This is a genomic window from Serratia proteamaculans (genome assembly GCF_008830365.1).
Lineage (GTDB): Bacteria > Pseudomonadota > Gammaproteobacteria > Enterobacterales > Enterobacteriaceae > Serratia > Serratia proteamaculans.
The window spans coordinates 1,437,624-1,493,799 of sequence record NZ_WBKI01000001.1; the positions used below are offsets into that span (position 1 = coordinate 1,437,624).

The window sequence follows — 56,176 nt, forward strand, 5'->3', positions numbered from 1 at the left end:
CGTCACGGATGACGCCACAATAATTTGTGGTAATGTTGTGTCTCATCGTCGGCTAACCCGTGGAAAAATATGGAACATAAACTGGATGAGTTTATCCGCCATGCTATAGACGCGCAGCCGATCAGCGGTACCTCACTGATTATCTCCCTGTACGGCGATGCGCTTAGCCATCGCGGCGGCGAGGTGTGGCTCGGCAGCCTGAGCGCGCTGCTGGAAGCTCTGGGTTTTGGTGACCGCTTTGTGCGCACGTCGGTATTTCGCCTGCAAAAAGAGGGCTGGCTGGCAGTCGAAAAAATCGGCCGCCGCAGCTTCTATCGGGTGACCGATCAGGGCATGCGCCAGTTCCGCCACGCAGAGTCGAAAATCTACCTTAGCGAGCCACCGGCCTGGGACGGTAAATGGGATCTGCTGTTGCTGGAAAGCGCGGAAAAAAGCGAGCGGGCACGGCTGAAAAAAGAGCTGGGCTGGCTGGGCTTCGGCCAGATCGCCAATAACCTGATGGCGGCCCCCACCCATGCACAAACCGACGTCACCGCCCTGCTCGGCGAGCTTAACGCCAGCGAACAGGTGATCTACTTTCGCGCCGACTACCCCTACAACCGTTCCGAGCAAACCCTGCAACAGCTGGTGGCCAACTGCTGGGCTCTGGGTGACGTGGCCGCCGATTATCATGAGTTTATCGTCTCTTTCCGCCCGCTAATGACACTGCTGCGCGAAACCGACGATGCGCTACTGACGCCCCAGCGCTGTTTCCAGATTAAGCTATTATTGATCCACTTCTTCCGCCGCGTGGTGCTGAAAGATCCCCTGCTGCCGGACGCTTTATTGCCCGTCCAGTGGGAGGGGCAGATCGCCCGCAACCTGTGCATCAATATTTATCAGCGGGTGGACCGTGCCGCGACCGAGTATGTCAGCACGCTGGCAGAAACCACTATCGGCGCTCTGCCCGCCCCGGCGGCCGGTTATTACCGGCGCTTTGGCGGCTTGCCGCGCGATCCTTCACTTTAAGGAGCTTTTGCTATGCCCGTGTATCAGATTGACGGCCTGACGCCAGTGGTAGACCCCAGCAGCTATGTGCACCCGACCGCGGTGCTGATTGGTGATGTGATCGTCGGCAAACGTGTCTATATCGGCCCCAATGCCAGCCTGCGCGGCGACTTTGGTCGACTGGTGATCGGCGATGGTGCCAATATTCAGGACAACTGCGTGATGCACGGCTTTCCGCAGCAGGACACCGTGGTGGAACAGGACGGTCATATCGGCCACGGCGCGATCCTGCACGGTTGCCGCATCCGCCGTAATGCCATGGTCGGTATGAACGCGGTGATCATGGACGGTGCGGAGATCGGTGAAAACACCATCGTGGGTGCCATGGCGTTCGTCAAAGCCGCCGCGGTGATTGAAGCCAACAAGCTGGTAATCGGTAGCCCTGCGCGGGTGTTGCGCGACCTGACCGAGCAGGAGCTGGCATGGAAAGTGGCCGGTACGCGTGAATATCATGACCTGGTGCTGCGCTGTCACTCCTCACTGCGGGAAGTGGCTCCACTGACCGAAATCGAACCGGGCCGTCAGCGGTTGAGTTTTGGCGACCACCTGATACCAAAAAGTCAGCTTTAAACCAGATAAAAAGCGCCGTTTCAACCCAAAGTGATTTACAGTGAATGCCCTGTTTAACTTCTTTTATCTGGACCGGAATTCATGCCCAGAACGGCTAAAACGGTGGAAGTCCCCGCTATCGGCGAGCTTGATCGCCAAGCGGGGCAGCTTAGTCTGCAACTTGCCCAGGCACTGCGGGCAGCGATCAATAAAGGTGAACTGAAGCCCGGCGATCCCTTGCCTTCAACCCGCGTGCTGGCGGGCGCATTGCGGCTGGCCAGAGGCACGGTGCTGGCCGCCTTCGAACAACTGACGGCGGAAGGTTTTCTCGAAGCGCAGCCCGGTTCGGGTACCCGTGTAGCCCTGTCACTTCACCGCCAGCCGCCTGTACCGGCCAACATTGCTGATATTTGTGACATCCCCCTTTCCAGTCAGGCGCAGGCATTGGCGCAATTTGCCAGCCAGTTACAGCCACTGCCGCCGGTCCCCTTTACCGTCTCGGTGCCAATCAATGATACCGCGCCCGATGACGTCTGGCGTCGCCTCGGCAACCGTGTCCGCGCGCGCGGGCCAGGTGCCCCCGCCGGTTATGGCGAGCCGCTGGGCGCATTGCCGTTGCGCAAGGCCGTCTGTGAATATGTCCGCAAGTCCCGTTCCGTGCTGTGTATGCCGGAACAGGTGATGATCACTTCCGGCACTCAACAAGGGTTGTATCTGGCCACGCAAATCCTGCTGGATGCCGGTGACACCGCCTGGGTGGAAGATCCGGCCTATCACGGCATCACCGCCATCTTCAATAGCGTATTCCGCGACAGGCTGATAGCCAGAGTCCCGGTCGATGCCGAAGGGATAGACGTGGTGGCAGGCAACAAGATCGCGCCGCAAGCCAAAGCCGTTTTTGTCACCCCTTCTCACCAATACCCGCTGTGCATGCCGATGAGCATGTCGCGCCGGCTCGAACTACTGGCCTGGGCCAAACAACAGCGGGCCTGGATTATCGAAGACGATTACGACAGTGAAATGCGTTACTCCGGCCATCCGTTTCCCTCTTTGCAAGGGCTGGATCCGGCCAGAGTTGTCTATCTGGGTACCTTCAGCAAGATCCTTTTCCCTTCATTGCGCCTGGGTTATGCCATCCTGCCCAAACCCTTGGTGGATGCCTTCTGCGGTGCGCGAGTGCTGATGGATCGCCACCCGCCCAGCGCCGATCAGCACGTACTGGCCAGTTTTATGGCGCAGGGGCACCTGGATCGTCATATCCGCCGCATGCGCAGCGTGTATGCGGAAAAACGGCGGGTATTAACCGAAGCCATCAATGCCCATGTTTCTGCCGAGCTGGCCGCCCTGCACCCCAGCGATCAGGGCATGCATCTGGTGTTGTGGTTGAAGGCGGGGCTGGATGACCAACAGGTCGCTCGCCGCGCCGCCGAAGCCGGGGTGGCGGTTAGCGCATTGTCGCCGATGTATGCCGTCGGCAGCGGGAAAAACGGCTTGATACTCGGATTGGGCGGCTACGATGAGCTGCAGATCCACCGCGCTGCCCAACAACTGAATCAGGTGCTGGTGACGTTGGCCGAGGCCGGGTAAAGCGTCCGACAGTTAATCCCCTCTCCCCCTGGAGAAGAGGCGCTCACTGTAGCAATATCCTAAACCCTTATCTTACCCGGTTTAACGTGAAAAACGCTTCGCGCCGTACACGCAGACCAACACCCCGGCCATGACCGCCAGCATCGAAGGTTGGATGGTTTCATGCAGCACCAGCCCGGCCAGCGCCAGACCAAAAAAGGGCTGCAGCAATTGCAGTTGCCCCACCGCGGCAATGCCACCCAGCGCCAAACCGCGGTACCAGAAGATAAAGCCAATCCACATGCTGAACAACGAAATATAGCCCAGAGAAAGCCAGGCCCCGACGCTGACCTGCGGCCAGTCCGCAGGCGCTGCCCCAATGGCCACCATGGCCGTCAGCGGTAAAGCCACCACCAGCGCCCAGGAGATCACCTGCCAGCCACCGAGTTTACGCGTCAACATTGCGCCTTCCGCGTAGCCCAAACCACAAAGCAGTACCGCAGCCACCATCAGCAGGTCACCGGCCCAAGAAGCGCCCGCCCCCTGACTCAGTGCGAAAGCCCCCACCAGCAGGCTGCCCAACACCGAGAACAACCAGAAAGCCGCTTTAGGCCTTTCTCCCCCACGCAGTACGCCAAAACAGGCGGTCGCCAAGGGTAACAGCCCGATATACACCAGCGCATGCGCCGAAGTGGTGTGCTGCAACGCCAATGCCGTCAGTAAAGGAAAGCCGATCACCACCCCGATAGCGACCAACACCAGGGGCGCGATGTCATGACGCAGTGGCCGGCGTTGACGCATCACCCCCAAGGCACAGAGGGCTAACAAGGCTGCCAGCACCGCCCGCATCGCGGTCAGGAACAGCGGATCAAACTCCTGCACTGCCAGGCGCGTGGCGGGTAAAGAACCGCTAAAAATCAACATGCCCAAAAAGCCGTTGACCCACCCCTGCGCCGAATGACTGGCGCGGCCGATAGCCTGGTTTTTTTCTGTTTCACTGCTCATGGCAACACCACTCTACATCGGAAAAAGATCCTTTATTCTCCGGTTAAAGTGGTTTACTTCCAGTGCCAGATAATCACATTTTCAGAGAGCCACTTTACTCTACCCCCGAAGTTTCCATCCCGGCGGGCACCGGCTGATGGCGGCTATAGAAGAAGTAGATCGCCACCAGCAGCAGGGTAAACGGAATGCCAAACCACAGCGTCATTTTGAAAAACTCGGTGAACGCCGTCGAGATCAACAATGCCGCCATCAAACCGGCACCGGCCAACGTGGTGTACGGGAAACCCCACATGCGGAATTTCAGATGGGTTTGACGGTGCTGACGGCGGAAAAACAGGTGGGTGACAAAAATCATCAGCCAGGTGAAACAGGCGCCGTACACCGAGATCGACATCATCGCGGCAAACGATTTTTCCGGATAAACCAGGCTCAGTATGATCGATACCACAATGCCAATGCACGACATCGCCAGCGCACTCACCGGGATGCCGCGTTTACTGACCCGCCCCAACGCAGCCGGTGCTTGCCCGGCGCGAGACAGCGAGAACATCATGCGGGTGGTAATATACAACTGGCTGTTCATCGCCGACAACGCGGCCACCAGCACGATAAAGTTGAAGATACCGGCGGCGGCGGGCAGGTGGATCACGTTCATCGCCATCAGGAACGGGCTTTCGCCGGTACCGGACTGCCGCCAGGGAACAATCGCCAGCATCAGCGCAATCGACAGCATGTAGAAAATAAACAGCCGTAAAATGGTGCCCTTGAAGGCGGTTTTGACCGCAATCACCGGGTTTTTGGCTTCCCCGGCGGCCACCGCGATCATCTCAATGCTCAGGTAGCTGAAAATCGACACGATCACCGCGAACCACATGCCCTTGACGCCAAACGGGAAGAAGCCACCGTTGGCAGTAAAGTTGTGAATACCGAAGGCCGGGTTAGCGGAAAACAGCAGAATACCGATACCAATGGCGATAAAGGCCGCGATGGCAACCACCTTGATAGTCGACAACGCATACTCCACCTGGCCGAAGGACTTGACGCCAATCACGTTGATGAAAATCACCGCGGCAGAGAACAGCAGCACCCACGGCCAAATCGGCGTGGTCGGGAACCAGAACTGCATATACATACCGATGGCGGTCACCTCGGTGCCCACCGCCAATACTACGCAGGACCAGTAAGAGTAACGCACCAGAAAACCGAACAACGGGCTGATGTAAAACTCGGCATAGTCACCGAAAGAGCCCGGCGTTGGGTGCTCGGAAGTCATCTCCGCCAGGCATCCCATTAGCAACAGCGCCACCACGCCGCCGATAAAATAGCTCAACAGTACGCTGGGGCCGGCCATCTGAATGGCGTAGGCACTGCCGAGAAACAGTCCGGTCCCAATCGCCCCGCCGATTGCCAGCATCGTCATCTGCCCGGCGGTGAGCTGTTTCTTCAACCCGCCCTGTCGCCGCGCTATCTCTTCAAAACCTTTCATCTGTTTCATGGCAGTCCTACCTTATTCACGCAGTACGGGTGACATCCAGAATGGCGGCAGTAACGTAGTCGACATTATTTTGGTTCAGGCCAGGCAGACACATGCGGCCGGGGGCCACCAGATAGATGGCGTAATCTTGCCGCAGCCGCTCGAGCTGTTGCGGGTTCAGTCCGGTGTAACTGAACATGCCTTTCTGGTCGCGAATGCGGCGGTAGTCCAACTGCGAACCGCCCTTTTCCAGCCCGTTAGCCAGGATTTGGCGCATCTGTTTGATGCGTTGACGCATGCCGGCCAGTTCGCTTTCCCACTGCTGCCGCAGGCCAGCGTCTGCCAACAGGGTTTCCACAATCTGGCTGCCGTGGGTCGGTGGGCAGGAGTAGCTGCGGCGGATCAGCGTTTTCAGCGCACCCTTGACGTTTGCCGCACTCTCCGGGGTGGCACCGCGAACCGAAAGCCCGCCCAGTCGCTGGCCATACAGCGCGACATTTTTCGAAAACGAATTGGCGACCAAAAATTCCACATCGGTTTTCAGCGCTTCACGCAGTACGAAACAGTCCTCGTCCAGACCGTCGCCAAAACCCTGATAGGCAATATCGAACAACGGCAGCAGGCGACGACGCTGGACCACCTCAAGGGTGGCACGCCACTGTGCCTGGCTGAGATCGGTACCGGTCGGGTTATGACAGCAAGGGTGCAGCAGCACTACGCTGCCTTCCGGCAGGCTGTCCAGCGTATCCAGCATGGCGTCAAATCGCAGACCGCCGCTGGCCTCATCAAAATACGGATAGGTATGGACGTTCAGCCCGGCGCCTTCAAAGATCGCCCAATGGTTGGCCCAGGTCGGATCAGACACCCAGATGTCGCGACGGGACAGGTAGTGATGGATAAAATCGGCTGCCAGCTTCAGGGCACCGGAACCGCCGACGGTCTGTACCGTGCAAATGGACGGTAACGCCGCCGCGCCGAACAACAAAGTCTGTACCTGTTGAGCGAACGGTGCCGACCCTTCGATCGGCGGATAGCCGTGCGGGCGACGCTGCTCGAGCAACTGCCGCTCGGCCGCCTCAACCGCCTGCATCAGCGGGATCCTGCCCTGCTGATCGTAATAAAGACCAATACCCAGATTCACTTTCTGCGTATTTTCATCCTGTAAATAAGCTTCCATCAACGACATAATAGGATCTGCCGCCGAGCGGCCAATGTAATTAAACATAGCGATTCCTTAATTCATTATTTAATGAATTTGCAGGTGAGTGTTCTGGTTATATAAAGGTTTATGCCGTGGCGCTGACGGTAATTTCTATTTTCATTCCAGGTACCACCAATTTATCAACGATCACCGTTGAACGATTGGGGTAAGGATAATTAAAGTATTTCTTATAAATCTCATCGAGTAATTTAACGTCATTCACATCGGTAAGATAAATAATGACCTGTAAGACATTGTCGCTGTGGCTATTTGCCGCTTTTAACGTCTGGGCCAGATTATCGAAGGTCAGGGTAATCTGCTTTTCCGGCGCGCCGGTTTCAATGCTGCCGTCGGGCCTGACCGGGCCATGGGCGGTGAACAACATACCGCCGCCTTTGGTCGCCCAGGAAAAGGGTTGGCCAATTTCCGGCAGGCCGGTATCGATGATAGTGCGCATGGTTTAATTCCCCGTAGTGGTTAACTGGCGGATCAGCGCCCCGCCTCTGGCGAACAGCGAATCCAGCACGTTGTAATGGTTGGCACCGTCGACCACGACCAGGCTGACGGGCAGGTGTTTGGCTTTAAGCGCGGCATAGTAATGCTGCGACTGACCAATCAGTTCCGGCAGCTCGGCATCACCGTAAAATAGCGTCATCGGTTTGATACGTTCAGGGATATTCCGCGCCGGACTCAATTGGGTTATTTGCCGCGGGGACAACTGTAATTGCCGGTTAACGTAGCTGCTTAACAAGGGCTCCAGTTCGAAAATACCGCTGATCGGTAACACCGCGTCAACCACCGCATGCTGCTGCCAATAACTGGCCAGATGCCCACCGGCAGAATGGCCACACAGGTAAACCGGCGCAGACTTGGTTGACGCAAGCCGTTGTTGAATGGCACTCAGCGCCGCGCCGGTTTGCCGACAAATATCGTCCAGATTGGCCTGAGGGGCCAACGTATATTCCAGCAGCACTACGTCAAAACCCAACGACAATGGCACTTCGGCAATAAAGGCAAAATCGTCCTTGCTGCAAAATTGCCAATACCCACCGTGAATAAATATTAACGTGCCTTTGGGTTGGCCGTCAGAATATAACCAATCAAAAACTTCCCGGGGAGAGTCGCCATAGGGAATATTGCGTTCGCTGCGAACTTGCTGATAAACGGCCAGGCTGCGGGTTTGGAATGAGGTCAGGATCTGATCTTCATTGTCCACCGTCGAACCGTTATCGTAACTCCCCGCCAAAGGTTTCATATATTAAACTTCGTTTATTATTTAAGATATGCGTTAACTATTAGCACCGGGAATAATATTGTCAAGAAGGGAGCGGCAGCAATGCGTGCAGGGTAATATAAATCTTTTCTGCGGCGCAATAAGTTTAACCAGTGAAACTTATTGCGCCTTAATGGCTATTTTATTCCCGGCTGAATTTGCGCTAATTGACTTAATTCTTGCCAGGCATAATCCCAAAAGGTCCTTACCTTTAGCGGCATGCGTTGGATATTCTGCGCCACCAGTTGCACCGGCATTGGCAAAGGTTCAAACGCCGGGAGCAGGCGCACCAGCGTCCCCGCCGCCAAATCCTCTGCCACCTGATATGACAACAGCCGGGCGATGCCCTTACCCGCTCGCGCCGCCAGCAGTTGGGTTTCGACTTCATTAAGCAGCAGGCGCGGTGTCAGCCTTACCCTGTCACCGTTCTCCTGCGGACCAAAACGCCATTCACGCAGCGACGCCCGTTGAGTGCCGACAATGGTGTCATGATCGGCCAGTTGCGCCGGTTGTTTTGGCTCGCCGCGCAGTGCCAGATAGGCCGGGCTGGCGACCGTCACCCGCGAGACCTGCCCCAACCGCCGTGCCACGCGGGAAGAGTCCTGCAAATGACCGATACGCACCGCCACGTCTAGTCCCTCGTCAATCAAATCCAGGTTGCGATCGTTGAGCACCATTTCAATTTGCATCTGCGGATAGAGATCGAGAAACGCCATCACCACCGGTGCCACGTGCTTGCGCCCGAACTGCACCGGCGAGGTGATACGCAGCAGGCCGCTAAGCTGGGTATCCGCCGTGTCCAGCACCGCCGACTGGTATTCATGCAGTAGCAAGTGCGCACGCTCCGCCAGCCGCAGCCCGGCCTCGGTCGGCGCTAACCTCCGGGTGGTGCGTTCAACCAGCCGGGCACCAAAACGCTGCTCCAGCGAGGCGATGGCCCGGGTCACTGCCGGGGCGGAACGCCGCAGTTTACGACCGGCGGCGGCCAGACTGCCGTGCTGGATCACCGTCACAAAAATCTCCAGTTCGTCCAACCGATCCATAGACTGTTCCATAAAGTGAAATTATCAATTTCCAGATTGCCGGATTTCGCCTACTGACCGCAAGAGTATGCTAATGAAAATCTTTCAGGAGTGTGAGCATGCAAAAGCTAAAACTGTACGGTACCCCGCTTTCCGGCCACGTCCACCGCGTGGCGTTGCTGTTGCGGCTGCTCGAGTTGCCGTATGAATTTATCGAAGCGCCTGCCGAGGTGCGCCAAAGCGAAGCCTTTCTGGCGCTGAACCCTTTTGGTCAGATCCCGTTGCTGGTCGATGGCGAGCTGACGCTGGCCGACAGTAACGCCATTTTGGTGTATCTGGTCAAACGCTATGCGCCAGGTAGCCATTGGTTACCCGAAGACCCGGCAGCCGCAGCACAGGTGCAAGCATGGCTGTCCAAAGCGGCGGGAGAAGTCCGCTATGGGCCGGCTTCCGCTCGTTTGATCGCCCAGTTTGGGGTGGCGGAGGATTATCAGGCCGCGCTGGCGATAAGCGCCCGCTTCCTGCCGCAGATGGAGCAACATCTGACCGACCGTTCGTTTTTGGCAACGCAACAGGCCACCATTGGCGATCTGGCCTGCTACAGCTATGTGGCGGTAGCTCCGGAAGGGGGCATTTCACTGGCCCCCTACCCGGCAATCCAACGTTGGGTGGCGCGCATCGCGGCACTGCCTGGCTTCTTTGCCATGCCGTCGCTGCCGTACCCCACCGGGAGGTAAATCCGATGATCCCGCAGATGTTCCACCCCGATGAACTACGTGCCCAGACCCTGGCCGGATTTGACCAGGTGGGCGGCGGCATTTTCCCCAACATGCCCGACCAGCACCGCAAGTTTTTCGAGGCACTGCCTTACCTGTTTGTCGCCACGCTGGACGAGCAGGGTTGGCCGGTGGCGACTCTGTTCAGCGGCCCGCCCGGATTTTTGCGCACGCCGGACAGCACACACCTGCGTATCAGTGCGCCCCGCCGTAGCGATGATCCGGCACAGGCGACATTGCAATCCGGCAAGCCGGTGGGAGCATTGGGGCTGGACTTCAGCAATCGGCGGCGTAACCGTGCCAACGGTGTGATCGGGCGTACCGACAAAAACCGCATTGAGATCGACGTCAGACAAAGCTTTGGCAACTGTCCGCAGTATATTCAGCGGCGCGAGCTGTATCCGGCCCCCGCCAACCCCGCACCGATTGAGCATCTCACTACGCTGGATGCGGCGGCGCAGGTATTGATCCGTCAGGCGGATACCTGTTTCGTGGCCAGTGCTGCCCATACCCAGCTGGCGCAAGGCGGCGTGGATATTTCGCACCGGGGCGGAAAACCGGGGTTTATCCATCTGGAGGGAAACAGCCTGTGGATGCCGGATTTCCGCGGTAACCGTTATATGAATACCCTGGGTAACTTGCTGGCGGAGCCGCGTGCGGCGTTGCTGTTTATTGATTTTGAAAACGGGAATATTGTGCACCTGCAGGGGGAAACGCAGATCCTCTGGCAAACGGGGATAGGTCAAGGGGTGGCGGGAGCAGAACGTTACTGGCGCTTCGATATACACAGCGCATGGCGCTTTTCACAGGCCCTGCCGTGGCGCGGCCGCAATCTTGAGTTCTCCCCGGCAACGCTCACTACCGGGGTGTGGTCGGAATAAATCTGCACAGATATGCGGATGAACTTCCCTCTCTCCCAGGGGAGAGAGGGAATGATTGGGTTTTATACGCTGTGTTCCACCGTGGTGGCCGCCTGATAAAGTTGGCGGAAATAGCTCAGGCGTTCAAAGAACAAGCGGCTTTGCGGCTCTGACATATTGCCGGCCACTTTGCCGGCATCAACCTCCCTTCCCTGCCATTCCATCAGCGCAATGCTCGACGCCAGAAAATCCATTTCACCACCGCCATAGAGATGTCTGTCCACTGATTTCATCATTTGCACACTCCTTTTAATCGCATCGAAAAGGGTCATATGCCTGCTGACTTCAGTATCGTCCCGACTGCGGGTGTTTTTTGTACAGAAGGTGCGCATCCCAGCAAATTGATTTGTTGCCACGGATCGGGCAAATGAAGGCGGAAAAGTTTGCTAGGGTAAAGGGGTGCCGTTTGGGATAGGTCACCCTGTGTTGAATTCTGAAAAAGGAAGATAACCAATGAGTAATCACTTCTCTGCCACCCTCAAAGATCCTGCTTTGTTCCGCGAGGCCAACTATATCGATGGGCAATGGCTGCCGATCAAAGGCGACCAGTGCATCAAAGTCCACAATCCCGCCACCGGCGAACTGGTCGGCCAGGTACCGGCCTTGGGTACCAAAGAAACCGCCCAGGCGATTGCCGCCGCCAAGAAGGCCCAGCCGGCCTGGCGTGCACTGACCGCCAAAGAACGCGCCGGCAAACTGCGCCGCCTGTTCGAGTTGATGATGGAAAACCAGGACGATCTGGCGCTGATCATGACCGCAGAACAGGGCAAACCACTGGCTGAAAGCCGGGGTGAAATTGCCTACGCGGCGTCCTTTATCGAGTGGTTTGCCGAAGAAGGCAAACGTGTCTACGGCGATACCATTCCGCAGCCCCAGGCTGGTCGGCGCATTATCGTGCAGAAAGAACCGATTGGGGTTTTCGCCGCCATTACGCCGTGGAACTTCCCGGCAGCAATGATCACCCGCAAAGCCGGCCCCGGCTGGGCGGCGGGCTGCACCGGGGTGATCCGCCCCGCCAGCCAGACGCCGTTCTCAGCATTGGCGCTCGCCGTGCTGGCCGAGCGAGCGGGCTTACCGGCCGGTGTTTGCAATGTGATTACCGGCCCGAGCCAGGCCATCGGCGCAGAACTGACCGCCAACCCGGACGTACGTAAGCTGTCGTTTACCGGCAGCACCGAGGTGGGTGCGCAACTGCTGGCGCAGTGTGCCCCGACCATCAAAAAGACCAGTATGGAACTGGGCGGCAACGCGCCGTTTATTGTGTTTGATGATGCAGATCTGGACGCCGCGGTGATCGGTGCAGTGGCCTCCAAATACCGCAACGCGGGCCAGACCTGCGTGTGCACCAACCGTTTTCTGGTGCAGAACGGCATCTACGACGCCTTTGCCGAAAAGCTAAAAGCGGCGGTGGAGAAATTGAAAGTGGGCAACGGCCTGGACGACGGCGTGACTATCGGCCCGTTGATTAACCCGGCCGCGGTGGAAAAAGTCAGCGAGCATATCGCCGACGCGGTGCAACGCGGCGCATCAATTCTGCTGGGAGGTAAACCTCATGCATTGGGCAATAACTTCTTCACGCCGACCATTCTGACCGACGTACCACGGCAGGCCAAAATCTTCCATGAGGAAACCTTTGGTCCGGTAGCACCGCTGATCCGTTTCAACAGCGAAGCCGAAGCCATTGAGCTGGCCAATGATACGCCGTTTGGCCTGGCCTCGTACTTCTACAGCCGGGATATTGGCCGAGTGATGCGCGTCGCCGAAGCGCTGGAATATGGCATCGTCGGCATAAATGAAGGGTTGATCTCCACCGAGGTTGCCCCGTTCGGCGGGGTTAAAAACTCCGGGTTGGGCCGTGAGGGATCGAAGTACGGTATCGAAGATTATCTTGAGATTAAGTACCTGTGCCTCGGTGGCCTCGGGAGCTAACCGCCCGGCCCCAGAAGACGGCCCGCACTGCGCGGGCCGGTAAAGAGTTATTGGAATTCAGGATCGGGTTTGCCGGTGATGCGGTTGCGGATATCGCGGCGGAAGATTTCAATGGTCCACATCCACAGGATATGGCCCAAAGTCTCGGAAAAAATCTCATCCGCCGGCAGATGCCAGGCCGGAGGCGCCCACCCGCCCAACGGCAGCACCACACCATGGAACATCAGCGTAATCAACAGGCCGAACGCCACGCCTTGCCACAGTTTAATTTTGGGAAAAATCTCCGCCAGGAAACAATACGCCATGGCGAAAAAGATAGAAAACAGGTGATGAACCCCGGCCACGCCCCAATTAACCATATGTCCGGAATACTGATAGACCAGATCGCCGGTTTTAATGCCGAGATCATTCAGCATCTCCATGGGGGGAATGGCTCTGTCCGCCGTACGCGGCGGCAATGGGTTTTCGGTGCCCCACTTCACAAAACTGGCGACATTACCGCCGACAAAACCGGCGAACAACGCCGCCCGATAGTTACGAACATTTTTCCTTGTCACTGCCAGCCAATCAGCCATGTCGTCCCCTTCCCTGTTATCAATAATGTAGTTGAATGATAAACCGCGACGCGCTGAACCGTCGGTAGCCGAAATACGATTATCTATCGCGATATCTCTGACATTATAGTGGCTCTTCCGACAGTCGCTTAAATGAGGTCACAATGGAATTCTCCGCCGCTATCCCCATTCTTCGCATCTTCTCAGTTGAAAAGGCCAAGGAGTTTTATCTGGATTTTCTCGGTTTCACGCTGGATTGGGAGCACCGCTTCAGCGAGGATTTGCCGCTGTACGCGCAGGTCACTCGCTCAGGCCTGACCTTGCACCTCAGCGAGCACCACGGCGACAGCACGCCGGGCTCTACGGTATTCATTCCCACGCTGGATATCGACGCACTGCACACCGAGCTATCGGCCAAGCAGTATCGCTACGCCAGGCCGGGGGTTGAAACTGTCGACTGGGGAAAAGAGCTGATCATTGCCGATCCCTTCGGTAATCGGCTGCGTTTTTGCCAGCAAATTGACCACGCCTGACGCTCTAAGGCGTTAACCACGCAGGCACTACTTTTGGTACTGCGCGTCGCTGACCTGCTCCATCCAGTCCACCGGGCTACCGTTCAGTGACTCGGCGATAGCGATGTGAGTCATGGCGGTGTCCGGCGTCGCACCGTGCCAGTGTTTGACATCTTCCGGGATCCAGACAATATCGCCCTGGTTCATTTCCTGGATCTCATCGCCCCACACCTGGATCCAACCGCGTCCCTGGGTGACGATCAACGTCTGGCCAAGCGGATGGGTATGCCAGGCAGTACGAGCACCGGGCTCAAAGGTCACGGTAGCACCGCCCACGCGCGCCGGTTCACTGCCGGCAAAAGGCGCATCAATTCGCACCTTACCGGTAAAATAGTCTTCTGGGCCCGGACGGGAAGGCTGGGAACCGCTGCGTTGAATTTTCACTTGTTTCTCCGTTTCGGCCAAAGCGGCCGGGGCTAACATGGACAGAATAATTGTAGAGGCTGCGAGTAATTTCACCGGATAACTCCTAACGGGTGACTGAGGAGACAGAGGAACGCTTGGCAAACACCTCTTTGGCGACCGGAACGGCGGACATGGCGTTGGGCCAACCGACATAGAACGCCAAATGAGCCATCACCTCGCCCGCCTGTTGCTGGGTCAGGCCGTTGTCCATCGCCTTGTTGAGATGGAAGGTGATTTGCGCCACCTGCCCGTTAGCCACCAGCGCACTCACCGTGACCAAACTGCGATCGCGGGGTACCAGTGCCGGCCGTAGCCAAAGGTCGTGAAACAGCACGTCGGTGGTATAGGCCACCAGCCCGGGGAATTGCTCACTGCCGACCACATTTTCCACTGCACTGACCCGTAACCCTTCCGCCACCGCGTCCAGCGGCAACCGTTGAGGGTCCGCCACAGGCAATTCGGCAGCGCTGATGCCACGCTGTTGATAGACCTCTCGCGCTGCCGCCACCGCCGCCATGGCGTTGCCCCAACCGGTATAGAAAGCCAGATGAGTGATGATCTCCGACAGCTCGGCGGCGGTTACGCCGTTGTCCAATGCCAGGTTAAATTGCTTAGTCATCAGCGCAGTTTGGTTGCGGGCGATGACTGCGGCGACGGTGATCACGCTACGATCGCGCGGCGAAAGCGCCGGACGCTGCCAAAGATCGCCCTGTAAGGTGTCGCGTTGAAATTTCGCCAATGCCGGTGAGACGCTTTTAACCCGCTCTTCCGAGTCTGGGGTTTCTGCCCCGGCGCTGCCAGATATCGCCATCGACAAAGAAAGGGCCGTTGCTGCGCAGTATTTCATTCATCTATTTCCCGATAAAAATGACACGTTAGACAAAAGATAGCGTCACGCCCGCATCACGACTAGATAGCAAAATGCGCAAGGAGCTATGAGCTGAATTCATTAATTGTCTATGGCCGCGGCAAGCGACTAGAATATCGCCATTAATTCAGCCCACACGGCGAGGCCGGGATGTTAAAAGAAAACTTTAATGATTTAATTTCGTTTCTGATGGTAGCCCGCGAACGCAGCTTCACCAGGGCGGCGGCAAAACTTGGCGTTTCCCAATCGGCCCTGAGCCATGCCATCAGAGGGCTGGAAGAGCGGCTGGAACTGCGTTTATTAACCCGCACCACCCGCAGCGTGGCGCCTACCGAGGCCGGTGAAAGACTGTTGAACAGCATCGGTCCGCGCTTTGCGGAAATTGAAAATGAGCTGGATGCCTTAAGTGAAATGCGAGAGCGACCGGCGGGTAATATCCGCATCACCGCCGGCGAACATGCCGTCGATTCGGTGCTGTGGCCGGTGTTGAAGTCATTTCTGGCGGACTACCCGGATATCAATGTCGAAATCACGGTGGATAATACCCTGACCGACATTGTCGCAGGCCGTTTTGATGCCGGAATTCGCCTGGGTGAGCAGGTTGCCAAGGACATGATTGCGGTACGCATCGCACCGGACATGCGCATAGTGCCCGTCGCCTCCCCCGCTTATTTTGAGCAAAACGACACGCCGGACACCCCGCAGGAATTGCAAAACCATCGCTGCATCAATATGCGCTTACCCACCATGGGGGGACTCTACGCCTGGGAGTTTGAAAAAGACGGTCGCGAGATCAAGGTGCGTGTCGAGGGGCAGCTAACCTTTAACAGTCTGCGCCAACGCATTGACGCGGCGCTGCTGGGCTTTGGCATCGCCTTTGTCCCGGAAGATGCCGTCACCCTGGAGTTGACCGACGGCCGTTTAGTGCAGGTGCTCGACGAATGGTGCCCGCACTTCCCCGGCTATTACCTCTATTATCCCAACCGCAGGCAGCACACCACCGCCTTTGCGCTGTTTATTGAGGCACTGCGTTACCCGCGGCCCACCTGAACGATTAGGTTATATTCATAAAACCAACAAATAATCGAAAAAACAGCACAAGCTACGTAATAAAATAATAACAATTAGAGTAACCTGCCCGCGCTTCAGCCGGAGCTGTCTCGCCCGTTGGCGATCATGTCAACGACGGCGCAGAAAGCCAGGCCTGACTCAGTCCTTTTTTGCTTTCCCCCCAATGACAGAGATTATTCAATAGCCCAAAACCAACCTCGCCACTTTTAGCAGCCACGGCCTTTTAACCCTGGCGATGGAGAGGATTTGCCGAACACACGGGATGGATTTTTAGGGAGAAACCGCGTGTTTTTTTGGATATGGCTTAATCTCTAAATCGGGGACTTTTCATTTTGGTAAGGATAATACTATGCAAAATAAAGCATCATTGTCGCCGCTCATCATCATCACGGCGCTGTTTGCCGCGTTGAGCGGACTCTATCTGCTGGGAGGCGGCATCTGGCTGGCCAAGCTCGGCGGTTCACTGTATTACATCATTGCCGGCCTGGTGCTGTTAGTGACGGCCTGGCTGCTGGTTCGCCGCCGTGCGACCGCGCTGCTGCTGTACGCGGTGTTTTTACTCGGTACCACGGTGTGGGCGCTGTGGGAAGTCGGTCCGGACTTCTGGGCGCTGACGCCGCGACTGGATGTCACCTTCTTCTTCGGCCTGTGGCTGGTGTTGCCCTTTATCTATCGCAAGCTTAACGCCCATGGCAAGTTGGCCTACAGCGCACTGAGCCTGGCACTGGTGGTCACCGTGGTGGCACTGGCCTATGCGGTGTTTAACGATCCACAAGAGATCAACGGTACCCTTGAACCGGCACAGGCGAAGGTTACCCCTCAGGCGTCGGACGCTGACTGGCCGGCCTATGGCCGTACGCAGGAAGGCACGCGCTATTCCCCCCTGAGCCAGATCAATGACAAAAACGTCGGCCAGCTCAAAGAAGCCTGGACCTTCCAGACCGGAGATCTGAAAACCGCCAACGATCCGGGGGAAATCACCAACGAAGTGACCCCGATTAAAATCCGCGACACGCTCTATCTGTGCACCCCACACCAGAAGCTGTTCGCGCTGGATGCGGCCACCGGTAAACAGAAGTGGACGTTTGATCCTCAGTTGAAGTTCAACCCGACCTTCCAGCACATCACCTGCCGTGGCGTCTCTTATCATGAGACTCCTGCCGCCACGGGTACCGCCACCGACACCTCTCCGGCACAGTGCGCACGCCGTATTATTCTGCCGGTGAATGACGGCCGCCTGTTTGCGCTGGATGCAGAGACCGGCAAGCCTTGCGCCGACTTCGCCAATAACGGTGAGCTCAACCTGCAAAGCAATATGCCGTATGCCACCCCGGGCCATTATGAGCCGACCTCACCGCCAGTGATCACCGACAAGGTGATTGTCATTGCCGGTGCGGTGACCGACAACTACTCCAATCGCGAACCTTCGGGCGTGATCCGCGGTTTTGACGTTAACAGTGGCAAACTGCTGTGGGCGTTTGATCCGGGTGCAGATGAACCCAACGCCATCCCGGCGGATGAGCATCACTTCACGCCGAACTCGCCAAACTCCTGGGCGCCTTCCGCCTACGATGCCAAGCTGGATATCGTTTACCTGCCAATGGGCGTCACCACGCCGGATATCTGGGGTGGCGATCGCACGCCGAACATGGAGCGCTACGCCAGCGGCCTGCTGGCGCTGAACGCGTCTACCGGTAAGCTGGTGTGGTTCTATCAAACGGTGCACCATGATCTGTGGGATATGGACGTACCGGCCCAGCCAACGCTGGCGGACATTACCGACAAGAGCGGCAACAAGGTGCCGGTGATTTATGTGCCGACCAAGACCGGTAACATCTTCGTACTGAACCGCACCAACGGCGAACTGGTGGTACCTGCGCCTGAAAAACCGGTTCCGCAGGGCCCGGCCAAGGGCGACCGCCTGTCACCGACTCAGCCTTTCTCTGAGCTGACTTTCCGCCCGGAGAAAAAACTGACCGGCGCGGATATGTGGGGTGCCACCATTTATGACCAACTGGTTTGCCGGGTGATGTTCCACAGCCTGCGTTATGAAGGCACCTTCACCCCGCCTTCCGAACAAGGTACGTTGGTATTCCCAGGTAACCTCGGTATGTTCGAATGGGGCGGCCTGTCTGTCGATACTGACCGTCAGGTGGCCATCGCCAACCCTATCGCGCTGCCGTTTGTGTCAAAACTGATCCCACGCGGTCCGGGCAACCCTATCGAACCTCCGGTCGGCGATAAAGGCGGCAGCGGTACCGAAGCCGGTGTGCAACCACAGTACGGTGTGCCATTCGGCGTGACCCTGAACCCGTTCCTGTCACCGCTTGGCCTGCCGTGTAAGCAGCCGGCTTGGGGTTATATTTCCGCGGTGGATCTGAAAACCAACGACATCGTGTGGAAAAAACGCATCGGTACCGTTCGCGACAGCTCTCCGCTGCCATTACCGTTCAAAATGGGTATGCCGATGTTGGGCGGACCGGTCTCTACCGCCGGGAATGTGTTCTTCATTGGCGCAACGGCGGACAACTATCTGCGTGCCTTCAGCGTGACCAACGGTGAAAAACTGTGGGAAGCGCGGTTGCCGGCCGGTGGCCAGGCGACACCAATGACCTATGAGGTCAACGGCAAGCAGTACGTGGTAATTTCCGCTGGCGGTCATGGCTCATTCGGCACCAAGCTGGGCGACTATATTGTCGCTTACGCCTTGCCAGATGAGAAATAATCGTCGAGGATAGTCCTATCACAGAGCACGCCACCCGGCGTGCTCTGTCACCACAAAATACCCGCCAGACCCTTTCCTGTCAGATCTCACCACCCGCATAATAAATTTCACCCTACATATTGATAATGATTATCATTCGCAATATTATACCTGCGTAGGCCCCGGCAGTGGCCGACAATCATCTCTATATCACAGGCAGTAAACTGGTGGCCGCCTTCGGGCGGCCCTATTCGGAGGCACATGACCAAACAGCGCAGCAGGCAAACAACCCCAACCACCCCAGCTATCCACACCGGCGCGGAGGATCTCATATGAGCCAACAACCCCTGACCGCCATGTTGATGCTGATTTATCTGCTGCTGATGGTACCGGCGCTGTTCGCTATCGATAACCGCCTGAGCACTACCCGCTGGGGCCAGAGCCGCCTGGTCCGCAAAACGCTGCAAACCGGGTTTATCATTGCCCTGACCCTGCTGTTCTTCGGCCTCATGACGTTATTGTATTGATTAATTCGCCGCCACCGGCAGCACGGCTTCCTGTTTTACCACCGCAACCTTGCCGCTCAGCGCGAAGGCCGAGATCAGGGTAAACAGCAAGGCAATGCAGCCGAGGATCAGATACGAGGTTTTGAAGCCGTAGTTGACGTACATCAGGCCCGCTGCATAGGACATGCCGATGGCCGATAGCTGCTTGAAGAAGCAGAAGCCCCACAGGTAGATTGATGCCGAGAGGTTAACGTTAAACTGGGTGGTAATGTATTTGAAAATGCCCACCAGCAGGAACGGCACTTCAAACATATGCAGGGTCTTGAGGAAAATTACCGCGGTCACCGAATCTGCCTGCGAAGAACCGATAATCCGCACCGACATAATCACCCCGGCAATCAGCAGCGCGTTCTTGCCGCCAATACGGTTGATGATCAACGGCGCAAAGAACATGATAAAAGCGTTAAGAAACTCACCCAGCGTGGTCACATAGCCAAACGCCTGAGTCCCCGCATGTCGGTCGCTGAAAAACGAAGTGAAGAAGTTGGCAAACTGCTGATCGAACACGTCGTACACGCAGGCTACCCCAACGATATACATCACCAGGCACCAAAATTTGCGCATTTTCAGCAGGCTCAGCGCCGCTTTCAACTTGACGGGTTTATGGTTCAGCGCTAATCCGTCCGCCACCGCCAGCGTGTTATTTTGCTCCGGTTTAAACATATACAGCAGACCGGCCAGCACTAGCGCAAAGCTCGACGCCAGCCAAAAAGCGAACTGGTTGTTAATCGTAAACATATAACCGACGATCGAGGCGCAAATCGCCCAGCCAATACAGCCAAACAGGCGGGCCCGGCCATACTCAAATTGGCTGCGGCGGCTCACCTTCTCGATATAAGCTTCAATGGCCGGCGAACCCCCGCTGCACACCAGTCCCAGATAAATGCCGCACAGCAACGCCCCGAGCACAAAGTTGGTTTTCAGCAGCGGCGAGAACACATAAATAAACAGCGGCGCCAGAAACAGCAGCAGGAAAATGATCATCCACAGCAGGTGTTTCTTCAGGCCAAACTTATCGGTGACAAAACCAAAAATCGGCTGGAACACCAGGGCAAACAGCGCCATGCTGGCGAATACCAGGCCGGTTTGCTGCTGATCGAGCTGATTGACGTCATGCAACCAAATCGGAAAGAACGGCAGCACCGCGCCCATGATAAAGAAATAGAAAAAACAGAAGGCACCGAAGATCCAAAAGTTCTTGTTTCTTAAATAAAACATGGCTCACCATCCCATTTATGACGGCGCAGGAAGCCCCGCGCCTTGTGCGTTTTGAGGAGGTAATACAGTCAGTTCAGCGATCAACGGTAGGCGGGAAGCCAGTTACCGTGAGCCTCAATCAGTTCATCGCAAAGCTTGCGAATATCATCAATCGAAAGCTCGGCAGACGTATGCGGATCCAACAGCGCCGCGTGGTATATGGCCTCACGTTTATGGGTTACCGCTGCTTCGATCGTCAGCAGTTGGGTATTGATATTGGTGCGGTTGAGCGCCGCCAGTTGCTCCGGTAAATGCCCGACATAGCATGGCGAGATCCCCTGTCCATCCACCAGGCAAGGCACTTCAACACAGGCCTCGGCAGGGAGGTTGGTAATTAAACCGGTGTTGAGCACATTGCCGCCAATCTTGTACGGGCGATCGGTTTCCATCGCCTCGATAATATAGGACGCATACTCATGCGTGCGGGTATGCGTCAGATTGGCGTCATTCGTCAGCGCCAGCTTGCGCTGTTGCCATTGGTCGATCTGTTCAATGCAGCGGCGCGGATACTCATCCAGTGGAATATTGAAGCGCTCAATCAATTCCGGATAATTACGCTTAATCCAGTAAGGCATGTACTCAGCATTATGCTCGGAAGACTCAGTGACGTAATAGCCAAAGGTTTTCATGATTTCATGGCGCACCATATCATCATGCTTGCCCTGCAGCGCGTTGGCGCGGCGCTTGATTTCCGGGTACAGATCCTCGCCATGACGGCGAACATCCAGCAGCCAGGCCATATGGTTGATGCCCGCGATATGGAACTGCACGTCATCTGTGGGCATATCCACGCTTTTCAGCAGCGTCTCTGCGCAGACCTGAACGCTGTGACACAGCCCCACGGTTTTCACGCCGGTATGACGCAGCATACCGCCGGTTAAGGCGGCCATCGGGTTGGTGTAGTTCAGCAACCAGGCATCCGGGCATACCGCTTCAATATCCCGGGCGAAATCAAACATCACCGGCAGGGTGCGCAGTGCGCGGAAGATCCCGCCTATCCCCAGGGTATCGGCAATGGTCTGCTGCAGGCCGTACTTTTTGGCAATGGTGAAATCGGTGATGGTGCAAGGATCGTAACCGCCGACCTGGATGGCATTCACCACATAATTGGCATTTTTCAATGCCGTGCGGCGATTTTCCACCCCGAGATAAGGGGTGATTTTCGCCCTGCCGGCGTTAATATTGCGGTTGATATTGCTCAGCATGGCGAAAGATTCGTTGAGACGGGCGCTGTCTATGTCGTACAGCGCGATATCCACTTCTTTCAATGCCGGGGTCGCCATGATATCACCGAGGACGTTCTTGGCGAAGATGGTGCTGCCCGCGCCCATAAAAGTTACTTTAATCATCGTATTTCTCCGCTGCACTGGTTTTCGATAGGCTGAAATTACCCTGCAATGCCGAAGCGAGATATGGATGAATGTGACCTCATTATGGCGAAAAATGACGCAGCGCAAAAACTGTGAGCCAGGTCTGGATTTGGTGGCAGCCCAATCCTTATACGGCAGCTACACTGCTACAGTGGGTAATAAAACCAGGACAATAACTGATGCACAAGAGTTTTACCCTAAGTCGCACCGACAATATTGAACTGAACCTGTACCAATATGGTGAGGAGAACTGTGACAAAGGGCATAGCTTTGGCCCCGCCGTACGCCAGCACTATTTATTTCATTATGTGATAAGCGGTACCGGAGTGCTGCACAGCGAATACGGTGCATTTCCGGTGGTGGCCGGAGAAGGCTTTTTGATCCACCCACACGACGTGACTACCTATTGCGCCGATAAAAAAGATCCCTGGCATTACATGTGGCTGGAAGTCGACGGGCTGATGGCCGGCAAGCTTTTCGAAGAGTGCCACCTGAGTCGCCAGTTCCCGATTTATCGCGCCCGCACCTCGGATGAGACTCCCCAGGCCCTGCGCTACCTGCGGCGACTGGTCACTCATGACGATGAACACCGCCTGAAAACGCTCGGCCTGAGCTACCTGTTTTTTTCGGCGCTGATCGACCATAGATTACAGGGCAGCGACGAACACTCCAGTGACAAGGCGCAGCATCTGCACAAAGCGGTCAAACTGATTGAAAACCGCTACCACGAACAGCTGACCATTGAGCGTCTGGCCGCCTACTGCAATATCAACCGCAGTTATCTGTGCCGCTTGTTCAAAGGAGCATACGGTATTGGGCCAAAGGAATATTTGCTAAACTTCCGCATGACGCTCGCCACCAGTCTGTTACGCAACAGCCAGACGGCGATCAAAGTGGTAGGAATTTCGGTCGGTTATGAAAACCAGCTGCACTTTTCCAAAGCCTTCAAGCAGGTCCACGGTGTATCACCGGCCAAATGGCGGCAGGAGAACTGCCCGCTAACGCCGGTGGACGCGGAATGATCACTTCATCAGGTCCTTTTCCTCAGCGACTTTCGATTTTATCCGCGGGTACTTCCACAGCCAGCGCCCGCTGACCATTCGCCAGTAGAACAACGCACCGCGTACTGCCCAATCCATAAACATACCCAGCCAGACGCCGACCACGCCCATGCCCAACAGGATACCCAGCGTATAGCCGGCCACCACGCGGCAGCCCCACATACCCAGCATCGACACCCACATGGCGAATCGGGCGTCACGCGCCCCTTTCAAACCGGCGGGCAGCACCCATGAGGCAGCCCAAATGGGCATAAAGGCGGCGTTGAGCCAGACCAGCACCTTTACCACTTCCTTCACGTCATCTTGCTGGCTATAAAATGAGGCGAACACCCCAGCCAGCGGTGCGGTACCCCAGGCGATCGCCGTCAGGCCAATGGTCGCCAGCCAGAAGATATGGCGCAACTGCCTTTCCGCCTGGGCTATTTGCCCTTTCCCCAGACGTTTGCCGACAATAATGGTCGACGCCGATCCCAAGGCGTTGCCCGGCAGGTTAATCAAAGAGGCAATAGAGAAAGCGATAAAATTGCCGGCGATAACGTTGGTGCCCATTCCGGCGACAAACATTTGCGTCAACAACTTACCGCCGTTGAACAACACCGACTCGATGCTGGCAGGGATACCGATCCCCAGCACTTCCCACAGGATCGTCAGTTTTAACGGGCTAAAGTAACTTTTCAGCGTGATGTGCAACGCCGGGTTAAAGCCGATCATCAGCACATAAATAATCGCTATCGCACCGATATAGCGGGAAATGGTCAGCCCCAGTCCAGCCCCGACAAAGCCCAGCCCATGCCAGCCCAACATGCCGTAAATCAGGATGCTGCTGATGATGATATTCAGGATATTCATGCCGCCGTTGATCAACAGCGGGATTTTGGTATTCCCGGCACCACGCAGCGCCCCACTGCCAATCAGTGCAATAGCTGCCGCCGGGTAGCTCCAGACAGTGGTTTGCAGGTAAGAAAGCGCCAGCGCCTTCACCTCCGGCGTGGCGGCACCGGCAATCACATTAATGATCTGCTCGCCCGCCAAATGGATGCCCACTGCCAGCACCAGAGCCACCAGCGTCATCAACACCAGCGACTGACGGGCGGCCGAACGGGCTCTTTTGCGATCCCGCTTGCCGAGGCTGAACGCCACCACCACCGTGGTGCCCAGATCCACCGCCGCAAAGAAAGAGATAATCACCATGTTGAAGCTGTCTGCCAGCCCCACTCCGGCCATCGCCTCCTTGCCAATCCAGCTCACCAGAAAAGTACTCAGCACCCCCATCAGCAGGACGCAGGCGTTCTCCATAAAGATCGGCACCGCCAGCGGTGTGATCTCACGCCAAAACAGGACGCGGTAGCTTTTGCGTTTGGGGTACCATGGCGTGTTTTCCACACGCTGACGCAGGGCAGCATATAAGTTCAAGATCGGCTCATGGGATAAAAGTGAAACAACATTTCAAATAATGAGTGACAGATGCTTATCCTGCAAAGAATTTTTTGCCAATGCGCTGTGGATTAGGAAAATGGCTGGGGCGGCGCCGTATGCCGCGCCCACCTCAGCCTGGCATAAACTACTCCATGTAGTCTTCCTGATCGGACTTCGCTGCGACAATAAAGTTTGCGGTGCGATTGTTCATCACGGCACATTTGTCCGTCAGCAACTGACGATCCTCCAACACGGCCAGGTAACGAGCCTGAGCCAGTGCCGGCAACTGCTGATAGCCCGCCGCCTGAGTATCCCAGCCGCGATGCTCCGCCACGCGCATCGCGGTGCGCTGCAGTTTGACATCATCTGGAATATCCGCACGGCCACAGTTTTGCCGCAGGAAATGGCTGCCCGCCAACATGGTAGAAAGCTGATCCAGCTGCGCTTGCAGTGCCGGCGGTGGCTTATGCGCCGTTTGCTGGCAACCCACGAGAAAGACCAAAGCCGCAGCGCCCAAAACTGAAGTACGTAACACCCTAAGCATAGCGATTACCCTTAAATAAAAGATGGTTAACATCAGCTTAGGCGAGCGATGAAATACTGCAAGCCAACGGATAACGGGCATCTTGGATAGCAATTCAAATCAACGGCAAAGAACACTTTTCGTTGTTGGTACGGTCTTTCAAATTCTTGCATGTTGCGCAGGGAATATCAGCGTACGGCGCGATTGGTTATCAAAATAACACGACCAGCCAAAGGGCTATTGCCATAATAACCGTGACCAACTGTGCCGCACCGCCTAAATCCTTGGCTCGCTTCGATAAGGGATGTATATCCAGAGAAATGCGATCGACGACGCTCTCAATCGCAGTGTTAAGCAACTCAACAACCAGTAAAAGGAAGCAACTTGAAATCAATAACAGCCTTTCCATTTTTGTAATATCTATAAGAAATGTAACTATCAGTAAAATTAAGTTAATAATGAGTAACTGACGAAAAGCATCCTCTGTGATAACGGCATCAACAAAGCCGTCCAATGAGTTTTTTATGCTACTGGTTAAGCGTCTTATTCCTTTTTTCTTTTCAAATGACATGCATTTACTCTTATAAAAGTCAGGGTGATTTATAAAACAAATAAATAACGCACCGGTAGTTATTGTTGGAATGATTAATAAAATAAAACAATCACCCTGGTAACAGGATTAATCCGGCAACGTTGAAACACAAACGACAAAAAAAGAATTTCGGCCATGGGTGTCCTCTGACCACAGCACGTATTGCATCATCTAGAGGGCTCCTTAAGGTGCCCTCTAACAGACAAGTTAGAGTTGTTTTTCGTATAAACGATAACGCTTGTATGGAACTGCCCCAATTCGCTCCAGGATCGTACGCATACCGCTATTAGACTCCAGGATCCATGACATCTCTAATGCATCGATATTGCGCTTCGCAAAAGGGTCACGTAACGCCTCAATAAGTAACAACGCGATAATTGGCCCTATCCGGCTAAATTGATACTCTTGGCGAACCCCCATCAGAGGGACTCTGGCAGTACGTACGCCACTCACTTTCAGACGCCATAACAGCTTCGCCCAGCCAAAGGGCAATAAACGCCCGTTCAGATCGGCTATAGCCTCATTGATATTGGGCAACCCCACAATGAAGGCACAAGGGACTGAATCTACTTCAGCAATATAAATCATGTCGTCAGGGACCAGAAACTTCAACTGGTCCCCCATGGTGGCGAACTCATGCTCGGTAAAGGGGACAAAGCCCCAGTTATCTTGCCAACCCGAGTTAAAAATTTCGCGAAGTACCTGCATTTCCTCGTTAAATCGTTTGCGATTGAGGCGGCGAAGGGTCACCTTTTTACCTACCTGCGCCATCATTTTGGTTAATGAAGGCGAGAAATTCAGGTCAGTTCGTTTCATCCAATAAGCCAACAAATCAATGCCTTGCGTATATCCCTGGCGCTCTAAATTGGTGGCATAGTAAGGTTTGGCGTGTGTCATCAGGGCTGACGGCGGAGTATCAAAACCTTCAATCAATAAGCCGCTTTCCTGATTGATATTAAGGCTGAATGGCCCGGTGATTTTTAATGCACCTTTTGACTTCAACCAATCTTCCGCTGCGGTAAATAACGCTCTAAAAACCTCCGGATCATCGATAGCATCGATCATGCCAAAATGGCCGGTATCTTCGCCATAGCGTTCGCGGTGTAAGGAATCAATTTGAGCGGTTATTCGCCCGACGACCTTCCCCTCTTTTTTGGCTACCCATGCCTGCCATTCTATATGTTCAGTGCCAGGGTTCTTCTTGGAAAGGTGCTCTTCACGCTCTACATACAAGGGAGTAATCCAGCTAGGATCGTTGCGATAGAGTGAGGAGGGAAAAGCGATAAATGCCTTAAGATCACGCTTATCCAGGACAGGCTCAATGCGAATCATAAATAACCTTAAAATTTAATAACATAATCAAATTAAATCACTATTATGCCAGTGATATTTTCTGACCGGGGATCCATTATTGACGATATCTTATTCCTATAAGAGATAAGAAAATTTAATTAATTTCTAAAGTCAAAAAAGATGTTACCCGGTCAGAGTTTACCCTGGCTGTTGCTGTTCTTTATCCAAAGAGCTACCTGACAGAGACGTGAAATCGCTAAGGAAACCACTCCTTTTATTATTTAGTGCTATTTCTGACGAGAAAAAACTTACCGTTTTTAGTTTACTAATTCTAGTCTGGGGAAGCATTGTCATATTTTACCATTAAATGCTCTTTCTATCCTTCCGACTAAATGAAGCTTTCACTTTTTGACGTCTTCCGGATACTGTTTAGACTATGTTTAAGTACGGAGATAACCATGCGCAAGGTCAAATCATATAAATCGACGATTATTTCCTTCCGAACATGTGTCAACGACAGGCATTTGGTGATAGACACAAACCAAAGGGCCGAGATATCCAGAACCAATAATAACAGCCCGTACATCCACAGTTCGCTGGGCATGATCCTCACGTGAAATAGACATGAAAATATCGACAACCAATCTCTCACCTTTAGTTCAGAGTAGACATAGTGGTTATTAACCATCGCATGCACTATTTGTAGAATGAAAGAAAATGATTGAATAACAGATATATTCAAAGCATTTTCATTGTAAAACGCTAACTCTCACGCCAATAGTCTTTTGTCTTTTTGGTGATTTTAATCTATGGCTAATTTGTATATGTCTGAAACAAGCTCAACTCATTCTCTTCCCATGCGTTATGCAGATTTCCCCACGTTGGTGGAGGCTTTAGATTATGCAGCGCAGGGCAGTACAGGAATGAATTTTTACGATCGTCGTAATCAGCTCGTGGCCGTACTGGGATATCGTACGCTGAAACAGCGAGCGGCAGCCGGTGCGCGACGTCTGTTATCACTGAATCTCAACAAAGGCGATCGCGTTGCGCTTATCGCGGAAACCAGCACGGGTTTCGTCGAGGCGTTCTTTGCCTGCCAATATGCCGGCCTGGTTGCCGTGCCCCTGGCCATTCCTATGGGGGTCGGGCAGCGTGAGTCCTATACCATCAAGCTTCAGGGTCTGATCAATAGCTGTAAACCTGCAGCCATTATCAGCGGTGAAGAATGGGTGCCGTTGATTAGCTCGGCGGCTCTGGATACACCACCGGCACATATTCTTAGCAACGCAGATTTTAACGCATTGCCTGAGCGGGATATTGAACTGCAAGCGCCGTTATCCGACGACATTGCCTATCTCCAATATACATCGGGTAGCACTCGCTTTCCGCGCGGAGTCATAATTACCCAACGTGCCGTTATGGCTAACCTGCGTGCTATCAGTCATGACGGCATCAAATTACGTGCAGGCGATCGCTGCGTCTCCTGGTTGCCCTTCTATCACGATATGGGGTTAGTCGGTTTCCTGCTCACCCCTGTGGCAACCCAGTTGTCGGTTGACTATCTGCGCACGCAAGATTTTGCAATGCGCCCAATGCAATGGTTAAAACTGATTGCCAAAAATCGCGGTACGGTGTCCGTCGCTCCTCCGTTTGGTTACGATTTGTGCTTACGTTACAGCCACAACAAAGAGCTGGCCGGGTTGGATCTTTCCAGTTGGCGGGTTGCTGGCGTGGGGGCGGAGCCTATTCCGGCAGAGTTACTCAATCAGTTTGGTGAGCACTTCAGCCACCTCAACTTTGACAGCAAGGCACTCATGCCCTGCTATGGTTTGGCCGAGAATACCCTTGCGGTAAGTTTTTATGACGAAGCCTCTGGCGCACCAATCAACGCAGTCGACCGCGATATTTTGGAATACGAGGGTAAAGCGGTAGCACCTGGCAAAAAAACGCGTGCCACATCAACGTTTGTCAATTGCGGCAAGGCGCTTCCTGCCCATCATATCGAAATTAGAAGTGAAACCGGGCTCCCCCAGCCAGAGCGGCAGGTCGGCCGTATTTTTATCTCCGGCCCCAGCCTGATGAATGGATATTTTCGTGATGATGCATCGCAGCAAAAAATTCAGGCGACGGGTTGGATGGATACCGGTGACCTGGGGTATTTGCTGGATGGGTATCTTTACGTCACCGGCCGCAAGAAGGATCTGATCATTATTCGGGGCCGGAATATTTGGCCTCAAGATATTGAATATGTCGCGGAATCCGAGCCTGAAATCCGCTCAGGTGATGCCATTGCCTTCGTCACGGAAGAGCACGCTGACGGCGCCAGAATTATTCTGCAAATCCAGTGCCGGGTCAGTGCTGAAGAGCGGCGGGAGCAAATCGTCCATACGCTGAGCGCACGCATACAAAGCGAATTCGGCATTGCGGTGGATATTGAACTGCTGCCACCCCATAGCATTCCTCGTACATCTTCGGGGAAACCGGCCCGCGCCGAAGCCAAGAAGCGTTGGCTAAGCGCATCAATCTGTCCGCCGATGCATCAGTTGGCAGGTTTTGCGCAATGATCGGCACCGTTGCCATCACTGGCGCCACGGGTTTTATTGGCCAACACGTCGTGCAGAACCTGCTTTCGCAGGGTTTTACCGTGAGGGCCCTAACCCGGCGTACCGGTAAAACTTCAACCGATAACCTGACCTGGATCCAGGGGGCACTGGAAGATCGGGACTCTCTCAGCGAGTTGGTTCGTGACGCGGAATTCGTGGTTCACTGTGCGGGACAGGTCCGCGGGCAGACCGAAGAAACCTTTACCCATTGCAACGTTAGCGGCAGCCTGCACCTGATGCAGGCGGCGAGACAAAGTGGCAGTTGTAAGCGTTTTTTGTTTATCTCTTCCCTTGCTGCCCGCCATCCTGAGCTGTCTTGGTACGCGAATTCAAAACATATTGCCGAACAACGGTTAATGACCATGGCCACGGGCATTTCACTGGGCATTTTTCGTCCGACCGCAGTTTACGGGCCCGGTGATAAAGAGCTTAAACCGATATTTAGCTGGCTGCTGCGCGGCGTACTCCCCCGGCTGGGTTCGCCGGAAGCCAAGCTGACTTTCCTGCATGTAAGCGATTTAGCTGAAGCAGTGAGTCAATGGTTATTAGCCGAACGTCCTCAGGCGCAGACTTATGAATTATGCGATGGGATAGCCGGTGGTTATAGCTGGCGGCGCTTACGGGAAATAGGTGCCGCGGTGCGCAATGGCCCCGTGCGGCTACTGGGGATCCCGCTGCCTCTGCTGAATATCATGGCAGACATCAGCATTTTGTTGAGCCGTTTGGCAAAGAAAGAACCCATGCTGACGCACAACAAAATACGTGAATTAACCTATCCGGACTGGTCTGCGAGCAATCATCGCTTATCCGAAAGTATTAATTGGTTTCCCAAGGTCAGTTTGGAGCGCGCGCTGCGTGAAGGTCTATTTTAATTATCTTAATTAGAGGTTTGCCAAAGTTCTTATGCTAAATCGCGACGCTGTAATGGATTATATTCTTACTTGTTTACAAGGTCTCGTCGAAGGCGGATTAGAAATCAAACCTGATAGTGATCTCGTCAATGATCTTGGCCTGGAGTCCATCAGGGTCTTGGATCTGCTGATGATGTTAGAAGATGAATTGGATATTTCTATTCCTATCAATATATTACTTGATGTCAGAACGCCAGAGCAGTTGCTGAACGCACTACTCCCTCGCCTGGAGGCAACGAATGGGCCTGTATGATAAATTTTCACGGCTTGCCAACGATCGTGGGCAATTCCAGTCTTCTGGTCTAAATCCATTTGGCACCTGCATTGATGAGATTTACTCCGCGACCGAAGGACGGATTGGTAACCAGAAAATTGTCCTGGCAGGGACAAATAACTACCTTGGCCTGACTTTCGATGCGCAAGCGATTGCCGATGGGCAGGCTGCATTAGCCGCCCAGGGCACTGGTACAACGGGTTCGCGCATGGCTAATGGCAGCTACAGTGCTCACTTAATGTTAGAGCAAGAACTGACTGCTTTCTTTGACCGCCCTACCGCCATTGTATTTCCCACGGGGTATACCGCAAACCTCGGGGTAATCAGCACGCTAGCGGGCCCCGGCTCAGTGGTGCTGATAGACGCAGACAGCCACGCGAGTATTTATGATGCCTGTGCCTTGGGCGGCGCTGAAATCATTCGTTTCCGCCACAATGATGCGAAAGATCTGGAGCGCCGTATGGTACGCCTCGGCGAGCGTGCTCGAGAGGCAATCATAATCGTTGAAGGCATTTACAGCATGCTGGGTGACGTTGCTCCGCTCGTCGACATCGTCGACATCAAACGGCGTCTTGGTGGTTATCTGTTGGTAGACGAAGCTCACTCATTTGGCGTGATGGGGGCTAACGGACGCGGTCTTGCGGAAGCGCTGGGTGTTGAGCAAGATGTTGATATTGTTCTGGGCACATTCAGTAAAAGCCTGGCCTCTATCGGTGGCTTTGCCGTCGGCAGCAAGGCAATGGAGGTGCTGCGCTACAGCAGTCGTCCCTATATTTTTACCGCCTCACCTTCACCATCAAGTATCGCTTCGGTGCGCTCATCGTTGAAAATGATCGCACAGCATCCTGAACTGCGGGAAAAACTCTGGAGCAACGCGCATCGGCTTTATCAGGGTCTTGCCAAGCTGGGCTACGAGCTGGGCCCGCGCATCAGCCCGGTCGTTCCGGTCATGATTGGTTCGAAAGAAGATGGCCTGCGTTTCTGGCGCGACCTGATCGCAAAGGGTGTTTATGTCAATCTGGTATTACCACCGGCAGCGCCGGCAGGAATGACGCTTCTGCGTTGCAGCGTTAATGCTGCACACAGTGAAGAACAGATTGATACGATCATTCAGGCTTTTGCAGCACTGAAAAAGTAATTGCCTTTATATTGACCATGATAGAGTCATGGTTAATATTCAAAGAGGCGATGCCCTTCTCTTGGTATTACAGATTATACCGGCCTTTCTTAATTGTCTGGCAGAAAGGCCGGTGATAGTTAGTAGGTTACGACTGAATCATTTTCGACAGCATAGCGATATCCATGCGCTTCCATAAATTCATCAATGGCTTTTTCAGCGTCAGATAGCACTTCATCAAGCGACTTATTAGCGTCAATATTTGCAATTTCCGCGCCTTCAAAAGTGAGTAGCGGTGTCAAGGCAACCTTTTTTTCCAATGATTCTTTCTGATGATCAGGCTTACGCGCACAAGCGACATCAATATCAACATTTAACTTTATGACCAAGTCCGGTTTATGATCGGCCATCCATTGGAAAGCTGCGCGTTCACGTCCCGCCAACCATTTGACAAAGCGGCTGCCTTTTGCATTTACGGGAAATACGGTGCCATCATAACCGCCAGGGATTTGCACCTGTGGGAAACGGTCGGCTAATACGATGAGCCCTTGCCGACGAAAAGCCAACATTCGACGAAAACGTATCAGTCGACGTAAAACGAAAGTGATGATGACCAGTGCCGGCAATAAATCAAGCCTGGCCTTGGTGGATTTGACTTTTTTTGTATTACGTTCAATGGCCTTGCCAAAAAAATTCCCCATTAGTGGGAATTGTGAAACAGCACGTCCGACATTTCCTGCCTGCTTGCCCAGATGAACCCTTACTGCCGGACCGTATTTTTTTACATGAACAATAAGAGATTCACAGACAGTAGACTTACCAGAGCCATCACTGCCAATAACCGCAATCAGCGGCGGTAATTTTGAATTCATAATAAGACTCGCTTTTAAGACACCTGATAAAATGTACCATTTCGCAAGGAAAAAGTCGCTTAAAGCCGTGAACAACCAGGCAACAAATAAGCATCCTTAATCCAATGAGATTGCACACAAAATATTAAGAAAATAATGAAACACTCGTTCCTGACCCCGTCACTTTGATATCTCATTAGCAATAAGAGCCATAGGGTAAATCTCGGTAACAATTAGCACAAAAAAACAAGACCGCCATGGTGAAATGTAATTACTGGCAAAAATAAATTTGATAATTATCGAGATAGAGCACAATAAATACCTTGAACCCAAGACTGATTACAATACAATGGTTTCTTTGTATTGGACCCATTACTGTGAGTCAACAGACAATATCCATTGCTAATCATCCCCCTGTGCGCGTAATAGCAATAACGGGTTGTGATGGTTCAGGAAAATCGACTTTGGCTGCCAGTTTGGTCAATCATCTATCAGCGCAAGAGCCGACGGAATTACTTTATCTCGGCCAGTCTTCGGGACGTATAGGGGAATGGATCAGCGGTTTGCCCATTATTGGTGTACCCTTTGGTCGTTATTTACTGGCAAAGTCTGAGCGTGTTCATGAGCACCCTTCAACTCCTCCTGGTAATGTAACGGCGCTGGTGATCTTTTTATTGTCATATTGGCGAGTTTATAAGTTTCGCAGAATGTTGGCGAAAAGTCGCAAGGGGCAATTGCTGGTGACGGATCGTTACCCACAAGCGGAAGTGGCCGGTTTTCGTTTCGATGGTCCGCAACTTGCAAAAACGGTTGGCGGTAATCGTTGGGTACAAAGGTTGAGAAAACATGAGCAAAAGCTGTATCAGTGGATGGCGTCTTATCCACCTTTTTTATTGATTCGTCTCGATATTGATGAAAAAACCGCGTACTCACGTAAACCCGATCATAAGCTTTCGGCTCTGCGTGAAAAGATTGCCGTCATCCCTCACCTTACGTTTAATGGCGCAAAGATACTGGATTTAGATGGGCGCGAGCCGGCGAGTAAAATTCTCGATGAGTCATTGCGTGCAATTCGAACCTCACTGACGACGTCAGAGGTTTAGTCTTTTGATGACCTTTTCATGCTGAAAAAAATGCAAAAAAATAAATCAAATACACAAAACGATCCCTCATCTGCATGCATTACCGGCCTTATTGCGGTGGTAGGCAGTGACGGCACTGGAAAGTCCACGCTTACCGCCGATTTGGTCAAAAATCTGCAAAAATACCGGACAACCCAGCGTCGTTATTTAGGGCTTATCTCCGGGGAGGACGGCGATAAAATTAAGCGCCTGCCTTTCATTGGCGTATGGCTTGAACGACGCCTGGCCGCCAAATCTGACAAGACTCAGCGCATGAGCAATAAACCACCGGCACTCTGGGCGGCATTGATTATGTACGGTTTTTCATTGTGGCGCGCGGCCAATTTACGCAAAGTACAGCGTCTGGCACAGAGTGGTGTATTGGTGATCAGCGATCGTTTTCCACAGGCAGAAATTTCCGGTTTTTACTATGACGGACCAGGCATTGGTGTGGAACGCGCAAAGGGTTGGCTAATGACTCGTTTAGCGGCTCGTGAACGACGACTGTATCAGCGGATGGCTTTATGCCGCCCCGAACTTATCATTCGTCTTGATATTGATGTCGATACCGCCTTTTCACGTAAGCCCGACCACAGTTATGAAGAACTGAAGGACAAAATTTCAGCCATGGTTCGGCTACAGTATAATGGCTCCAGAATTATCGAGTTGGATGCCAAAGCCCCCTACGATGAAGTACTGGAAAAAGCACTGAATGCGATAACTTCAGTTTCAATGCTTCCATCGCGTACCCATTCCACTCTCGGCTAGCGAAATCACTCTTATATGCCGGGATCCCAACAATATTACTCATTCCCAAGTCAGTGTGGGTACATGTGGTTAGTATGGCTGGTTTTACTATGAAGCATTGGTTTTCCGATGGTGCTTTTCGCTCCATCTTACGTAACGCCGCCTATTTAGGCTCCGGCAGTGTGGCTAGTGCATTGCTTGGGTTACTTGCGCTTTCTTGTGCCGGTAAAGGCATGTCGCCCGAAATGTTTGGTGTACTTGTAATCATTCAGGCTTATACAAAAGCGATCAGTGATTTTATCAAGTTTCAGACATGGCAATTCGTTGTTCAATTTGGCACTCCTGCATTAGAACGCCAAAACATTCAACGCTTTCGTGACGTCATTTCATTTTCATTCGGTCTGGATATCGCGAGCGGAACGATTGCCGTGCTTGGCGGTATGTTATTACTCCCCTTCCTCTCTCACGCCTTAGGCTTGGATGAGGAAAGTTTTTGGCTCGCCATTCTTTACTGCACATTAATCCCGTCCATGACGTCGTCAACCCCTACGGGGATCTTACGGGCGTTTGACCGCTTCGATTTGATTGCAGTTCAGCAGGCTATAAAACCCTTTTTGCAGGCGATCGGAAGTGTCCTGTCTTATTATTTTGACTTGGGATTCCCGGGTTTTATCATCACATGGTATGCCTCCAACTTAATCGGAGGAACCCTGTTTTGGTGGTTTGCCGCGCGTGAATTACGCCGCAGGAATATTCATAACGCGCTGAAACCACGGCTATTTAAGACCGCACGCCGCATAGAGGGCGCCTGGAATTTCGTATGGACAACCAATTTTGCACATACGATTTGGGCTACGCGTAACTCGTGCAGTACCGTTTTAGTTGGCGTCGTTTTGGGTCCGGCGGCGGCTGGGTTGTTCAAAATTGCGATGACCTTCTTTGATGCCACAGGTACCCCGGCCAAGTTGCTGGAAAAGAGCTTCTATCCTGAGATCATGCGCCTGGATCCTCGCACGACAAAACCCTGGCTACTGGGCCTCCGATCGGCATTGTTAGCCGGGGGGATTGGCCTCGCCGTGGCACTTCTGGTGATCGTCGTTGGTAAGCCATTAATTTCAGTTGTTTTCGGTTACCAGTACTTGCAAGCCTATGATTTAATACAAATCATGCTGGGTGCCATTATTGTGTCCATGCTGGGCTTTCCTCAGGAGTCCCTATTGTTTATGGCAGGCAAACAACGGGCTTTCTTGATAGTGCAAACCATCGCCGCAGTCTCATACATTGGGCTCTTAATCGTCATGTCTCATGTCTTTGGTGTGCAAGGCGCGGCATTCGCTTATTTGGCAGGCCAATGTCTAGACGTTTTGTTGACGCTAATTCCGACTATAAGTGCTTACCGTAATCGCTATTTACTGGGATTCAATGTATCCAGAGAGAGTAATCAATGACTAATAGCAGCAACAGGAAAAAATTCTCAACAGAAACGATCCAATTACTATTTACTGCGGTAGAGACAGATGACATCGTTGAGGCAGATATCCATTTACCTCAACATATTGACTTGCAATGTTCCTATGAGAGCATTCAGGATAATTATGCCTTGTGTCTGCAGTTTTGGCAGGACGGTTTCACCCGACAGGAGCTATCACGCTTAGTTAATGATTTTATTGAAGATGTAGAATTATCTGCGGCAACGCGTATGCGCTATAAGTATATTCGTGCGCGTTATAAGCATTTACGCTTTGCTCAGCGCCTTTACAGCAAAAAGCATAATTCCAATCACCTTTTTCACTTAACAACCGTAGTTCTTGGGCATTTTCAGGATGCTTTTCGCAACGGCAATAAAGAAAACCTTAAACTCTACGGTAATATTCTCCGAATCCTCCTCAGCAAGCCGATTTGGTCGCTGGTGAATTACGCTTTGCGTCATATTCACTTAGAAACCGAGAGCAATTTTATTGCATATCGCCAGGAGCAAATGCGCGAACTTCAGAGGCTAATTGCTGATCCACAGCTCACTGGAAAGCAGTTCCACGATGTGCGGAAAATTATTAGCCAACAAGTCTCATTTTACGACACGCTGAGATCTATAGATCCCAGCAACCGGGAAGCCCGTCAGATTTCCAGATTTTTGGCCGCTATTAATGGGTTAATGGGAGATCGGCATGATGTGATGGTGGCGGATAAGCTGGCCGGGGGGAAATCCTATGATGAGCCAACGATGCTGGATGTCGATATTCGCCAACGTCTGGAGTTACTTCTCGAGCGATATCCTATGCAACTTTAGCCGCAAGGGGAGATTACCGCTCTCCTCCGTAGCCACGATTTTTATACATTATGGTTATTTTCATGACGTTACGTAGATTACTGACAATTTCGCTGCTGCTGTTCCCATTGGTAACATCAGCGCATAATTTTGTTCAGGGTGAACCTGTCGCACCGGTAGTCATAGCCGATCGTGGAGAGTTACTGCTTGAAAATGACAATTTTCGCTATAAGAAATGGGGTAGTTCAGAACTGACAGGAAAAGTTCGCGTCATTCAGTGCATCGCTGGCCGCACCTCTGCCAAGAAGAAAAACTCGATGCTGATTACCGCCGTCAAGGAAGCGAATTTTCCGAACGACCGTTTTCAGCCTACCACTATCGTCAATACTGACGATGCGATTCCGGGCTCGGGCTTCTTCGTGCGCAGTAAAATTGAGAAAAACAAAAGGCATTATCCCTGGGCACAATTCATTGTCGATAGTAATGGGCTGGTCCATAACGCCTGGAAGCTGCCAGAAGAAAGTTCAACAATTGTGGTACTGGATAAAGCAGGACGCGTCCAATGGGCAAAAGATGGAGCTCTGACCCCGGATGAGGTTAATCAGGTGATCGCCCTGCTGCGAAAGCTGATTGCCAATGATAAATCATGAAGAAAAACGTGCTGGAAGAGGGCCTTTTCTCAGCAAACATGCGTTTGATATTAAGGGATATAACTAGCTTATGGCTTTGATTGAGCGCTATATCATGGTTGAAATCCGCCGATTAGTGATGATCATTGTGGGTTTTCTCATCTTTATGTTTGCCAGCTATTCAGCCCAACGGTATCTCACAGAAGCGGCCAATGGGACATTGGCTCTGCAAATCGTATTTGATGTTGTCTGTTATAAGATATTGATTGCATTGGAGATGCTTCTACCAGTAGGCCTTTATGTTGCCGTCGCGGTTGCGCTGGGCCAGCTCTACAGCGATTCTGAAATAACCGCAATTCACGCCTCTGGCGCCAGCCCGTGGCGGCTATACAAAGCGGTGTTGGTACTTGCCATTCCTCTGGCCCTGTTAGTAACATTTCTTTCTCTGTACGGCAGACCCTGGGCTTACGCCAATATTTATCAGTTGGAACAACAGTCACAATCCGTGCTGGACGTGAGTCATCTGCAGGCGAATAAGTTTAACGTTAATGGCAGCGGCAGAATGATCCTCGCCTCTCGTATTGACCCAACGTCAAATCATCTTACAGACGCATTGATTTATTCACGCTCGACCAACAATACCAGTTTATATCGGGCTCATTCGGTTGAAGTTATAGATCCCTCGCCTTCAAGCCCCTCCGTGATGCTAAAATCCGGAACCGCCTATGTGTTAGATCGCAAAGGCACAGATGATAACATGCAGAATTATAAAAATTTAAAAATATCGCTTAAACCTTTTATTGAAAGCATAGACGTCAAGCGGAAATCAGCATCATTGGCAGCGTTATCTCGCTCCACTGACCCTGCAGACAGGGCGGAATTACAATGGCGGGAAAGTCGTGGTATCAGCACCCTGCTGATGGTGTTATTGGCGATTCCTTTAAGCCGCATAAAACCTCGCCAGGGTCGCTATACAACACTGCTCCCCCTTACGCTCTTATTTACCACTATTTTTTATGGTGGGAATATCTGCCGCACGTTGGTGGCTAACGGTACTCTTCCCATTACTCCAGGTGTCTGGTTAGTCCCGATATTAATGTCCATCGGCCTGTTAATTCTAATTGTGCGCGATTTCTCACTGCTACGGAAACCATTTCGATGAACATCTTCAGTCGTTATTTGATCCGTAATCTCTTTATCGGATTTGCAGCCGCTGCCGGATTGTTAATTCCATTATTTACCACCTTTAATCTGATCAACGAGCTAGAGGACGTCACTCCCAATGGATACCACTGGACTCAGGCGCTGTTAGTTGTGTTAATGACATTACCCAGAAGCCTCGTTGATCTCGGCCCGTTTATCGCCTTGCTGGGTGGCATCGTCGGACTTGGACAACTGTCAAAAACGCTTGAATTGACGGCGATGCGTACCGCTGGCTTTTCAATATTCAGAATTGCTCTGGTGACTCTTTATACCGGCCTTTTTATCAATCTGTCATTAGGTGCTCTCGATGAGTGGGTAGCCTCACCGATGCAGCAACAAGCCCAGGAGCTTAAAGAAACTGCCCTGGCTAAAACCAATAAAGGCGCTGACTCCGGCAATGCCTTGTGGGCCAGAAGTGGCAATGAATTTGTTACCGTAAAATCCCTGGATAAGCAAAACCAACCCGTCGGGATCGAGATATTTCGCTACAAATCCGACCTCGCCCTTGAATCCTACGTTTACGCTGAAAAGGCTACCACCGCCAATAACGGACTGTGGACCTTGCATCAAGTCATGCAGAAACAATGGAAAAACAAAAAAGAAGTCGTACAAACCTATGATAATTTACCCTGGCAATCTCTATTTTCCGGAATGAACCTGAAAAGCCTGACCTTGCCTGCTGATAACTTCTCTATCAAACAACTGAAGCAATACATTCATTATCTGCAAAGTTCAGAACAACCCAGTAATGAATATCAAATCGCTTTATGGCAAAAACTGGGTCGCCCAATTTTAGTCTTGGCCATGATTTTATTAGCCATCCCATTCACCTTCAGTATTCCCCGTGCGCCAGGGATGGGTAGCCGTTTAGCCATTGGTGTCATTGTTGGGCTGCTTACGTATATTATATACCAGATAATGCTTAACCTTGGATTGCTGTTTTCTTTCAACGTTCAATTAACGACCCTTGCCCCTCCTATTTTATTATTGATGCTATCTTTAGCGCTCGTTCATCGATTTAATAAGCAACATTAAAATATATCCCAATTGCGGATTGTTATTAAACAACCCATAGGTAATATCCCAAGGTGTGAATAGATAAAAGTGTTAATCCAGAGTCTGGTCTGGATGAAAATGCTATGTGTGACGGGGATCGTTGAAAGAATTTTAGCTAAGTGCTTGAATAATGGCGGAGAGAGGGGGATTTGAACCCCCGGTAGAGTTGCCCCTACTCCAGTTTTCGAGACTGGTCCGTTCAGCCGCTCCGGCATCTCTCCTTCAAGTGCTTGCTATCATGCCCCTTTTTGCGGCATTTTTACAGGGTTAGCCTCCTGCCGAATGTTCAAGTGACGACTTAACGAGCAATACGATGATTAAATGGCCGTGGAAAACGCATCAACCGCAAGCGGAAACGCTTGCCCAGTGGCAAGACGCGCTGGCTATTCCCCTGCTCTCTCCACTGGATAAGCAGGAACAACAGCGGCTGATTGCCGTTGCCGGGCAAATTTTACAACTAAAACGCATTGTCCCCTTGCAGGGGCTGGTGCTGACCTCACAAATGCAGGCACGTATTGCCCTGCTGTTCGCTTTGCCGGTGCTGGAACTGGGGGCCGAGTGCCTCGACGGCTTCAATGAGATCCTGCTTTACCCTACACCGTTCGTGGTGGAAGACGAATGGCAGGACGACTTCGGCCTGGTTCACTCCGGGCCGGTGGTGCAGTCCGGTCAGAGCTGGGAACAGGGGCCGATCGTGCTTAACTGGCAGGATGTGCAGGACTCTTTTGATCTCTCCGGCTTTAACCTGGTGATCCACGAAGCGGTACACAAGCTGGATATGCGCAACGGTGGCAGCGCCACCGGCATCCCACCGATTCCGCTGCGCGATATCGCTGCCTGGGAACATGACCTGCATGCCGCGATGGAAAACCTGCAGGATGAGATCGACATGGTCGGCGAAGAAGCCGCCAGCATGGACGCCTACGCCGCCACCGATCCGGCCGAGTGCTTTGCGGTACTGTCGGAGTATTTTTTCAGTGCGCCCGAGCTGCTGGCCAACCGTTTCCCACTGCTGTACCAGCATTTCTGCCGCTTCTATAAACAGGATCCGCTGGCACGCTTGCAGCGGTTGCAGGCCGAAGATGACGCAGAACAGCCATAAGTCGGCTCGCATTGCTCAGATGCTGAGCAGTCGCACCGAATCGGCGATTTTAGCGTTGACACATTCTGGGTGGCTGGATATGATGCGCCCCGTTCAGACAATTCCTCTGTAGTTCAGTCGGTAGAACGGCGGACTGTTAATCCGTATGTCACTGGTTCGAGTCCAGTCAGAGGAGCCAAATTCGAAAGACCCGCTTAAGGAAACTTAGGCGGGTCTTTTGCCATCCAAGCGTTTAACGCCTGCCATTTTTGTCTTCTCTCATCCTGTTGATCTTCTGTTTTTCCTCACATATAGTTAGGCACCATACTACATATGGACCCAATCGTGAAACTCGAAAAAAAATACCTGTCTCTGCTCCAGGAAGCTCAGCGGCGTCAGCTTCCTGACCAGGACAATATCCGGCTGTGTTTTCAGACACTTTCACTAGCCTCCGCCATCGATCGTGACTGCGCCTCACTACTGGCACCTCATGCCTTGTCTGAAGGCCGCTTCGTCATGCTGTTCTTGCTTGATGCAGCCTCAGAAGGGTTGGCCCCCAATGAGCTGGCCGAAAAAGCAGGAGTCACCCGTGCTACGGTCACGGGTCTGCTAAACGGCCTGGAACGTGAGTGCCTGATTGAGCGCCAGACCGATGCCAGTGACGGTCGTGCATTACGAATCCAATTGACGCCTCATGGACAACAGGTTGCCAGAATGGTTTTCGAACAACATAGCCACTGGATCGCTGGCCTGTTCGGAAACCTCTCCACTGCAGAGCGAACTCAGTTGGCTCTGTTACTCGATAAAGTCGCCGCCAATGTAACGTCTGCCCAAAAGGAATAATCGATATGTGCCATTCTGTCACTCGTAAAGGAGCAAGCCGAGCTGCAGACATTACCCCCGATATTTTGGATGCGCTATCCCGTGGTGAGCTGCAGAGCGCCACCCTGGTTGAAGTATTGGCGCTTGACCAAAGGTTATTGCTAGGTACCGTTTTCCCAGCCCTGTCACCACAAGCACGGCTTGCCGCCGAAGAGGCTTGTCAGTTGGGTATCGTCAAGCGAATGGAGGGGATTGCCCGCGTTTTGTTGAGCGATCTCGGTGCCACTGGCATCAACCCTTGCCTGTCGCACAGCTCAGACACTGTGCGCGGCTGGGCCTGTTTCATGATCGGGGCACAGTCTGGAACATCCTTAACCGAGAGGTTGGATGCCATCCGCCCGCTGGCTGACGACGCCCATTTCGGTGTCCGTGAATGGGCTTGGCTGGCAGTTCGTCCGCATTTGGTGAAAGCGTTAGATGAGGCTATCGAACACTTGGCGACGTGGGCACGCTCCCCCTCTGAGTATCTTCGCCGCTTCTCCAGCGAAGCATTACGGCCCCGCGGCGTCTGGTGTGCCCACATTGCCATACTTAAACAACAGCCTGAACGGGTATTGCCAATACTCTCCCTCTTAAGGGCTGATCCATCCACTTACGTTCAGGATTCAGTGGCTAACTGGCTTAACGATGCTGCCAAGGACAGGCCCGAATGGGTCGCAGATTTGTGTCAGCAATGGCTGCAAGACTCTCCGCCCACCGCGACACGGCGTATCTGCCAACGTGCCATGCGCAATCTGAAATGAAGGCAATTCAGGCCCCTCGGATGGTTTCGCGCCAGACAAAATCGGCATGGTACAGTCGGGTTTCACCCGGCATCTCGTGGCCCAGCGCCGGCATCATACTCTCCTCTTTCTTCTCTTCCGCCATCAGCCAGGCAACCGAATCCTGAGCAAATAACGCCACCGGCTGGGTAAAGGTGGTGAGGTTGTAAGAGGACCAGGCCGCCTGGGGAATATCGTCGTAGCCCGCCACGCAAAGATCTTCTGGAATACGCAGTCCAAAGCGATGGCGCGCCTCATCCATAAAGCCGCAGGCCAATAAATCCGTGACGCAGAACACCGCATCGGGGCGCTCGCGACGGGTCAACAGCCGGTGCGCCAGGATCTGACCACTCTCATACGACGTCGTGCCAAAGCGCTCGACGCTTACCTGTAGCCCCGCCGCTTCCGCCGCCTGCAGAAAACCGCGTTCACGCGCCATCAGGCTGGGTGTCCCGGCCAATGAGTTGGCAAAAGCGATGCGTTGGCAGCCCGCTCGGGCAAATGCCATCACCACCCGGCCGGCCGCCTCTTCGTTATCCAGCCGGATACTGAGTGAGCCAGGCAAGGTGTCATTACGGTTGATCAGCACCAGCCGCTGGCCGTGTTTATGGCACAGGCGGGCAATAGCGCTGTCCGGCATACCGGAAAGCACAAAAGAAGCATCGGCACGGAAGTTGATCGCCTGCTGCAACGCCTGGGAGACGCTGTCATCGGAGCGATCGGTGTTAATCAACATGGCGATCTTGCCCGCATCCTGCAAATGCTGGGTCAGCAAGCGGACCAGGCTGGCCCGATAGGGGGTCGCCAGCTCCGAAACGATCAGGCAGACGATGCCGCTGCGGTTACGCACCAATCCCCGCGCCAAATGGTTAACGTGATATCCCAGCTCTTCAGCCGCCCGCATCACCCTTTCGCGGGTGGCCGCCGATACGCTGGCACCGGGCGTATAAGTCCGCGAAACCGCCGAGCGGGAAACTCCGGCCAACTCCGCCACATCTTTCGCACTGATCATCGCCTTGTCCATCGCCATCTTCACATCCCTTCGTTTCGCATTCTGAGAAAAGTTTGCCGCATTTTGCAAAGCTGTGCAAATTTATATCGGTCAAAATGTTTCATTTTTGTGACGAGTAGGTTGAATTGTTTCACTGCGCGATTGACAGCGCAATTTATATCCTCTAGTTATTTGCACACACGTGCAAAAAGAATGGGCGACAACGTATCGCCCCCCTACACAACCAAGGAGAACACCATGCATCGCGTTACTCTGATGGCGGTCCTCGCCGCCGGCTCTGCACTCTCTGCCCTGCCTGCTCACGCAGCCGGGAAACTGAATATGATCTGTTCCGCCGACGTCGTGGTCTGCGAGCAAATGACCAATCTGTTTGAGAAACAACACCCGGATATCAAAGTCAGTATGGTGCGCCTCTCCGCCGGGGAAGCCTATGCACGTATTCGTACCGAAGCCCGTAACCCACGCACCGATATTTGGTGGGCCGGCACTGGCGACCCACATATGCAGGCCGCCGACGAAGGGTTAACCCAGCCCTATAAATCCCCGTTGCTTGATCAACAGCACGACTGGGCACGTAAACAGGCAGAAAGCGCCGGCTACCGCACCGTCGGTGTCTACGCTGGGGCGCTGGGTTGGGGGTACAACACCAAGTTGCTGGCAGAGAAAAAACTCAAGGTTCCGGCCTGCTGGAGTGACCTGCTGGATCCGGCCTACAAAGGCGAGATCCAGATGGCCAACCCGAACTCGTCCGGCACTGCTTACAACACCCTCGCCACACTGGTGCAAATCATGGGGGAAGAGCCAGCCTTCGACTACCTGAAAAAGCTCAACGCCAATATTTCACAGTACACAAAATCCGGCTCAGCACCGGTGAAAGCGGCTGCGCGGGGTGAAACCACCGTCGGTATCGTGTTTATGCATGATGCCGTCGCGATGCAGGTCGATGGCTTCCCGATCAAAGCGGTCGCCCCTTGCGAAGGCACCGGCTTTGAAATTGGCTCGATGTCGATCGTTAAAGGCGCACGCAACCTCAGCCAGGCCAAGGTGTGGTATGACTGGGCGCTCAGTGCCGATGCCCAGTCACACATGAAAGACGCCAAATCCTTCCAGTTGCCGTCCAATCGCAACGCGGCGATTTCCGAATATGCACCACGCTTCGAGAACATCAAACTGATCGATTACGACTTTAAAACCTACGGCGCGACAGAAAAACGCAAGGCACTGCTCAGCCGCTGGGATAAAGAGATCGGCGCCAGCGCCCAATAATTCACGTCCTTTTCCTCCCGTATGTGGCGCGCTCTGCGATAAACCAGGCGAGGCAACCCTCGCCTGTGCAAAGCGCGGTAACGGAAATATGAACTCTCGAGGTTACGATGAATGCTCAAAACCGCCGCCTTGACGGGGCCCTCGTGCTGGGCGCACTGGCCGTGTTATTGCTGCCCTGGTACAGCCAGGAAGCCGGGTTCTTCGACTTTGGCTGGCTTGGTACGCTGTGGCAGGATCAGGCAAGCGCGCCTGCGCTGTGGCAAATAATCACCTTTCAACGGCCCTGGCTGCTGATTGCTCTGCTGATGCTACTGGTTTGCGCACCGGCTCGTCTGTTGCCGGTAAGTCGCCTGCGTTCGCAATTGCTGATGGGGGCCAGCGTCATCGGCATCCTGTTTTTGCTGTTTGAAGGCCATGCCATTGGCTACAGCGGCTGGAACTGGCAGTGGAGCGAACAGCTGTTTGGCGCGCTCAGCGACGGCCAACCCGCCTTTGGCGCCGGTGCCATTTTGCTGATCACCACCTTTTTGCTGCTGTTCTCTTTTGCACTGGCCGAACGCGGCGTGCTAAAGGGGGATGCCTTTGTAGTGGCCGCCATTGTGCTGCTGGTCGCGCTGGTGACCACCTTCGTGCTTTATCCGGTGCTGAGCATGTTTGTCTCATCGGTACAGGACGTGGATGGGTCGTTTAAGCCCGACGGGCTGATCGCCAATATGCAGGATCCGGCCATCTGGAGCCTCGGCTGCCTGAAGGGTGCCAGTTGCGGTACCGCCTGGCGCACCCTGACCCTGGCACTGATGACCGCCAGCGGCTCTACGCTGCTCGGTCTGGCTTTTGCACTGGCCGCCACCCGCACGCCGCTGCCGTTCAAAAAAGGGCTGCGCCTGCTGACCATACTGCCGATCATCACGCCGCCGTTTGTGATTGGCCTGGCGCTGATGCTGCTATTTGGCCGCGCCGGGGTGGTCACCGAACTGCTCGCCAGCCTGTTTGGCATCGAGCCCGGCCGTTGGTTATACGGCCTGACCGGCATCTGGATTGCTCAGGTGCTCTCCTTCACCCCGATTGCCTTCCTGGTGCTGATTGGCGTGGTAGAAGGGGTGAGTCCTTCGCTCGAAGAAGCCTCACAGACACTGCGCGCTAACCGCTGGCGCACCTTCCGCTATGTTTCACTGCCGCTGATGGCGCCCGGCCTGGCCAACGCCTTCCTGATCAGCTTTATCGAAAGCATGGCGGACTTCGGTAATCCGATGGTGCTGGGGGGCAGCCACGGCGTGCTGTCGACCGAGATTTTCTTCTCGGTGGTCGGGGCGCAGAACGATCCAAGCCGCGCTGCCGTGCTGGCCATCATCCTGCTGTGCTTTACCCTCAGCGCTTTTATTTTGCAGCGCCTGTGGTTGGCGGGGAAAAACTTCGCCACCGTCACCGGTAAAGGGGACTCCGGCACGCACTGCGGGCTGCCACGCGGCTTGCGCTATGGCGTGTACGCGTTGGTGATCCCCTGGGGTCTGTTCACGCTGGTGGTCTACGGCATGATCCTGATCGGCGGCTTTGTCCAGTCGTGGGGGTTGGATAACAGCCTGACGCTGGGACATTACGCCCGCGCCTTCGGTTTCCAGTGGAACAACGGCCAGATAGCCTGGACCGGCGTCGCCTGGAACTCGTTCTGGACCACCCTGGAGATCGCGCTGATCGCCGCGCCGCTTACCGCCATCGTTGGCCTGCTCACCGCCTGGCTGATCGTGCGGCAGAAGTTTGCCGGTCGTCAGACCTTTGAGTTTATGCTGATGCTCAGCTTTGCCATCCCCGGCACGGTGATCGGCGTCAGCTACATCATGGCTTATAACCTGCCGCCACTGGAAATCACCGGTACTGCGCTGATCCTGGTTGCCTGCTTTGTGTTCCGTAATATGCCGGTCGGCGTACGCGGCGGGATCGCCGCCATGAGCCAACTGGATCGCAGCCTGGATGAAGCCTCGCTGACGCTGCGCGCCAGCAGTTTCCGCACCCTGCGCAAAGTGATCCTGCCGCTGCTGAAACCCGCCATCAGCGCAGCACTGGTATATGCCTTCGTGCGGGCCATTACCTCGATCAGTGCGGTGATCTTCCTGGTCAGCGCTCAGTACAACATGGCGACTTCCTACATCGTCGGGCTGGTCGAAAACGGGGAATACGGCGTGGCTATCGCCTACTCCTCGGTGCTTATCGTGGTGATGCTGGCGGTGATCCTCACCTTCCAGCTGCTGGTTGGCGAACGTCGCCTGCGCCGCGCCATCACTGCCACTCCGCCGGTGACGCCACCCGCGGCCTTACATCAGGAGAATGCCCTATGACTGCCATTCGTTCCGGCTCGGTGGTGTTTGAAAACGTCACCAAACAGTTTGCCGACTTCACTGCCCTACCCGGCCTTTCGCTCACCGTCGAACCCGGTACGCTGGTGACGCTGCTCGGCCCTTCGGGCTGTGGCAAAACCACCACCCTGCGCCTGCTGGCCGGTCTGGAGCACCCGACCTCGGGGCGCATTCTGATTGGTGGCAAAGACGTCACCCATCTGCCGGCCAATGAGCGCGACGTCGCCATGGTGTTCCAGTCCTACGCGCTGTTCCCGCATATGAACGCGCTGGACAACGTCATGTACGGCCTGCTGGCCAGCGGGCTGCCACGCAAAGAGGCGCAGGATCGGGCGCGCGAGGGGTTAAAACTGGTTGGGCTGGAAAATATGGGCCAACGCCTGCCCGCCGAACTGTCAGGCGGCCAACAGCAGCGCATCGCCGTGTCGCGCGCACTGGTCCTGGAACCCCAGGTGCTGCTGCTCGATGAGCCCTTATCCAACCTTGACGAACGGCTGCGTCGCCGCGTGCGCACCGAGATCCGCGATTTGCAACAGCGTCTCGGTTTCACCGCGGTGTATGTCACCCACGATCAGGAAGAGGCGCTGGCGGTCTCCGATAAGATTATCGTCATGAAAGAAGGGCATATTGCTCAACAGGGTGCGCCTCAGGAGCTGTATCACTCGCCGGCTTCAGTGTTTATTGCCGACTTTATGGGTGAGGCTAACATCCTGCCCTGCGACATTGAGCGGGTAGACAACGGCGAAGCACTAATCACCCTCGGCAGCCGTCAGTATCGGGTACCGGGTGCCAAAGCACGCCCCGGCGCTGCGCAGCTTTCGGTGCGGCCACAGTTTATTACCCTGCAGCCAGAGCAGAGCGGCGCATTAAACGGGGAAGTGACCCACAGCGCCTGGTTGGGGGACCATATCGAATATGAAGTGAAAACCGATCTCGGCGCGCTGTTTATTGTCGATGTGCAGATGGAACGCCAGCTGACGCCGACTACCCGCGTGGCCATTGATTTCAAATCTCAGGGACTGGCGCTGATTGCCCAGTGAACCTCAATACCTTAAGGAGCGAAGATGAGTGAGTCCATTTCCCAGCGTTTGACGCTGGCCGAACAGGCGGCACGTGCAGCAGGCGACAAAGCGCTGGACTATTTCAACCGCCGCGAAAGCCTGGTGATTGAAACCAAACGCGATGCGCAGGATGTGGTATCAATCGCCGACCGCGAAGTTGAACTGCTGATCCGCGAGCAGATAGCCCGCCAGTTCCCGGATGACGGTTTTCTGGGAGAAGAATTTGGTCTGCAACCGGGCCACTCTGGCTACACCTGGGTAGTAGATCCGATCGACGGCACCAGCCCCTTTGTTAACGGCATGCCGAACTGGTGTGTGTCGATTGCGGTGATCCATCAGGGTGAGCCTGTGATCGGAGTGATCGTCGCTCCCTGCCAGCAGGAGTGTTTTGTCGCGGCGCGCGGCGCGGGTGCCACCCTCAACGGTAAAACGCTGCAGGTGGATCCACAGCGCACCATGCAAAACCACGTCACCGGCTTTGGTGCCAACAGTTATGTGACACCGGAACGCGTTGGCGAGATCGCCGCCCAGATCACCGCGGTCGGTGGCAATTTTTTCCGTAACGGCTCCGGCGCCATGATGTTGGCCTGGGTGGCCGCAGGACGATTGGTGGGCTATTACGAACCTTATATGCATGCCTGGGATTGTCTGGCGGGTTACTGCCTGGTCAACGAAGCCGGTGGCTGGACCCATGCATTTAACACCGAAGGGGAACATTTGCTGCACGGTGGGCCGGTGCTGGCGGTCGCGCCAGGGGCCAAACAAGATTTAATGCGCATCGCGCAGCTGTAAATTGGTTGGGTTTCAACATCGGGGCGCAGCCTGCAGCGCCCCTGCTATTTATCGTTTACAACCCGCGTTTATCCATCAGTACCGCCAGATCCACCAGCCGGTTAGAGAAGCCCCACTCGTTGTCATACCAGGCCAGGATCTTGACCAGCTTGCCGCCAATAACCAGCGTGGAAAGCCCATCAATCACGGAAGAGCGTGGATCGCCTCTGTAGTCGCTCGACACCAACGGCTCATCGCTGTAGCCAAGAATATCCTTGAGAGGGCCGGATTCGGCCGCCTGGCGGAAAGCGGCGTTGATCTCTTCCACCGTCACCTCACGTTTCAGCGTGACCGTCAGGTCAACGATAGACACCACCGGTACCGGCACCCGCAGCGAGTAACCGGTCAGACGCCCCTCCAGCTCCGGGATCACCTTGCCGAGCGCTTTGGCCGCGCCGCTGGAGTAAGGCACAATCGACTCTGCTGCGGCGCGGGCACCGCGTAAGTCTTTTTCCGGTTGGTCATGCAATGCCTGACTGTTGGTGTAAGCATGGGTGGTATTCATCAGGCCGTATTCAATGCCGAAAGCTTGGTGCAATACCTGAGCGGCGGGTGCCAGACCGTTAGTGGTGCAGCTGCCGTTGCTGACGACAAAATGTTTGGCCGGATCGTATTGCTGATGGTTAACGCCCAGCACCAGGGTAATGTCGTCGCCCTTGGCCGGTGCCGAGATAATGACTCGCTTGGCTCCGCCTTTAGTGATGTGCACTTCAGCCTTGGCTTTGTCGGTAAAGAAACCCGTCGCCTCAATCACCACGTCGACACCCACGCTGCTCCATGGGATGGCGGCCGGATCTCTTTCGGAGAATACATGAATCGGACGACCATCGAGCAACAACTGGTTTTCACCGGCTTCAACCTGGGCGGCCAGAGTGCCCGAAAGCGAATCGTATTTGAGCAGGTGCGCCAGGGTTTTGCTGTCGGTCAAATCGTTAATCGCCACGACTTCAAAGTCATCGCGACCTAGCGCCGCACGCAAAACATTCCTGCCGATCCTGCCGAATCCATTAATGCCTACTTTGACCATGATCTACTCCTTCGTTATTGGCTCTGCTGCCAATTTAAGCCTGAGGGATGCGCGTCGTAAATGACGTTTACAGATCAATTTAGGCCAAAGTACGTGCGTGAAAACGTTCGCGGTACTCGGTCGGGGTCAGCTGCAAATGCCGTTCGAAGACACGCCGCAGATTGAGGCTATTGCCGAAACCGCTGGTGAGGGCAATTTGCTCAATGCCTGCCGAGCTCTGTTCCAGACGCTGTCGGGCGCTGTGCAAACGCCCTTCTTCGACAAATTTGGCCGGAGGAATACCGGCCTCACGCGTGAACACGCGGGTAAAGTTTCGTGGACTCATGGCAACCCGTTCGGCCAGTTTCTCAACGGAAAGATCTTCCGCCAGATTTTCCAGGATCCAGCACTGGAGATCGCGGATTGGGCCGGGGGTTTTAGCCTGATTTAACGGGTAACGGCTGAACTGCGCCTGCCCGCCGGGCCGACGCAAAAACATCACCAGGTCCTGCGCCACTTCGCGGGCCTGAGTAAAACCGTAATCGTCTTCCACCAGCGCCAGCGTCAGATCGAACCCGGAGCTGACGCCGCCGGAGGTCCAGACACTGCCGTCCTGCACATAGATCGGCCCATTTTCGACCAGCACTTTGGGGAATCGAGATTGCAAGGTGTCCAGCAACCGCCAGTGCGTGGTGGCACGACGGCCATCCAGCAACCCGGCTTCAGCAAGCAACAAGGCCCCGCCACAAACGGAGGCAATTCGGCGCGCTTTGGGTGCGGCACGACGTAGCCAATCCACCACAAAAGCACTTTCTTCCTCGGTCGCCCCTTTGCCGGTGACGATAATGGTGTCACGCGCTTGTTCTGGATCCAGATCGCAAAGACGATGGTCAGCCAACAGGTTCAAACCTGAGGACCCATGCACCACCCGATGAGACTGGGTAGTGACTATCGCTATCTGGTAGAGCGGCGCGTCATCGGGCCTCAAGCGGTTGGCTTGCATCAGGATGTCGGCGATCCCCGCCGACTCAAACAACATGCCCCCTTCAGGGACGATAATCAGAAATGTATGCATGTCGTTAAAATACAAATTGAGCAAAATAAGTCAAGCCCGCCGCAGAAACCTCAGGCGGGTTTTTGACTATGACCTAATTAGCGCCAATCCAGCGCAGGGGCGATATGAGTCAGGATCGACTCAATCACATGGGCGTTATACTCAACACCCAGCTGGTTTGGCACGGTCAGCAGCAAGGTGTCCGCCTCGGCAATTGCTTCGTCCTGCGCCAGTTGTTTGATCAACAGCTCCGGCTCGGCGGCATAGCTGCGGCCGAATATCGCCCGGGTCTGATCGCCGATATACCCCACCTGATCGCCGTCCTGCCCGCTATTGCCAAAATAGTTGCGATCCCGCTGGTCCATCAACGCAAAGATGCTGCGGCTGACCGACACGCGGGGTTCCCGTTTATGCCCGGCGACCTTCCAGGCTTCGCGATACGCGCGGATCTGCTTCGCTTGCTGCACGTGGAACGGCTCGCCGGTTTCGTCGTTTTTCAGCGTTGAGCTTTGCAGGTTCATCCCCAACTTCGCCGCCCAAATGGCCGTAGCATCCGAGCTGGCCCCCCACCAGATGCGATCCCTCAGCCCGGCGGAGAAAGGCTCCACCCGCAGCAAGCCCGGCGGATTCGGGAACATCGGCTGCGGGCTAGGTTCGGCGAATCCTTCGCCACGCAACGCATCAAGCAGCACTTCGGTGTGGCGGCGAGCCATATCGGCTTCGGTCTCGCCTTCGGCCGGGGTATAGCCAAAGTAACGCCAACCATCAATCACCTGCTCGGGAGAGCCGCGACTGATGCCAAGCTGCAAGCGCCCGCCTGAAATCAGGTCGGCGGCGCCGGCGTCTTCCACCATATACAGCGGGTTTTCATAACGCATGTCGATCACGCCGGTACCGATTTCAATGCGCTGGGTTTTGGCACCGATGGCGGCCAACAGCGGAAATGGCGAGCCAAGTTGGCGCGCGAAGTGGTGTACGCGGAAATAGGCCCCGTCCGCCCCCAGCTCTTCTGCCGCGACGGCAAGATCGATGGATTGCAACAGTGCATCGCCAGCCGAGCGGGTGCCCGACTGCGACGAAGGCGTCCAGTGACCAAAAGAGAGAAATCCAATTTTCTTCATGGGTAGTGTCCTTAGAGTGAATTATGACCGGAATACAGTGACAAACATGCCCCCCTGCAAGCCAGAAAAATTGTATTGGACCGCACTAAACGAACCGTTTTCGGCTAGGAAAAACCTTAATGCCGGGTGCCCTTATCCACCGTCCGGGCATTGTAATCAAAAAGTAAATATCGTATAACAGGCTCCTCCGAGGGGTGTCCTGTAAAGGGCTGAGATGGCGTAAGCCGAACCCTTTGAACCTGATCTGGGTCATGCCAGCGAAGGGACGGGTCGGCAATAACACCATCAGTTATTGCCCGTTCTTACCTCAGCACGCCCGGATCTCCACTTAATTTTTGGAGGTCCCATGTTTACCCCCCAATTCGACGACGGTCTTTACGGACGGTTGCGCCAACAGGCCGGTAGCCACTGGCAGGACTATGTCGCTCATCCCTTTATTCAGCAACTGGCCGTCGGTACCTTGCCGGAACCCGCTTTCCGTCGCTATCTGACCCAGGATTATCTGTTTCTGATCCACTTTGCCCGCGCCTACGCGCTGCTGGTCAGCAAGCTGCGCACCCTGCCGGAGATGCGCGCAGCCACCGCCTCGCTCAATGCGATTGTCGCCGAACTGCCTTTGCATCTGGCCTATTGCGCCGACTGGGGGCTGAGCGAGCCGCAGATTGCCGCCGAACCCGAGGCAGCGGAGACCCTCAACTACACCCGCTATGTGCTCGATATCGGTCACGCCGGTGATGCCCTGGATCTGCTGGCAGCCCTGCTGCCCTGCGTCGCCGGCTATGCCGAGATTGGCCTACGCCTGCTCAACGATCCCGCCACGGTGATGGAAGCTAATCCTTATGCCTCGTGGATCCGCAACTATGGCGATCCGGCCTATCTGGCCGGGGTGCAGGCCGCGCTCGACCTGCTGGAAAACGTTGGCCGCCAGCGTGGGGCTGAGAGCCGCCTGGCCGAGCTGTCGGTGATTTTCACCACCGCCACCCGGCTGGAATCCGCCTTCTGGCAAATGGGGCTGAATGCCCAATGAGTATAGGCAATGCGCAGCACGATGGCGTCCGGCCGGGTATTCAGGTGCGGGATTTAACCCTGCGCTTTGGTCAGCAGGTGATTTTCGACCGGCTTAGTTTTGATATCGCAGGCGGCAGCTTTGTCACCCTGCTCGGTGCCAGCGGTGCGGGGAAAACCAGCCTGCTAAAGATTATTGCCGGGCTGGCGAAACCCACCGCAGGTACGGTCATCGGCAGCGATGGCCAGCCGATTGCCGGGCGCATCGCCTATATGGGGCAAAAAGATTTGCTCTATCCGTGGCTGACCATTGACCAGAACATTAGCCTCGGTGCGCGGCTACGCGGCGAAAAGGTCGATCGCCCCTGGGCGGAGCACCTGCTGGAACGCGTGGGGCTGAACGGTTATGGCAACGCTCTGCCTGCTGCGCTATCCGGTGGCATGCGCCAGCGCGCCGCCATCGCCCGTACCCTGTATGAACGCCAGCCGATTGTGCTGATGGATGAACCCTTTTCGGCGCTGGACACCATAACCCGCGCCATGATCCAGACGCTGGCCGCCGACCTGCTGGCGCAGCATACCGTGTTGCTGATTACTCATGACCCGATGGAGGCCTGCCGCCTTAGTCATCGCCTGCTGGTGCTGTCCCGTTACCCCGCAGGTATCGACGATAGCCATATTATCGAAGGCCTGCCGCCGCGTGCGCCGGACGATCCTCAACTGCTGAAAAGCCAGAGCGAGTTACTGCTGCAACTGGTGAGGGCTGCCGGATGACGCCGCAGGTAGAAAGCCGCCTGTCACGGATGCGCCGCAGCCTGACGGTGTTTGCCGGCCTGTTACTGCTGTGGGGGTTGGTCACTTTGGGCGATATTCCCGCCTTTTTGCTGCCGTCCCCCTCTGCGGTAGCGCAGGCGCTGTGGAATGACCGGGCCTACCTCGCTTATCACACGCTGATCACCGCCGCCGAGATCGCCTGCGGCCTGCTGGCCGGGGTGTTGCTCGGTGCCGTGCTGGCGCTGTGCATGATTTATTCCCCACGGCTGCAACGCTGGCTGATGCCCCTGGTGCTGACCAGCCAGGCGATACCGGTGTTTGCGCTGGCCCCTCTGCTGGTGCTGTGGTTTGGCTTTGGCATGAGCGCCAAAGTAGTGATGGCGGTGCTGGTGATCTTCTTCCCGGTCACCTCGGCCTTCTTCGACGGGCTGCGCCGGGTCAATAACGATTATCTCGATCTGGCCCGCACCCTGCGCGCCTCCCCCTGGGCCCAACTGCGGCACGTGCGGCTGATGGCGGCGCTGCCGGCCTTTGGTTCCGGGCTGCGGATGGCCGCTGCCGTCGCCCCGATTGGCGCGATTATCGGTGAATGGGTGGGCTCGGCGGAGGGGCTGGGTTATGTGATGCTTAACGCCAACGCGCGCATGCAGACCGACATCTGTTTCGCCGCGTTGTTTATTCTGGTGCTGATGACCGTCTTGCTTTGGGTGACGGTGGACGCGCTGCTGCTGCGCCTGATCAACTGGGCGCCGGAACATGACTGAAAATAAGGGATCCACAATGATTAAAAATACCCTGTGCGGCCTGATATTTAGCGCCACGCTGGCCGGACAAGCCACCGCCGCTGAAAAACTGACGCTGGTGCTCGACTGGTATATCAACCCTGACCACGCGCCGATTATGGTGGCCGAGCAGATCGGTGCCTTCAAGGCCGAAGGGCTGGACGTCAAGATCGTGCCACCTTCCGATCCGGCGCTGCCACCGCGGCTGGTGGCGGCAAAACAGGCCGATCTGGCGATCACCTATCAGCCACAGCTGCATTTCTTCGCCGATCAGGGCCTGCCGCTAGTGCGCGTAGGCACCCTGATTAATTCACCGCTGAATACCGTGATTACGCTGGATAAAAGTATCACCACCCCGGCGGGTCTTAAGGGCAAAAAAATTGGCTATTCGGTCAGCGGTATCGAGCAGGCCACGCTGGCAACCATGTTCAAACATGAACACCTCAACCCTGACGACGGCAAGTTGATCAACGTTAATTTCCAACTGACCAGCGCCCTGATGGCGGGCCAGGTTGATGCGGTGATTGGCGGTTATCGCAATATTGAAGCGCTGGAACTCAAACTGCAGGGCAAGGATCCGGTGGTGTTTAACGTGGAAGACTACGGGGTTCCGACTTACGACGAACTGATCATCGTCGCCAATCGCGACGCGGTGACCGAGCCGAAAATCAAAAAATTCCTCGTGGCACTGAAAAAAGGCAACGACTACCTGCAGGCCCACCCGCAGGAAAGCTGGCTAGCGTTCGCCAAGGCCCATCCGGAACTGAATACCGAGCTGAACAAACAGGCCTGGCAGGCCAGCCTGCCATTGTTCGCCCGCGATCCGGCCAGGCTGGATAAAGCCCGCTATCAGGCCTACGAACAATTCCTGTTCGACAATAAGCTGATCAAGAAAATCACCCCGGTAGAGCAATATGCGGTGGAGCTGTACTAAGGGCTCGCATTGCCTGTTGCCCTCACCCTAACCCTCTCCCCTGGGAGAGGGTATATTTTGCGCTATCAGGCAGAAGGGGCCAGGGTCACATCCCCCTGGCCGCTGCGCTGCAGGGCCTGCAGCACCAGCCCGTTTGCCTTGCACCGCTCCACAAATTCGCGCACATAGGCCGCCCCGGCTGTTTTTTCTCGCGGCACCGCCATCGCCTGGTGGATCGCGGTGAAATGCCCGGCCAGCACCCGGTAAGCCGGATTTGCCGCTGCGGCGGCCAGCAAAGGTTGACGCACGCCTGCTGCGGCATCCAGGCCCTGCTCCAGGAACAGGGTTATCGCCTCGGCGGAGGTCTCTGCTCGCACCAACTGCGCATGCTTTAAGGTACGTGACAAATACAGGTCATAGGCCGCGCCCTTGCCCACCGCGATGCGCACCTCAGGCCGATCCAACTCGGCCACCTGCTGCCAGG

At 54.6% G+C, this 56,176-nt stretch carries 55 protein-coding genes, 2 tRNA genes and 1 riboswitch (1 of these 58 running past the window's edge); of the genes, 34 read left to right on the forward strand and 23 right to left on the reverse strand.

The annotated features are described in order from the left end of the window. Positions 1 to 69: 69 nt before the first annotated feature. From paaX to pdxR, 3 genes are all read left to right on the forward strand, one after another. Positions 70 to 1,008 (forward strand): phenylacetic acid degradation operon negative regulatory protein PaaX, encoded by a 939-nt coding sequence (gene paaX, locus F8R23_RS06810; protein WP_129936802.1) that lies wholly within the window; start codon positions 70 to 72, stop codon positions 1,006 to 1,008. A gap of 12 nt (positions 1,009 to 1,020) precedes the next feature. Then, entirely contained in the window at positions 1,021 to 1,617 is a 597-nt protein-coding gene (gene paaY, locus F8R23_RS06815) for a phenylacetic acid degradation protein PaaY (protein ID WP_129936803.1), read from the forward strand. An 81-nt stretch (positions 1,618 to 1,698) separates the two neighbouring features. Continuing rightward, entirely contained in the window at positions 1,699 to 3,183 is a 1,485-nt protein-coding gene (gene pdxR, locus F8R23_RS06820) for a MocR-like pyridoxine biosynthesis transcription factor PdxR (RefSeq protein WP_151415421.1), read from the forward strand. A gap of 81 nt (positions 3,184 to 3,264) precedes the next feature. Here the strand turns inward: pdxR and F8R23_RS06825 are convergent, their stop codons facing one another. The 6 genes from F8R23_RS06825 to F8R23_RS06850 all read right to left on the reverse strand — a co-directional run bounded on the left by F8R23_RS06825 (position 3,265) and on the right by F8R23_RS06850 (position 9,158). Next, entirely contained in the window at positions 3,265 to 4,167 is a 903-nt protein-coding gene (locus F8R23_RS06825; RefSeq protein ID WP_129936805.1) for a DMT family transporter, read from the reverse strand. Positions 4,168 to 4,261: 94 nt separating this feature from the next. Then, positions 4,262 to 5,662, reverse strand: coding sequence for an amino acid permease (locus tag F8R23_RS06830; protein ID WP_129936806.1), 1,401 nt, complete (start codon positions 5,660 to 5,662; stop codon positions 4,262 to 4,264). Between the two features lie 16 nt (positions 5,663 to 5,678). Then, entirely contained in the window at positions 5,679 to 6,866 is a 1,188-nt protein-coding gene (locus F8R23_RS06835) for an amino acid aminotransferase (RefSeq protein WP_129936807.1), read from the reverse strand. 61 nt (positions 6,867 to 6,927) lie between these two features. Continuing rightward, positions 6,928 to 7,299, reverse strand: coding sequence for a RidA family protein (locus F8R23_RS06840; RefSeq protein ID WP_085117432.1), 372 nt, complete (start codon positions 7,297 to 7,299; stop codon positions 6,928 to 6,930). 3 nt (positions 7,300 to 7,302) lie between these two features. Beyond that, positions 7,303 to 8,097, reverse strand: a complete 795-nt coding sequence (locus F8R23_RS06845) for an alpha/beta hydrolase (protein WP_151415422.1) — start codon at positions 8,095 to 8,097, stop codon at positions 7,303 to 7,305. Between the two features lie 155 nt (positions 8,098 to 8,252). Next, a complete protein-coding gene (locus tag F8R23_RS06850) occupies positions 8,253 to 9,158 on the reverse strand; it encodes a LysR family transcriptional regulator (RefSeq protein ID WP_099064757.1) in 906 nt (301 codons plus the stop codon). A gap of 98 nt (positions 9,159 to 9,256) precedes the next feature. Between F8R23_RS06850 and F8R23_RS06855 the strand changes: the two genes are divergently transcribed. Both F8R23_RS06855 and F8R23_RS06860 read left to right on the forward strand, forming a co-directional pair. Next, complete coding sequence (locus tag F8R23_RS06855; RefSeq protein WP_129938320.1) at positions 9,257 to 9,874, forward strand: glutathione S-transferase; 618 nt, start codon at positions 9,257 to 9,259, stop codon at positions 9,872 to 9,874. Between the two features lie 5 nt (positions 9,875 to 9,879). Further along, on the forward strand, positions 9,880 to 10,794 hold the full coding sequence (locus tag F8R23_RS06860) for a pyridoxamine 5'-phosphate oxidase family protein (RefSeq protein ID WP_151415423.1): 915 nt from the start codon (positions 9,880 to 9,882) through the stop codon (positions 10,792 to 10,794). A gap of 62 nt (positions 10,795 to 10,856) precedes the next feature. Here the strand turns inward: F8R23_RS06860 and F8R23_RS06865 are convergent, their stop codons facing one another. After that, positions 10,857 to 11,069 carry a glycogen synthesis protein gene (locus F8R23_RS06865; protein WP_112349528.1) on the reverse strand — a complete coding sequence of 71 codons (213 nt, stop codon included), beginning with the start codon at positions 11,067 to 11,069 and terminating at the stop codon, positions 10,857 to 10,859. A 217-nt stretch (positions 11,070 to 11,286) separates the two neighbouring features. Here F8R23_RS06865 and gabD point away from each other — a divergent pair, with 217 nt between their 5' ends. Next, complete coding sequence (gene gabD / locus F8R23_RS06870; protein ID WP_129936811.1) at positions 11,287 to 12,762, forward strand: NADP-dependent succinate-semialdehyde dehydrogenase; 1,476 nt, start codon at positions 11,287 to 11,289, stop codon at positions 12,760 to 12,762. A gap of 47 nt (positions 12,763 to 12,809) precedes the next feature. On the opposite strand, the gene F8R23_RS06875 is transcribed toward gabD, so the two are convergent. Beyond that, the gene (locus F8R23_RS06875; protein WP_129936812.1) at positions 12,810 to 13,337 is read right to left on the reverse strand and encodes a YagU family protein; all 528 of its coding nucleotides are present in this window, start codon (positions 13,335 to 13,337) and stop codon (positions 12,810 to 12,812) included. Between the two features lie 143 nt (positions 13,338 to 13,480). Between F8R23_RS06875 and F8R23_RS06880 the strand changes: the two genes are divergently transcribed. Next, positions 13,481 to 13,849 (forward strand): glyoxalase superfamily protein, encoded by a 369-nt coding sequence (locus F8R23_RS06880; RefSeq protein ID WP_129936813.1) that lies wholly within the window; start codon positions 13,481 to 13,483, stop codon positions 13,847 to 13,849. 27 nt (positions 13,850 to 13,876) lie between these two features. Here F8R23_RS06880 and F8R23_RS06885 read toward each other — a convergent pair whose 3' ends face one another. Together F8R23_RS06885 and F8R23_RS06890 are read right to left on the reverse strand one after the other, a co-directional pair. Then, entirely contained in the window at positions 13,877 to 14,272 is a 396-nt protein-coding gene (locus F8R23_RS06885; RefSeq protein ID WP_085117480.1) for a (R)-mandelonitrile lyase, read from the reverse strand. Between the two features lie 85 nt (positions 14,273 to 14,357). After that, entirely contained in the window at positions 14,358 to 15,140 is a 783-nt protein-coding gene (locus F8R23_RS06890) for a carboxymuconolactone decarboxylase family protein (RefSeq protein WP_151415424.1), read from the reverse strand. Between the two features lie 171 nt (positions 15,141 to 15,311). Here F8R23_RS06890 and F8R23_RS06895 point away from each other — a divergent pair, with 171 nt between their 5' ends. From F8R23_RS06895 to F8R23_RS06905, 3 genes are all read left to right on the forward strand, one after another. Then, positions 15,312 to 16,211 carry a LysR family transcriptional regulator gene (locus F8R23_RS06895; protein ID WP_129936815.1) on the forward strand — a complete coding sequence of 300 codons (900 nt, stop codon included), beginning with the start codon at positions 15,312 to 15,314 and terminating at the stop codon, positions 16,209 to 16,211. Between the two features lie 370 nt (positions 16,212 to 16,581). After that, positions 16,582 to 18,957 (forward strand): glucose/quinate/shikimate family membrane-bound PQQ-dependent dehydrogenase, encoded by a 2,376-nt coding sequence (locus F8R23_RS06900; protein WP_129936816.1) that lies wholly within the window; start codon positions 16,582 to 16,584, stop codon positions 18,955 to 18,957. A gap of 311 nt (positions 18,958 to 19,268) precedes the next feature. After that, positions 19,269 to 19,463: a hypothetical protein gene (locus F8R23_RS06905; protein WP_112349523.1), complete on the forward strand. Its 195-nt coding sequence runs from the start codon at positions 19,269 to 19,271 to the stop codon at positions 19,461 to 19,463. Here the strand turns inward: F8R23_RS06905 and F8R23_RS06910 are convergent, their stop codons facing one another. Both F8R23_RS06910 and melA read right to left on the reverse strand, forming a co-directional pair. Beyond that, a complete protein-coding gene (locus tag F8R23_RS06910) occupies positions 19,464 to 20,720 on the reverse strand; it encodes an MFS transporter (RefSeq protein WP_151415425.1) in 1,257 nt (418 codons plus the stop codon). 80 nt (positions 20,721 to 20,800) lie between these two features. Then, complete coding sequence (gene melA / locus F8R23_RS06915) at positions 20,801 to 22,108, reverse strand: alpha-glucosidase/alpha-galactosidase (protein WP_112349521.1); 1,308 nt, start codon at positions 22,106 to 22,108, stop codon at positions 20,801 to 20,803. A 200-nt stretch (positions 22,109 to 22,308) separates the two neighbouring features. Between melA and F8R23_RS06920 the strand changes: the two genes are divergently transcribed. Next, on the forward strand, positions 22,309 to 23,151 hold the full coding sequence (locus F8R23_RS06920; protein ID WP_129936817.1) for an AraC family transcriptional regulator: 843 nt from the start codon (positions 22,309 to 22,311) through the stop codon (positions 23,149 to 23,151). Here the strand turns inward: F8R23_RS06920 and F8R23_RS06925 are convergent, their stop codons facing one another. The 4 genes from F8R23_RS06925 to F8R23_RS06940 form a co-directional block, all read right to left on the reverse strand. Beyond that, on the reverse strand, positions 23,152 to 24,603 hold the full coding sequence (locus tag F8R23_RS06925; RefSeq protein WP_129938322.1) for an EmmdR/YeeO family multidrug/toxin efflux MATE transporter: 1,452 nt from the start codon (positions 24,601 to 24,603) through the stop codon (positions 23,152 to 23,154). A gap of 148 nt (positions 24,604 to 24,751) precedes the next feature. Further along, entirely contained in the window at positions 24,752 to 25,150 is a 399-nt protein-coding gene (gspS, locus tag F8R23_RS06930; protein WP_129938323.1) for a type II secretion system pilot lipoprotein GspS, read from the reverse strand. A 190-nt stretch (positions 25,151 to 25,340) separates the two neighbouring features. Next, complete coding sequence (locus F8R23_RS06935) at positions 25,341 to 25,700, reverse strand: diacylglycerol kinase (RefSeq protein WP_129936819.1); 360 nt, start codon at positions 25,698 to 25,700, stop codon at positions 25,341 to 25,343. Positions 25,701 to 25,928: 228 nt separating this feature from the next. Continuing rightward, a complete protein-coding gene (locus F8R23_RS06940; protein WP_129936820.1) occupies positions 25,929 to 27,053 on the reverse strand; it encodes an N-acetyltransferase in 1,125 nt (374 codons plus the stop codon). A 785-nt stretch (positions 27,054 to 27,838) separates the two neighbouring features. Between F8R23_RS06940 and F8R23_RS06945 the strand changes: the two genes are divergently transcribed. From F8R23_RS06945 to spt, 4 genes are read left to right on the forward strand one after another with little or no spacing between them, the layout of a single operon-like run. Further along, positions 27,839 to 29,578 (forward strand): fatty acyl-AMP ligase, encoded by a 1,740-nt coding sequence (locus tag F8R23_RS06945; RefSeq protein WP_390900938.1) that lies wholly within the window; start codon positions 27,839 to 27,841, stop codon positions 29,576 to 29,578. Then, on the forward strand, positions 29,575 to 30,489 hold the full coding sequence (locus tag F8R23_RS06950) for an NAD-dependent epimerase/dehydratase family protein (protein ID WP_129936869.1): 915 nt from the start codon (positions 29,575 to 29,577) through the stop codon (positions 30,487 to 30,489). The genes F8R23_RS06945 and F8R23_RS06950 overlap by 4 nt, the downstream gene beginning before the upstream one ends. A 31-nt stretch (positions 30,490 to 30,520) precedes the next feature. After that, on the forward strand, positions 30,521 to 30,781 hold the full coding sequence (locus tag F8R23_RS06955; protein WP_099064773.1) for an acyl carrier protein: 261 nt from the start codon (positions 30,521 to 30,523) through the stop codon (positions 30,779 to 30,781). Next, a complete protein-coding gene (gene spt, locus F8R23_RS06960; RefSeq protein ID WP_129938325.1) occupies positions 30,768 to 31,940 on the forward strand; it encodes a serine palmitoyltransferase in 1,173 nt (390 codons plus the stop codon). Before F8R23_RS06955 ends, spt begins: the two co-directional genes overlap by 14 nt. Positions 31,941 to 32,059: 119 nt before the next feature. Here spt and F8R23_RS06965 read toward each other — a convergent pair whose 3' ends face one another. Next, on the reverse strand, positions 32,060 to 32,791 hold the full coding sequence (locus F8R23_RS06965) for a dTMP kinase (protein ID WP_151415427.1): 732 nt from the start codon (positions 32,789 to 32,791) through the stop codon (positions 32,060 to 32,062). Positions 32,792 to 33,147: 356 nt separating this feature from the next. Between F8R23_RS06965 and F8R23_RS06970 the strand changes: the two genes are divergently transcribed. From F8R23_RS06970 to lptG, 7 genes are all read left to right on the forward strand, one after another. Then, complete coding sequence (locus F8R23_RS06970) at positions 33,148 to 33,873, forward strand: nucleoside/nucleotide kinase family protein (protein ID WP_129936824.1); 726 nt, start codon at positions 33,148 to 33,150, stop codon at positions 33,871 to 33,873. 30 nt (positions 33,874 to 33,903) lie between these two features. Continuing rightward, positions 33,904 to 34,659, forward strand: a complete 756-nt coding sequence (locus F8R23_RS06975) for a nucleoside/nucleotide kinase family protein (protein WP_112349736.1) — start codon at positions 33,904 to 33,906, stop codon at positions 34,657 to 34,659. Positions 34,660 to 34,748: 89 nt separating this feature from the next. Beyond that, positions 34,749 to 36,086 (forward strand): lipopolysaccharide biosynthesis protein, encoded by a 1,338-nt coding sequence (locus F8R23_RS06980; RefSeq protein WP_129936825.1) that lies wholly within the window; start codon positions 34,749 to 34,751, stop codon positions 36,084 to 36,086. Next, complete coding sequence (locus F8R23_RS06985; protein ID WP_129936826.1) at positions 36,083 to 36,925, forward strand: hypothetical protein; 843 nt, start codon at positions 36,083 to 36,085, stop codon at positions 36,923 to 36,925. The genes F8R23_RS06980 and F8R23_RS06985 overlap by 4 nt, the downstream gene beginning before the upstream one ends. 62 nt (positions 36,926 to 36,987) lie before the next feature. Beyond that, on the forward strand, positions 36,988 to 37,554 hold the full coding sequence (locus F8R23_RS06990) for a YtfJ family protein (RefSeq protein WP_112349509.1): 567 nt from the start codon (positions 36,988 to 36,990) through the stop codon (positions 37,552 to 37,554). A 70-nt stretch (positions 37,555 to 37,624) separates the two neighbouring features. Next, positions 37,625 to 38,695: an LPS export ABC transporter permease LptF gene (lptF, locus tag F8R23_RS06995; protein WP_129936827.1), complete on the forward strand. Its 1,071-nt coding sequence runs from the start codon at positions 37,625 to 37,627 to the stop codon at positions 38,693 to 38,695. After that, on the forward strand, positions 38,692 to 39,771 hold the full coding sequence (gene lptG / locus F8R23_RS07000) for an LPS export ABC transporter permease LptG (protein ID WP_151415428.1): 1,080 nt from the start codon (positions 38,692 to 38,694) through the stop codon (positions 39,769 to 39,771). The genes lptF and lptG overlap by 4 nt, the downstream gene beginning before the upstream one ends. Positions 39,772 to 39,923: 152 nt before the next feature. Here the strand turns inward: lptG and F8R23_RS07005 are convergent. After that, positions 39,924 to 40,013: transfer RNA gene (locus F8R23_RS07005), tRNA-Ser, on the reverse strand. Positions 40,014 to 40,105: 92 nt separating this feature from the next. Between F8R23_RS07005 and mtfA the strand changes: the two genes are divergently transcribed. The 4 genes from mtfA to F8R23_RS07025 all read left to right on the forward strand — a co-directional run bounded on the left by mtfA (position 40,106) and on the right by F8R23_RS07025 (position 42,498). Beyond that, complete coding sequence (mtfA, locus tag F8R23_RS07010) at positions 40,106 to 40,894, forward strand: DgsA anti-repressor MtfA (protein ID WP_129936829.1); 789 nt, start codon at positions 40,106 to 40,108, stop codon at positions 40,892 to 40,894. Between the two features lie 102 nt (positions 40,895 to 40,996). Then, a tRNA-Asn gene (locus tag F8R23_RS07015) sits at positions 40,997 to 41,072 on the forward strand. Between the two features lie 146 nt (positions 41,073 to 41,218). Then, entirely contained in the window at positions 41,219 to 41,716 is a 498-nt protein-coding gene (locus F8R23_RS07020) for a MarR family winged helix-turn-helix transcriptional regulator (RefSeq protein WP_129936830.1), read from the forward strand. 5 nt (positions 41,717 to 41,721) lie between these two features. Beyond that, positions 41,722 to 42,498, forward strand: a complete 777-nt coding sequence (locus tag F8R23_RS07025) for a DNA alkylation repair protein (protein ID WP_112349505.1) — start codon at positions 41,722 to 41,724, stop codon at positions 42,496 to 42,498. Positions 42,499 to 42,505: 7 nt separating this feature from the next. Here the strand turns inward: F8R23_RS07025 and F8R23_RS07030 are convergent, their stop codons facing one another. Continuing rightward, a complete protein-coding gene (locus tag F8R23_RS07030) occupies positions 42,506 to 43,546 on the reverse strand; it encodes a LacI family DNA-binding transcriptional regulator (RefSeq protein WP_129936832.1) in 1,041 nt (346 codons plus the stop codon). Between the two features lie 219 nt (positions 43,547 to 43,765). On the opposite strand from F8R23_RS07030, the gene F8R23_RS07035 reads away from it, so the two are divergent. The 4 genes from F8R23_RS07035 (at position 43,766) to F8R23_RS07050 (ending at position 48,998) form a co-directional block, all read left to right on the forward strand. Continuing rightward, the gene (locus tag F8R23_RS07035; RefSeq protein ID WP_085117452.1) at positions 43,766 to 44,794 is read left to right on the forward strand and encodes an ABC transporter substrate-binding protein; all 1,029 of its coding nucleotides are present in this window, start codon (positions 43,766 to 43,768) and stop codon (positions 44,792 to 44,794) included. 107 nt (positions 44,795 to 44,901) lie between these two features. Beyond that, on the forward strand, positions 44,902 to 47,127 hold the full coding sequence (locus F8R23_RS07040; RefSeq protein ID WP_129936833.1) for an ABC transporter permease: 2,226 nt from the start codon (positions 44,902 to 44,904) through the stop codon (positions 47,125 to 47,127). After that, positions 47,124 to 48,185, forward strand: a complete 1,062-nt coding sequence (locus F8R23_RS07045; RefSeq protein ID WP_085117454.1) for an ABC transporter ATP-binding protein — start codon at positions 47,124 to 47,126, stop codon at positions 48,183 to 48,185. The genes F8R23_RS07040 and F8R23_RS07045 overlap by 4 nt, the downstream gene beginning before the upstream one ends. Positions 48,186 to 48,209: 24 nt before the next feature. Then, positions 48,210 to 48,998: an inositol monophosphatase family protein gene (locus F8R23_RS07050; RefSeq protein ID WP_129938332.1), complete on the forward strand. Its 789-nt coding sequence runs from the start codon at positions 48,210 to 48,212 to the stop codon at positions 48,996 to 48,998. 55 nt (positions 48,999 to 49,053) lie between these two features. Here the strand turns inward: F8R23_RS07050 and gap are convergent, their stop codons facing one another. From gap to F8R23_RS07065, 3 genes are all read right to left on the reverse strand, one after another. Further along, positions 49,054 to 50,064 (reverse strand): type I glyceraldehyde-3-phosphate dehydrogenase, encoded by a 1,011-nt coding sequence (gap, locus tag F8R23_RS07055; protein ID WP_085117456.1) that lies wholly within the window; start codon positions 50,062 to 50,064, stop codon positions 49,054 to 49,056. A 79-nt stretch (positions 50,065 to 50,143) separates the two neighbouring features. Next, the gene (locus tag F8R23_RS07060) at positions 50,144 to 51,118 is read right to left on the reverse strand and encodes a GlxA family transcriptional regulator (protein WP_129936836.1); all 975 of its coding nucleotides are present in this window, start codon (positions 51,116 to 51,118) and stop codon (positions 50,144 to 50,146) included. Positions 51,119 to 51,195: 77 nt separating this feature from the next. Beyond that, positions 51,196 to 52,218 (reverse strand): LLM class flavin-dependent oxidoreductase, encoded by a 1,023-nt coding sequence (locus F8R23_RS07065; RefSeq protein ID WP_112349500.1) that lies wholly within the window; start codon positions 52,216 to 52,218, stop codon positions 51,196 to 51,198. A 180-nt stretch (positions 52,219 to 52,398) separates the two neighbouring features. Beyond that, a riboswitch (TPP riboswitch) is annotated at positions 52,399 to 52,501 on the forward strand. A 63-nt stretch (positions 52,502 to 52,564) separates the two neighbouring features. Here F8R23_RS07065 and F8R23_RS07070 point away from each other — a divergent pair. The 4 genes from F8R23_RS07070 to F8R23_RS07085 are packed head-to-tail and all read left to right on the forward strand — an operon-like array spanning position 52,565 to position 55,713. Then, positions 52,565 to 53,245: a TenA family protein gene (locus tag F8R23_RS07070; RefSeq protein WP_129936837.1), complete on the forward strand. Its 681-nt coding sequence runs from the start codon at positions 52,565 to 52,567 to the stop codon at positions 53,243 to 53,245. Then, entirely contained in the window at positions 53,242 to 53,997 is a 756-nt protein-coding gene (locus F8R23_RS07075) for an ABC transporter ATP-binding protein (RefSeq protein WP_112349498.1), read from the forward strand. Before F8R23_RS07070 ends, F8R23_RS07075 begins: the two co-directional genes overlap by 4 nt. Further along, on the forward strand, positions 53,994 to 54,761 hold the full coding sequence (locus tag F8R23_RS07080; protein ID WP_151415429.1) for an ABC transporter permease: 768 nt from the start codon (positions 53,994 to 53,996) through the stop codon (positions 54,759 to 54,761). Before F8R23_RS07075 ends, F8R23_RS07080 begins: the two co-directional genes overlap by 4 nt. A gap of 16 nt (positions 54,762 to 54,777) precedes the next feature. Further along, positions 54,778 to 55,713 (forward strand): ABC transporter substrate-binding protein, encoded by a 936-nt coding sequence (locus F8R23_RS07085; protein WP_129938334.1) that lies wholly within the window; start codon positions 54,778 to 54,780, stop codon positions 55,711 to 55,713. 65 nt (positions 55,714 to 55,778) lie between these two features. Here F8R23_RS07085 and F8R23_RS07090 read toward each other — a convergent pair whose 3' ends face one another. After that, on the reverse strand, positions 55,779 to 56,176 hold the 3' portion of the coding sequence (locus F8R23_RS07090; RefSeq protein WP_129936840.1) for a transporter substrate-binding domain-containing protein. It continues 334 nt past the right edge of the window; only the last 398 of its 732 coding nucleotides appear in the window; the start codon falls outside the window, past its right edge — the gene reads right to left on this strand; its stop codon occupies positions 55,779 to 55,781.

What these genes read in the sequence shown, in the direction of transcription:
- F8R23_RS06895 (WP_129936815.1), top strand. Translation starts at nt 15,312, where the DNA reads ATGTTAAAAGAAAACTTTAATGATTTAATTTCGTTTCTGATGGTAGCC.
- F8R23_RS07035 (WP_085117452.1), top strand. Translation starts at nt 43,766, where the DNA reads ATGCATCGCGTTACTCTGATGGCGGTCCTCGCCGCCGGCTCTGCACTC.
- F8R23_RS07025 (WP_112349505.1), top strand. Translation starts at nt 41,722, where the DNA reads ATGTGCCATTCTGTCACTCGTAAAGGAGCAAGCCGAGCTGCAGACATT.
- F8R23_RS06945 (WP_390900938.1), top strand. Translation starts at nt 27,839, where the DNA reads ATGTCTGAAACAAGCTCAACTCATTCTCTTCCCATGCGTTATGCAGAT.
- gspS (WP_129938323.1), bottom strand. Translation starts at nt 25,150, where the DNA reads ATGCTTAGGGTGTTACGTACTTCAGTTTTGGGCGCTGCGGCTTTGGTC.
- gabD (WP_129936811.1), top strand. Translation starts at nt 11,287, where the DNA reads ATGAGTAATCACTTCTCTGCCACCCTCAAAGATCCTGCTTTGTTCCGC.
- F8R23_RS06860 (WP_151415423.1), top strand. Translation starts at nt 9,880, where the DNA reads ATGATCCCGCAGATGTTCCACCCCGATGAACTACGTGCCCAGACCCTG.
- F8R23_RS06855 (WP_129938320.1), top strand. Translation starts at nt 9,257, where the DNA reads ATGCAAAAGCTAAAACTGTACGGTACCCCGCTTTCCGGCCACGTCCAC.
- F8R23_RS06845 (WP_151415422.1), bottom strand. Translation starts at nt 8,097, where the DNA reads ATGAAACCTTTGGCGGGGAGTTACGATAACGGTTCGACGGTGGACAAT.
- F8R23_RS06955 (WP_099064773.1), top strand. Translation starts at nt 30,521, where the DNA reads ATGCTAAATCGCGACGCTGTAATGGATTATATTCTTACTTGTTTACAA.
- gap (WP_085117456.1), bottom strand. Translation starts at nt 50,064, where the DNA reads ATGGTCAAAGTAGGCATTAATGGATTCGGCAGGATCGGCAGGAATGTT.
- spt (WP_129938325.1), top strand. Translation starts at nt 30,768, where the DNA reads ATGGGCCTGTATGATAAATTTTCACGGCTTGCCAACGATCGTGGGCAA.
- F8R23_RS06875 (WP_129936812.1), bottom strand. Translation starts at nt 13,337, where the DNA reads ATGGCTGATTGGCTGGCAGTGACAAGGAAAAATGTTCGTAACTATCGG.
- F8R23_RS06900 (WP_129936816.1), top strand. Translation starts at nt 16,582, where the DNA reads ATGCAAAATAAAGCATCATTGTCGCCGCTCATCATCATCACGGCGCTG.
- F8R23_RS07080 (WP_151415429.1), top strand. Translation starts at nt 53,994, where the DNA reads ATGACGCCGCAGGTAGAAAGCCGCCTGTCACGGATGCGCCGCAGCCTG.
- paaX (WP_129936802.1), top strand. Translation starts at nt 70, where the DNA reads ATGGAACATAAACTGGATGAGTTTATCCGCCATGCTATAGACGCGCAG.
- F8R23_RS06890 (WP_151415424.1), bottom strand. Translation starts at nt 15,140, where the DNA reads ATGAAATACTGCGCAGCAACGGCCCTTTCTTTGTCGATGGCGATATCT.
- F8R23_RS06850 (WP_099064757.1), bottom strand. Translation starts at nt 9,158, where the DNA reads ATGGATCGGTTGGACGAACTGGAGATTTTTGTGACGGTGATCCAGCAC.
- F8R23_RS07045 (WP_085117454.1), top strand. Translation starts at nt 47,124, where the DNA reads ATGACTGCCATTCGTTCCGGCTCGGTGGTGTTTGAAAACGTCACCAAA.
- F8R23_RS07070 (WP_129936837.1), top strand. Translation starts at nt 52,565, where the DNA reads ATGTTTACCCCCCAATTCGACGACGGTCTTTACGGACGGTTGCGCCAA.
- F8R23_RS06940 (WP_129936820.1), bottom strand. Translation starts at nt 27,053, where the DNA reads ATGATTCGCATTGAGCCTGTCCTGGATAAGCGTGATCTTAAGGCATTT.
- F8R23_RS06975 (WP_112349736.1), top strand. Translation starts at nt 33,904, where the DNA reads ATGCAAAAAAATAAATCAAATACACAAAACGATCCCTCATCTGCATGC.
- F8R23_RS06830 (WP_129936806.1), bottom strand. Translation starts at nt 5,662, where the DNA reads ATGAAACAGATGAAAGGTTTTGAAGAGATAGCGCGGCGACAGGGCGGG.
- F8R23_RS06865 (WP_112349528.1), bottom strand. Translation starts at nt 11,069, where the DNA reads ATGATGAAATCAGTGGACAGACATCTCTATGGCGGTGGTGAAATGGAT.
- F8R23_RS06835 (WP_129936807.1), bottom strand. Translation starts at nt 6,866, where the DNA reads ATGTTTAATTACATTGGCCGCTCGGCGGCAGATCCTATTATGTCGTTG.
- F8R23_RS07085 (WP_129938334.1), top strand. Translation starts at nt 54,778, where the DNA reads ATGATTAAAAATACCCTGTGCGGCCTGATATTTAGCGCCACGCTGGCC.
- F8R23_RS07060 (WP_129936836.1), bottom strand. Translation starts at nt 51,118, where the DNA reads ATGCATACATTTCTGATTATCGTCCCTGAAGGGGGCATGTTGTTTGAG.
- F8R23_RS06840 (WP_085117432.1), bottom strand. Translation starts at nt 7,299, where the DNA reads ATGCGCACTATCATCGATACCGGCCTGCCGGAAATTGGCCAACCCTTT.
- F8R23_RS06985 (WP_129936826.1), top strand. Translation starts at nt 36,083, where the DNA reads ATGACTAATAGCAGCAACAGGAAAAAATTCTCAACAGAAACGATCCAA.
- mtfA (WP_129936829.1), top strand. Translation starts at nt 40,106, where the DNA reads ATGATTAAATGGCCGTGGAAAACGCATCAACCGCAAGCGGAAACGCTT.
- F8R23_RS07050 (WP_129938332.1), top strand. Translation starts at nt 48,210, where the DNA reads ATGAGTGAGTCCATTTCCCAGCGTTTGACGCTGGCCGAACAGGCGGCA.
- F8R23_RS07065 (WP_112349500.1), bottom strand. Translation starts at nt 52,218, where the DNA reads ATGAAGAAAATTGGATTTCTCTCTTTTGGTCACTGGACGCCTTCGTCG.
- paaY (WP_129936803.1), top strand. Translation starts at nt 1,021, where the DNA reads ATGCCCGTGTATCAGATTGACGGCCTGACGCCAGTGGTAGACCCCAGC.
- lptF (WP_129936827.1), top strand. Translation starts at nt 37,625, where the DNA reads ATGGCTTTGATTGAGCGCTATATCATGGTTGAAATCCGCCGATTAGTG.
- F8R23_RS07075 (WP_112349498.1), top strand. Translation starts at nt 53,242, where the DNA reads ATGAGTATAGGCAATGCGCAGCACGATGGCGTCCGGCCGGGTATTCAG.
- F8R23_RS06825 (WP_129936805.1), bottom strand. Translation starts at nt 4,167, where the DNA reads ATGAGCAGTGAAACAGAAAAAAACCAGGCTATCGGCCGCGCCAGTCAT.
- F8R23_RS07040 (WP_129936833.1), top strand. Translation starts at nt 44,902, where the DNA reads ATGAATGCTCAAAACCGCCGCCTTGACGGGGCCCTCGTGCTGGGCGCA.
- pdxR (WP_151415421.1), top strand. Translation starts at nt 1,699, where the DNA reads ATGCCCAGAACGGCTAAAACGGTGGAAGTCCCCGCTATCGGCGAGCTT.
- F8R23_RS06950 (WP_129936869.1), top strand. Translation starts at nt 29,575, where the DNA reads ATGATCGGCACCGTTGCCATCACTGGCGCCACGGGTTTTATTGGCCAA.
- F8R23_RS06965 (WP_151415427.1), bottom strand. Translation starts at nt 32,791, where the DNA reads ATGAATTCAAAATTACCGCCGCTGATTGCGGTTATTGGCAGTGATGGC.
- F8R23_RS06920 (WP_129936817.1), top strand. Translation starts at nt 22,309, where the DNA reads ATGCACAAGAGTTTTACCCTAAGTCGCACCGACAATATTGAACTGAAC.
- melA (WP_112349521.1), bottom strand. Translation starts at nt 22,108, where the DNA reads ATGATTAAAGTAACTTTTATGGGCGCGGGCAGCACCATCTTCGCCAAG.
- F8R23_RS06990 (WP_112349509.1), top strand. Translation starts at nt 36,988, where the DNA reads ATGACGTTACGTAGATTACTGACAATTTCGCTGCTGCTGTTCCCATTG.
- F8R23_RS06910 (WP_151415425.1), bottom strand. Translation starts at nt 20,720, where the DNA reads ATGTTTTATTTAAGAAACAAGAACTTTTGGATCTTCGGTGCCTTCTGT.
- F8R23_RS06880 (WP_129936813.1), top strand. Translation starts at nt 13,481, where the DNA reads ATGGAATTCTCCGCCGCTATCCCCATTCTTCGCATCTTCTCAGTTGAA.
- F8R23_RS06980 (WP_129936825.1), top strand. Translation starts at nt 34,749, where the DNA reads ATGAAGCATTGGTTTTCCGATGGTGCTTTTCGCTCCATCTTACGTAAC.
- F8R23_RS06905 (WP_112349523.1), top strand. Translation starts at nt 19,269, where the DNA reads ATGAGCCAACAACCCCTGACCGCCATGTTGATGCTGATTTATCTGCTG.
- F8R23_RS07030 (WP_129936832.1), bottom strand. Translation starts at nt 43,546, where the DNA reads ATGGCGATGGACAAGGCGATGATCAGTGCGAAAGATGTGGCGGAGTTG.
- lptG (WP_151415428.1), top strand. Translation starts at nt 38,692, where the DNA reads ATGAACATCTTCAGTCGTTATTTGATCCGTAATCTCTTTATCGGATTT.
- F8R23_RS06935 (WP_129936819.1), bottom strand. Translation starts at nt 25,700, where the DNA reads ATGTCATTTGAAAAGAAAAAAGGAATAAGACGCTTAACCAGTAGCATA.